The 53462-nt window shown below is 64.1% G+C and carries 63 protein-coding genes and 3 tRNA genes; 27 read left to right on the top strand and 39 right to left on the bottom strand.

Annotated features, from left to right (window positions below):
- Positions 1-171: 171 nt before the first annotated feature.
- The gene (locus AB9K35_RS00870) at positions 172-1524 is read left to right on the top strand and encodes an aminotransferase (protein WP_369924017.1); all 1353 of its coding nucleotides are present in this window, start codon (positions 172-174) and stop codon (positions 1522-1524) included.
- Between the two features lie 79 nt (positions 1525-1603).
- On the opposite strand, the gene AB9K35_RS00865 is transcribed toward AB9K35_RS00870, so the two are convergent.
- Positions 1604-1843: an Lrp/AsnC family transcriptional regulator gene (locus AB9K35_RS00865; RefSeq protein WP_174147426.1), complete on the bottom strand. Its 240-nt coding sequence runs from the start codon at positions 1841-1843 to the stop codon at positions 1604-1606.
- Positions 1844-2017: 174 nt separating this feature from the next.
- Between AB9K35_RS00865 and hisB the strand changes: the two genes are divergently transcribed.
- The 4 genes from hisB (at position 2018) to AB9K35_RS00845 (ending at position 4270) form a co-directional block, all read left to right on the top strand.
- A complete protein-coding gene (gene hisB / locus AB9K35_RS00860; RefSeq protein WP_369924016.1) occupies positions 2018-2605 on the top strand; it encodes an imidazoleglycerol-phosphate dehydratase HisB in 588 nt (195 codons plus the stop codon).
- A gap of 52 nt (positions 2606-2657) precedes the next feature.
- Positions 2658-3140 carry a GFA family protein gene (locus tag AB9K35_RS00855; RefSeq protein WP_369924014.1) on the top strand — a complete coding sequence of 161 codons (483 nt, stop codon included), beginning with the start codon at positions 2658-2660 and terminating at the stop codon, positions 3138-3140.
- Positions 3141-3207: 67 nt separating this feature from the next.
- On the top strand, positions 3208-3846 hold the full coding sequence (gene hisH, locus AB9K35_RS00850) for an imidazole glycerol phosphate synthase subunit HisH (protein WP_369924013.1): 639 nt from the start codon (positions 3208-3210) through the stop codon (positions 3844-3846).
- A gap of 172 nt (positions 3847-4018) precedes the next feature.
- A complete protein-coding gene (locus AB9K35_RS00845; protein WP_222455847.1) occupies positions 4019-4270 on the top strand; it encodes a WGR domain-containing protein in 252 nt (83 codons plus the stop codon).
- A 21-nt stretch (positions 4271-4291) separates the two neighbouring features.
- Here the strand turns inward: AB9K35_RS00845 and AB9K35_RS00840 are convergent, their stop codons facing one another.
- The gene (locus tag AB9K35_RS00840) at positions 4292-4678 is read right to left on the bottom strand and encodes a DUF2147 domain-containing protein (RefSeq protein ID WP_222455846.1); all 387 of its coding nucleotides are present in this window, start codon (positions 4676-4678) and stop codon (positions 4292-4294) included.
- A 135-nt stretch (positions 4679-4813) separates the two neighbouring features.
- Here AB9K35_RS00840 and hisA point away from each other — a divergent pair, with 135 nt between their 5' ends.
- The 4 genes from hisA to AB9K35_RS00820 all read left to right on the top strand — a co-directional run bounded on the left by hisA (position 4814) and on the right by AB9K35_RS00820 (position 7235).
- Positions 4814-5536: a 1-(5-phosphoribosyl)-5-[(5-phosphoribosylamino)methylideneamino]imidazole-4-carboxamide isomerase gene (gene hisA, locus AB9K35_RS00835; RefSeq protein ID WP_369924012.1), complete on the top strand. Its 723-nt coding sequence runs from the start codon at positions 4814-4816 to the stop codon at positions 5534-5536.
- A gap of 79 nt (positions 5537-5615) precedes the next feature.
- Complete coding sequence (locus AB9K35_RS00830) at positions 5616-6110, top strand: DUF2867 domain-containing protein (RefSeq protein ID WP_369924011.1); 495 nt, start codon at positions 5616-5618, stop codon at positions 6108-6110.
- Between the two features lie 34 nt (positions 6111-6144).
- Positions 6145-6906 (top strand): imidazole glycerol phosphate synthase subunit HisF, encoded by a 762-nt coding sequence (hisF, locus tag AB9K35_RS00825; RefSeq protein ID WP_369924010.1) that lies wholly within the window; start codon positions 6145-6147, stop codon positions 6904-6906.
- Positions 6907-6917: 11 nt separating this feature from the next.
- Entirely contained in the window at positions 6918-7235 is a 318-nt protein-coding gene (locus tag AB9K35_RS00820) for a phosphoribosyl-ATP diphosphatase (protein ID WP_369924009.1), read from the top strand.
- Positions 7236-7472: 237 nt separating this feature from the next.
- Here AB9K35_RS00820 and AB9K35_RS00815 read toward each other — a convergent pair whose 3' ends face one another.
- The 3 genes from AB9K35_RS00815 to rlmB form a co-directional block, all read right to left on the bottom strand.
- Positions 7473-7943, bottom strand: coding sequence for a CoA-binding protein (locus AB9K35_RS00815; protein ID WP_222455841.1), 471 nt, complete (start codon positions 7941-7943; stop codon positions 7473-7475).
- Positions 7944-8148: 205 nt separating this feature from the next.
- The gene (locus AB9K35_RS00810) at positions 8149-8613 is read right to left on the bottom strand and encodes a YHS domain-containing (seleno)protein (RefSeq protein WP_369924008.1); all 465 of its coding nucleotides are present in this window, start codon (positions 8611-8613) and stop codon (positions 8149-8151) included.
- A 106-nt stretch (positions 8614-8719) separates the two neighbouring features.
- Complete coding sequence (rlmB, locus tag AB9K35_RS00805; protein WP_369924007.1) at positions 8720-9496, bottom strand: 23S rRNA (guanosine(2251)-2'-O)-methyltransferase RlmB; 777 nt, start codon at positions 9494-9496, stop codon at positions 8720-8722.
- A 120-nt stretch (positions 9497-9616) separates the two neighbouring features.
- Here rlmB and AB9K35_RS00800 point away from each other — a divergent pair.
- Positions 9617-9700 (top strand) — tRNA-Tyr (locus AB9K35_RS00800).
- 320 nt (positions 9701-10020) lie between these two features.
- On the opposite strand, the gene AB9K35_RS00795 is transcribed toward AB9K35_RS00800, so the two are convergent.
- A tRNA-His gene (locus AB9K35_RS00795) sits at positions 10021-10097 on the bottom strand.
- 196 nt (positions 10098-10293) lie between these two features.
- Complete coding sequence (locus AB9K35_RS00790; RefSeq protein WP_369924006.1) at positions 10294-10857, bottom strand: GNAT family N-acetyltransferase; 564 nt, start codon at positions 10855-10857, stop codon at positions 10294-10296.
- 35 nt (positions 10858-10892) lie between these two features.
- Between AB9K35_RS00790 and AB9K35_RS00785 the strand changes: the two genes are divergently transcribed.
- Positions 10893-11078 carry a DUF6324 family protein gene (locus AB9K35_RS00785; protein WP_222455837.1) on the top strand — a complete coding sequence of 62 codons (186 nt, stop codon included), beginning with the start codon at positions 10893-10895 and terminating at the stop codon, positions 11076-11078.
- Positions 11079-11343: 265 nt separating this feature from the next.
- Here AB9K35_RS00785 and AB9K35_RS00780 read toward each other — a convergent pair whose 3' ends face one another.
- Positions 11344-11826, bottom strand: coding sequence for an MmcB family DNA repair protein (locus tag AB9K35_RS00780; protein WP_369924005.1), 483 nt, complete (start codon positions 11824-11826; stop codon positions 11344-11346).
- 108 nt (positions 11827-11934) lie between these two features.
- Between AB9K35_RS00780 and AB9K35_RS00775 the strand changes: the two genes are divergently transcribed.
- Together AB9K35_RS00775 and AB9K35_RS00770 are read left to right on the top strand one after the other, a co-directional pair.
- Entirely contained in the window at positions 11935-12255 is a 321-nt protein-coding gene (locus AB9K35_RS00775) for an ArsR/SmtB family transcription factor (RefSeq protein ID WP_369924004.1), read from the top strand.
- Positions 12252-12671 carry an SRPBCC domain-containing protein gene (locus AB9K35_RS00770; RefSeq protein ID WP_222455834.1) on the top strand — a complete coding sequence of 140 codons (420 nt, stop codon included), beginning with the start codon at positions 12252-12254 and terminating at the stop codon, positions 12669-12671. Before AB9K35_RS00775 ends, AB9K35_RS00770 begins: the two co-directional genes overlap by 4 nt.
- A 346-nt stretch (positions 12672-13017) precedes the next feature.
- Here the strand turns inward: AB9K35_RS00770 and AB9K35_RS00765 are convergent, their stop codons facing one another.
- The 5 genes from AB9K35_RS00765 to AB9K35_RS00745 all read right to left on the bottom strand — a co-directional run bounded on the left by AB9K35_RS00765 (position 13018) and on the right by AB9K35_RS00745 (position 16679).
- The gene (locus AB9K35_RS00765) at positions 13018-13344 is read right to left on the bottom strand and encodes a hypothetical protein (protein WP_369924003.1); all 327 of its coding nucleotides are present in this window, start codon (positions 13342-13344) and stop codon (positions 13018-13020) included.
- A gap of 262 nt (positions 13345-13606) precedes the next feature.
- Positions 13607-14089 carry a transcription antitermination factor NusB gene (gene nusB / locus AB9K35_RS00760; protein ID WP_222455832.1) on the bottom strand — a complete coding sequence of 161 codons (483 nt, stop codon included), beginning with the start codon at positions 14087-14089 and terminating at the stop codon, positions 13607-13609.
- On the bottom strand, positions 14086-14637 hold the full coding sequence (locus AB9K35_RS00755) for a 6,7-dimethyl-8-ribityllumazine synthase (protein WP_369924002.1): 552 nt from the start codon (positions 14635-14637) through the stop codon (positions 14086-14088). The genes nusB and AB9K35_RS00755 overlap by 4 nt, the downstream gene beginning before the upstream one ends.
- A 1-nt stretch (position 14638) precedes the next feature.
- Positions 14639-15766: a 3,4-dihydroxy-2-butanone-4-phosphate synthase gene (gene ribB, locus AB9K35_RS00750; RefSeq protein ID WP_222455830.1), complete on the bottom strand. Its 1128-nt coding sequence runs from the start codon at positions 15764-15766 to the stop codon at positions 14639-14641.
- 325 nt (positions 15767-16091) lie between these two features.
- Complete coding sequence (locus AB9K35_RS00745; protein ID WP_222455829.1) at positions 16092-16679, bottom strand: riboflavin synthase; 588 nt, start codon at positions 16677-16679, stop codon at positions 16092-16094.
- A gap of 176 nt (positions 16680-16855) precedes the next feature.
- Between AB9K35_RS00745 and AB9K35_RS00740 the strand changes: the two genes are divergently transcribed.
- The 3 genes from AB9K35_RS00740 (at position 16856) to AB9K35_RS00730 (ending at position 21368) form a co-directional block, all read left to right on the top strand.
- On the top strand, positions 16856-18133 hold the full coding sequence (locus AB9K35_RS00740; protein WP_369924000.1) for a capsule biosynthesis protein: 1278 nt from the start codon (positions 16856-16858) through the stop codon (positions 18131-18133).
- 95 nt (positions 18134-18228) lie between these two features.
- Positions 18229-19359, top strand: a complete 1131-nt coding sequence (locus AB9K35_RS00735; protein ID WP_222455827.1) for a polysaccharide biosynthesis/export family protein — start codon at positions 18229-18231, stop codon at positions 19357-19359.
- Positions 19356-21368 (top strand): capsular polysaccharide biosynthesis protein, encoded by a 2013-nt coding sequence (locus tag AB9K35_RS00730; RefSeq protein ID WP_369923999.1) that lies wholly within the window; start codon positions 19356-19358, stop codon positions 21366-21368. Before AB9K35_RS00735 ends, AB9K35_RS00730 begins: the two co-directional genes overlap by 4 nt.
- A gap of 100 nt (positions 21369-21468) precedes the next feature.
- On the opposite strand, the gene ribD is transcribed toward AB9K35_RS00730, so the two are convergent.
- The 16 genes from ribD to AB9K35_RS00650 form a co-directional block, all read right to left on the bottom strand.
- Positions 21469-22566, bottom strand: coding sequence for a bifunctional diaminohydroxyphosphoribosylaminopyrimidine deaminase/5-amino-6-(5-phosphoribosylamino)uracil reductase RibD (ribD, locus tag AB9K35_RS00725; RefSeq protein ID WP_369923998.1), 1098 nt, complete (start codon positions 22564-22566; stop codon positions 21469-21471).
- Complete coding sequence (gene nrdR, locus AB9K35_RS00720; protein WP_222455824.1) at positions 22566-23033, bottom strand: transcriptional regulator NrdR; 468 nt, start codon at positions 23031-23033, stop codon at positions 22566-22568. Before nrdR ends, ribD begins: the two co-directional genes overlap by 1 nt.
- Positions 23034-23165: 132 nt before the next feature.
- A complete protein-coding gene (locus AB9K35_RS00715; RefSeq protein ID WP_369923997.1) occupies positions 23166-23585 on the bottom strand; it encodes a secondary thiamine-phosphate synthase enzyme YjbQ in 420 nt (139 codons plus the stop codon).
- Between the two features lie 15 nt (positions 23586-23600).
- Positions 23601-24086: a hypothetical protein gene (locus AB9K35_RS00710; RefSeq protein WP_369923996.1), complete on the bottom strand. Its 486-nt coding sequence runs from the start codon at positions 24084-24086 to the stop codon at positions 23601-23603.
- Positions 24083-24520 carry a hypothetical protein gene (locus tag AB9K35_RS00705; RefSeq protein ID WP_369923995.1) on the bottom strand — a complete coding sequence of 146 codons (438 nt, stop codon included), beginning with the start codon at positions 24518-24520 and terminating at the stop codon, positions 24083-24085. The genes AB9K35_RS00710 and AB9K35_RS00705 overlap by 4 nt, the downstream gene beginning before the upstream one ends.
- A gap of 150 nt (positions 24521-24670) precedes the next feature.
- Positions 24671-24985: a hypothetical protein gene (locus AB9K35_RS00700; protein WP_369923994.1), complete on the bottom strand. Its 315-nt coding sequence runs from the start codon at positions 24983-24985 to the stop codon at positions 24671-24673.
- Positions 24986-25068: 83 nt separating this feature from the next.
- Positions 25069-25614 (bottom strand): DUF4166 domain-containing protein, encoded by a 546-nt coding sequence (locus AB9K35_RS00695; protein ID WP_369923993.1) that lies wholly within the window; start codon positions 25612-25614, stop codon positions 25069-25071.
- Positions 25615-25616: 2 nt separating this feature from the next.
- Entirely contained in the window at positions 25617-26045 is a 429-nt protein-coding gene (locus AB9K35_RS00690) for a thiol-disulfide oxidoreductase DCC family protein (RefSeq protein WP_369923992.1), read from the bottom strand.
- Positions 26046-26176: 131 nt separating this feature from the next.
- Positions 26177-28165: an RNA polymerase sigma factor RpoD gene (rpoD, locus tag AB9K35_RS00685; RefSeq protein ID WP_369923991.1), complete on the bottom strand. Its 1989-nt coding sequence runs from the start codon at positions 28163-28165 to the stop codon at positions 26177-26179.
- 131 nt (positions 28166-28296) lie between these two features.
- Positions 28297-30294: a DNA primase gene (gene dnaG / locus AB9K35_RS00680; RefSeq protein WP_222455816.1), complete on the bottom strand. Its 1998-nt coding sequence runs from the start codon at positions 30292-30294 to the stop codon at positions 28297-28299.
- Position 30295: 1 nt separating this feature from the next.
- A complete protein-coding gene (locus AB9K35_RS00675; RefSeq protein ID WP_369923990.1) occupies positions 30296-30634 on the bottom strand; it encodes a hypothetical protein in 339 nt (112 codons plus the stop codon).
- Between the two features lie 37 nt (positions 30635-30671).
- Complete coding sequence (locus tag AB9K35_RS00670; RefSeq protein WP_369923989.1) at positions 30672-31217, bottom strand: sarcosine oxidase subunit gamma; 546 nt, start codon at positions 31215-31217, stop codon at positions 30672-30674.
- Entirely contained in the window at positions 31210-34155 is a 2946-nt protein-coding gene (locus tag AB9K35_RS00665) for a sarcosine oxidase subunit alpha family protein (protein ID WP_369923988.1), read from the bottom strand. The genes AB9K35_RS00670 and AB9K35_RS00665 overlap by 8 nt, the downstream gene beginning before the upstream one ends.
- Positions 34152-34421, bottom strand: a complete 270-nt coding sequence (locus AB9K35_RS00660; RefSeq protein ID WP_369923987.1) for a sarcosine oxidase subunit delta — start codon at positions 34419-34421, stop codon at positions 34152-34154. Before AB9K35_RS00660 ends, AB9K35_RS00665 begins: the two co-directional genes overlap by 4 nt.
- Positions 34422-34487: 66 nt before the next feature.
- Complete coding sequence (locus AB9K35_RS00655; protein WP_369923986.1) at positions 34488-35741, bottom strand: sarcosine oxidase subunit beta family protein; 1254 nt, start codon at positions 35739-35741, stop codon at positions 34488-34490.
- A gap of 212 nt (positions 35742-35953) precedes the next feature.
- A complete protein-coding gene (locus tag AB9K35_RS00650; RefSeq protein WP_222455810.1) occupies positions 35954-37384 on the bottom strand; it encodes a Glu/Leu/Phe/Val dehydrogenase in 1431 nt (476 codons plus the stop codon).
- Between AB9K35_RS00650 and AB9K35_RS00645 the strand changes: the two genes are divergently transcribed.
- The 4 genes from AB9K35_RS00645 (at position 37371) to AB9K35_RS00630 (ending at position 40570) form a co-directional block, all read left to right on the top strand.
- A complete protein-coding gene (locus AB9K35_RS00645) occupies positions 37371-37568 on the top strand; it encodes a hypothetical protein (protein WP_369923985.1) in 198 nt (65 codons plus the stop codon). The genes AB9K35_RS00650 and AB9K35_RS00645 overlap by 14 nt on opposite strands.
- Positions 37569-37718: 150 nt before the next feature.
- Complete coding sequence (locus tag AB9K35_RS00640) at positions 37719-39416, top strand: pilus assembly protein TadG-related protein (RefSeq protein WP_369923984.1); 1698 nt, start codon at positions 37719-37721, stop codon at positions 39414-39416.
- On the top strand, positions 39413-39949 hold the full coding sequence (locus AB9K35_RS00635) for a TadE/TadG family type IV pilus assembly protein (protein WP_369923983.1): 537 nt from the start codon (positions 39413-39415) through the stop codon (positions 39947-39949). Before AB9K35_RS00640 ends, AB9K35_RS00635 begins: the two co-directional genes overlap by 4 nt.
- 6 nt (positions 39950-39955) lie before the next feature.
- Positions 39956-40570: a TadE/TadG family type IV pilus assembly protein gene (locus AB9K35_RS00630; RefSeq protein ID WP_222455806.1), complete on the top strand. Its 615-nt coding sequence runs from the start codon at positions 39956-39958 to the stop codon at positions 40568-40570.
- Positions 40571-40610: 40 nt separating this feature from the next.
- Here the strand turns inward: AB9K35_RS00630 and AB9K35_RS00625 are convergent, their stop codons facing one another.
- Both AB9K35_RS00625 and AB9K35_RS00620 read right to left on the bottom strand, forming a co-directional pair.
- The gene (locus AB9K35_RS00625; RefSeq protein ID WP_222455805.1) at positions 40611-41087 is read right to left on the bottom strand and encodes a hypothetical protein; all 477 of its coding nucleotides are present in this window, start codon (positions 41085-41087) and stop codon (positions 40611-40613) included.
- 130 nt (positions 41088-41217) lie between these two features.
- The gene (locus AB9K35_RS00620) at positions 41218-42426 is read right to left on the bottom strand and encodes an adenylate/guanylate cyclase domain-containing protein (protein WP_369923982.1); all 1209 of its coding nucleotides are present in this window, start codon (positions 42424-42426) and stop codon (positions 41218-41220) included.
- Positions 42427-42612: 186 nt separating this feature from the next.
- Between AB9K35_RS00620 and AB9K35_RS00615 the strand changes: the two genes are divergently transcribed.
- Together AB9K35_RS00615 and AB9K35_RS00610 are read left to right on the top strand one after the other, a co-directional pair.
- Positions 42613-43524, top strand: coding sequence for a pirin family protein (locus tag AB9K35_RS00615; protein ID WP_222455803.1), 912 nt, complete (start codon positions 42613-42615; stop codon positions 43522-43524).
- A 102-nt stretch (positions 43525-43626) separates the two neighbouring features.
- Entirely contained in the window at positions 43627-43929 is a 303-nt protein-coding gene (locus tag AB9K35_RS00610; protein ID WP_369923981.1) for an antibiotic biosynthesis monooxygenase, read from the top strand.
- A 43-nt stretch (positions 43930-43972) separates the two neighbouring features.
- Here AB9K35_RS00610 and AB9K35_RS00605 read toward each other — a convergent pair whose 3' ends face one another.
- Positions 43973-44560: a TetR/AcrR family transcriptional regulator gene (locus tag AB9K35_RS00605; RefSeq protein ID WP_222455801.1), complete on the bottom strand. Its 588-nt coding sequence runs from the start codon at positions 44558-44560 to the stop codon at positions 43973-43975.
- A gap of 145 nt (positions 44561-44705) precedes the next feature.
- On the opposite strand from AB9K35_RS00605, the gene AB9K35_RS00600 reads away from it, so the two are divergent.
- The 5 genes from AB9K35_RS00600 to AB9K35_RS00580 all read left to right on the top strand — a co-directional run bounded on the left by AB9K35_RS00600 (position 44706) and on the right by AB9K35_RS00580 (position 49551).
- Positions 44706-44969, top strand: a complete 264-nt coding sequence (locus AB9K35_RS00600; protein ID WP_222455800.1) for a hypothetical protein — start codon at positions 44706-44708, stop codon at positions 44967-44969.
- Positions 44970-45084: 115 nt separating this feature from the next.
- Entirely contained in the window at positions 45085-46371 is a 1287-nt protein-coding gene (locus tag AB9K35_RS00595; RefSeq protein ID WP_222455799.1) for a homoserine dehydrogenase, read from the top strand.
- A gap of 154 nt (positions 46372-46525) precedes the next feature.
- Positions 46526-47512: a class II fructose-bisphosphatase gene (gene glpX, locus AB9K35_RS00590; RefSeq protein WP_222455798.1), complete on the top strand. Its 987-nt coding sequence runs from the start codon at positions 46526-46528 to the stop codon at positions 47510-47512.
- A gap of 120 nt (positions 47513-47632) precedes the next feature.
- Entirely contained in the window at positions 47633-49372 is a 1740-nt protein-coding gene (recJ, locus tag AB9K35_RS00585) for a single-stranded-DNA-specific exonuclease RecJ (RefSeq protein ID WP_369923980.1), read from the top strand.
- A 104-nt stretch (positions 49373-49476) separates the two neighbouring features.
- Positions 49477-49551, top strand: a tRNA-Glu gene (locus tag AB9K35_RS00580).
- Positions 49552-49716: 165 nt separating this feature from the next.
- Here AB9K35_RS00580 and AB9K35_RS00575 read toward each other — a convergent pair.
- From AB9K35_RS00575 to AB9K35_RS00545, 7 genes are all read right to left on the bottom strand, one after another.
- On the bottom strand, positions 49717-50097 hold the full coding sequence (locus AB9K35_RS00575; RefSeq protein ID WP_369923979.1) for a helix-turn-helix transcriptional regulator: 381 nt from the start codon (positions 50095-50097) through the stop codon (positions 49717-49719).
- 326 nt (positions 50098-50423) lie between these two features.
- Complete coding sequence (locus tag AB9K35_RS00570) at positions 50424-50642, bottom strand: hypothetical protein (RefSeq protein WP_369923978.1); 219 nt, start codon at positions 50640-50642, stop codon at positions 50424-50426.
- Between the two features lie 12 nt (positions 50643-50654).
- On the bottom strand, positions 50655-50873 hold the full coding sequence (locus AB9K35_RS00565; RefSeq protein WP_369923977.1) for a gallidermin family lantibiotic: 219 nt from the start codon (positions 50871-50873) through the stop codon (positions 50655-50657).
- Complete coding sequence (locus AB9K35_RS00560) at positions 50819-51034, bottom strand: hypothetical protein (RefSeq protein WP_369923976.1); 216 nt, start codon at positions 51032-51034, stop codon at positions 50819-50821. Before AB9K35_RS00560 ends, AB9K35_RS00565 begins: the two co-directional genes overlap by 55 nt.
- Positions 51035-51369: 335 nt before the next feature.
- Entirely contained in the window at positions 51370-52497 is a 1128-nt protein-coding gene (locus AB9K35_RS00555; RefSeq protein WP_369923975.1) for a tyrosine-type recombinase/integrase, read from the bottom strand.
- On the bottom strand, positions 52488-52697 hold the full coding sequence (locus tag AB9K35_RS00550) for a hypothetical protein (RefSeq protein WP_369923973.1): 210 nt from the start codon (positions 52695-52697) through the stop codon (positions 52488-52490). The genes AB9K35_RS00555 and AB9K35_RS00550 overlap by 10 nt, the downstream gene beginning before the upstream one ends.
- 198 nt (positions 52698-52895) lie before the next feature.
- Complete coding sequence (locus AB9K35_RS00545; protein ID WP_369923972.1) at positions 52896-53312, bottom strand: hypothetical protein; 417 nt, start codon at positions 53310-53312, stop codon at positions 52896-52898.
- Between the last annotated feature and the right edge of the window lie 150 nt (positions 53313-53462).

Raw genomic sequence — 53462 nt, 5'->3', positions numbered from 1 at the left:
GCCTTTCGCGTTTCAGGCTGCTCCCCACTCTCCCCCACGCCTCGCAAGGCCAGCCGCGGGAAATTCCGGCAAGGTCACCAATTTGATCAAATTCCTTTTGACGCGCCATGCAAAACGCGCCAATGCTACGGCAAACCGCCCCTGCGGGCGCGCTAACGGAGGAGTTTGGCCATGGCCCCTGTGATCTATCCCACCACCAATTTCACCGCGACCGAGCAGCTGTGCCTGGACCGCGGCGAAGGCATCTATGTCTATGACACCGATGGCAACAAATACATCGAAGGGCTCGCGGGGCTGTGGTGCACCTCGTTGGGTTACAGCAATACCGAGGTGATGGACGCGATCACCGAGCAGCTGCACAAGCTGCCGTTTTCGCACACCTTCGGCGGCAAGACCCATGAGCCGATCCAGAAGCTGGCAGAGAAGCTGAAAGCGTTGGTGCCGGTGGAGGATGCCTATATCTTCTTTGGCAACTCCGGCTCGGACGCCAACGACACGCATTACAAGATGCTGCGCTATTACTTCAACGCCATCGGCAAGCCGGAAAAGCGCAAGATCATCACCCGCGAGCGCGGTTATCACGGGGTGACGGTTGCGGCGGGCTCGCTGACCTCGCTGCCCGCGAATCTGGCGCATTTCGATGCGCCGCTGGAGGCGCTGCACATCCTGCGCTCGGACGCGCCGCATTACTACACCGGCCGTCAGGGCAACGAGACCGAAGAACAGTTCGTCGACCGCATCATCAACAACCTGGAACAGCAGATCCTGGCGGAAGACCCCGACACCATCGCCGCGATGATCGTCGAGCCGATCACCGGCGCGTCGGGCGTGATCGTGCCGCCGGAGGGGTATTACGAGAAGCTGCAGGCGCTGTTGCGCAAGCACGGCATCCTGATCTGGGCGGATGAGGTGATCTGCGGCTTCGGGCGCACCGGCGCGGATTTCGGCTGCACCACCATGGGCATCAAACCGGACCTGATGACCTTTGCCAAGCAGCTGTCCTCGGCCTATTTCCCGATCTCGGCCTCGGTCATTCCCGGCTGGATGTACGAGGCGATGATCGACCAGACCAACGAGGTCGGCGTGTTCGGCCACGGCTACACCTATTCCGGCCACCCGGCGGCCTGTGCCGCGGCGCTGAAGACGCTGGAAATCTACGAGCGCGACAACCTGTTCGAACATGCAGCCGAAGTGGGTGACTACATGCAGGCGCAGCTGCGTGAAATCTTCACCGACCACCCGCTGGTGGGCGAAGTGCGCGGCAAGGGGCTGATCGCGGCGCTGGAGCTGGTGTCGAACAAGACCACCGGCGCGAGCTTCGAGAAGGGCGCGGCGGGCGCGGCCGCACAAAAGGCCTGCGAGGCCAACGGGCTGATCCTGCGCGCGGTGGCGGGCAACGCGCTGGCCCTGTGCCCGCCGATCATCATCACCAAGGATGAGGTCGACGAGATGCTGAAGCGGATGAAGGCGGGCGTCGACACAGCCTATCAGGAGTTGAAAGACCGCGGGCTGATCGCCGCCTGATCCGGTTGCAACACCATGAAACGAAGAACGCCCCGCAGTGCGGGGCGTTTTGCTGTCGGCTGCGACGCCGAAGCGTGGCCTAGAAGACCTTGTAAGTCATGGTGGTCAGCGAGCGTTCGATCCCTTCGATCTGAAGCAGCTTGTCGTTGATGTATTTTCCGACGTCCTCGCCGCTGGGGATGTAGAGCTTCATCAGGAGGTCAAAATTGCCGCTGGTGGAATAGAGCTCAGAGTGGATTTCGCGCAGGGCGATCTCCTCGGCCACCTTGTAGGTGGTGCCGGGTTTGCAGCGGATCTGGACAAAGACGCAGGTGGACATGGGTGCCCCTTTTGCTGGTGTTCGGAATTTGCGCCAAGGTCGCATGGGCGCAGGCGCGGCGCAATAGGCGGCGGCGCGGGCAACAGTCTGGCGCCCATGAACAATGCCACACTTGAGCCCAGCCCCCTGCCCGCCCTATAAGCGCCTCGCAGCTTGAGGAAGGATAGCCCGTCGATGCGTACCGCCAAAGTGACCCGCAAGACCGCGGAAACCGAGATTTCCGTGGAGATCAACCTGGATGGCTCCGGGGCTTATGACAACCAGACCGGGGTTGGCTTCTTCGACCACATGCTGGACCAGCTGGCGCGCCACTCGCTGATCGACATGACGATCCGCGCCAAGGGTGACTATCACATCGATGACCACCACACGGTCGAGGACACCGGCATCGCGCTGGGACAGGCGCTGACGCAGGCGCTGGGGGACAAGAAGGGCATCCGCCGCTATGGCGAGTGCCACCTGCCGATGGATGACGCCCAGGTGCGCTGCGCGCTGGACCTGTCGGCGCGCCCCTTCCTGATCTGGAATGTCGACCTGCCGACCCAAAAGATCGGCACGTTTGACACCGAGCTGGTGCGCGAATTCTTCCAGGGCTTCAGCACCCATGGTGGCATCACCCTGCACATCGACCAGCTGCACGGGTTCAACAGCCACCATATCGCCGAGGCGGCATTCAAGGCCGTCGCCCGCGCGCTGCGGCTGGCGGTGGAGACCGACCCGCGCAAGGCGGACGCGATCCCCTCGACCAAGGGCGCGCTGTAACGGGCGATCCGTGCTAGGCTCCCTGCACAGATATCTGCAGGGAGGCGACGCAATGACGACACATGATGGTGGCTGCCTCTGCGGCGGCTTGCGATACGGGGTAAGCGGTGATCCCCTGTGGGTGACGGCCTGTTTTTGCCGCTTCTGCCAGCGGGCGACGGGTGCATTGGGAATTGTGGAGCCCATTTTCGACATCACCCGCTTTCAGATCACCGAAGGGACGCCATCGCGCTACGTGCATGTCTCGGGCGGCAGCGGCAAGGCGGTGAACGTGCATTTCTGCGCAACCTGCGGCACCAAGACCCATCTGACCTTCGAGCGCTGGCCGGACCGGCTGGGCGTCTATGCGGGCAGCTTTGATGATCCGGGCTGGTTCGCCTTCACCCCGGAGAACAGCAAGTTCATCTTTCTCGATGACGCGGTGCGCGGGGCCATGGTTCCGGCGGGTTTCAAGGTGTTCCGGCAGCACGCCGCCACCGCGGATGGCACGCCGCTGGAGCCGGAGGTGCTGCACGAGGTGCTGCACATCCGCTGAAGGCTTGGCAGCGCCGGGTTGTTGCGCTAGGCAGCAAGCGAGTTTCACACCCCTGGAGAGCCCCTACATGCTGACCGCGATCATCGATTACGAATCCGGCAACCTGCATTCTGCCGAGAAGGCGTTTCAACGGATGGCGCGGGAACTGGACGCGGGGGAGGTCGTGGTGACCTCGGATGCGGATGTAGTGGCGCGCGCCGACCGGCTGGTGCTGCCCGGCGATGGCGCCTTCCCGGCCTGCGCCACCGAACTGCGCGGCCACAGGGGCATCTACGACGCCATGGTCGAAGCGGTCGAGCAGAAAGGCCGGCCGTTCCTCGGCATCTGCGTGGGCATGCAGCTGATGGCCACCACCGGGCATGAATACGCCGAGACACCGGGCCTTGGCTGGGTCGGTGGCGACGTGGTGAAGATCGAGCCCTCCGACACCGCGCTGAAGGTGCCGCACATGGGTTGGAATGATCTGGTTATCGACACGCCGCACCCGGTGTTCGATGGCGTCTCCAGCGGCGATCACGTCTATTTCGTGCACTCCTACCATTTCCGCGTCGCCGCCGCGGCCGAACGGCTGGCCCATGTGGATTATGGCGGAGACGTCACCGCGGTGGTCGGCCGGGATACCATGCTGGGCATGCAGTTCCACCCGGAGAAAAGCCAGGCGACCGGATTGCGGATGATCGGCAACTTCCTGACCTGGACCCCCTGAGCCCACCCGCCACGGTCGGCCCTGCCCGCCGTGGCGAGCCGCCGCGATCTGCCGGTGATGTGCGCAGGTCACAGACGCGGCGGCCGTGCTTGGCCCGCACCGGTTTGAGCAATAGACAAGCGCTCCGCTTCGATGCATACGGGGCGGACCTTTTGTCACCGCGGCCATCCCCTTGCACATCCGTTTCGAGAAATACGATCACGCCGAAGGCAAGCACCGCTATTGCCTGCTGAGCCTGACACCAACGCTGTTTGGCGATTGGTGCGTCGAGCGCGTCTCCGGCCCGCTGAACGCGCCTGGCGGCGCGCAGAAACGCACCTACCTGGCGGCCCATGGCGAGGCGCTGGCGATTTTCGAACGGTTCCGCGATCAGCAGCTGAAACGCGGCTATGCACCGATCCCGGTGCAGCTGGGGCTGCTCTAGGCGCAGCCCCGCGCCAAAGGTTTACTTGACCCGCGTCCAGGTCTGCTTGGAACAGATCAGCCCACCGGCCACGCAGCCCCGCAGCGCCAGGCTGCTGCCTGCAAGATCCATCTTGCCGATGTAAATCTTGTCGTTGGACGGACGCCAGACCTTGCCGGCATACGAGCCGTCACCCTGCGACTTCATGTCGATCACCAGAACCTTGCCCAGGTTCGGCGATTGGTACTCGCCCGAACTGTTGAAGGTCCGGGTGATCGTGCCGCAGACCGCAGCACCGCATTTTGCCATTTCCACATAGGCATAGGAGCCATCGTCCGGCTCGGTCCGCCAGGTTCCGAGAACCGGATCCGCCGCCACGCCGGTGGCCAGACCCAGCGCCACCGCAGCGGCTGCCAGCAGTTTTTTCATCGCTCATCCTCCCTGTTGATGCCAGCAGTCTGTCCCGACCCCCGGTTTTGGAGCAAGCTTGACCTCGGGTCGCGTTGCAATTCGGGGCGGGCTTGTGCAAAACACCGCCAGCATATTCTACAAAGGGCTGCCCGGATGATCCTCTACCCCGCGATTGACCTCAAGGACGGCCAGGCCGTCCGCCTGCTGCACGGCGACATGGACAAGACCACCGTGTTCAACGACAACCCCGCCGCCCAGGCGCTGGAGTTCGTCGCAGCGGGCTGCGAGTGGCTGCACCTCGTCGACCTCAACGGTGCCTTTGCCGGTGCACCGGTCAACGCCGCCCCGGTCGAGGAGATCCTGAAACAGACCAAGGTGCCCGCACAGCTGGGCGGCGGCATCCGCGACATGGCCACCATCGAAGCCTGGATCGACAAGGGGCTGGCCCGGGTGATCCTTGGCACCGTGGCGGTGGAAAACCCGGAGCTGGTGCGCGAGGCGGCCCGGGAGTTCCCCGGCAAGGTCGCCGTCGGCATCGACGCCCGCAACGGCAAGGTGGCGACCAAGGGCTGGGCCGAGGAAACCGACGTGATGGTGACCGACCTCGCCAAGTCGTTCGAGGACGCAGGCGTGGCCGCGATCATCTACACCGACATCCTGCGCGATGGCGCGATGAAGGGGCCGAACATCCAGGCCACAGCCGAGCTGGCCAAGGCGGTCAGCATCCCGGTGATCGCCTCCGGCGGGGTGTCCTCGCTGGACGACCTGCGGGCGTTGAAAACCTGCGGGGCGCCGCTCAATGGGGCGATCTCGGGCCGCGCGCTTTATGATGGCGCGATTGATCTGGCCGAGGCGCTGGCAGTGCTGAAGGGCTGATCCGCGGCACCATGCCCGTTTGCAGGCGGCGACGATCTGCTGTCAGATGGCGCCACCTGCAACCAGAGGCGGACCGCCCATGCCCCCTGTCGAAAAGACCCCGCTGCCTCTGGGCGCCCGCCTGTGGTCACAGGTTGGACCGGATGATTTCCTCGATGGCTATGCGGTGGCCAGCAGCCTGAGCCCGCGAGCGGCGGCTGATCTGGCCTTCTCGCTGCCCGGCTGGGCGCAGGCGCTGATGCAGCTGCGCAATCGCCTGGTACGCCCGCTGGGGCTGAAAACCGATCGCGACAGCTCCGGCGACAGCGCACAGGAGGCGACGCTGTTTCCGGTGTGCTTTGAGGACGATCACGAACTGATCCTCGGCACCGACGACCGCCATCTGAATTTCCGCATCAGCATCCGGCGTCAGGCAGGCCGCATCCACATGGCCACCTGGGTGCATCGGAACAACCTGCTGGGGCGGATCTACCTGGCGCTGGTGATGCCGTTTCACATCCTGATCGTGCGCGACTGCATGCGCCGCATCGCCCGCCACAGCACCGCGATTGCATCCCAACCGCCTGCGCAGTAAAGACACGTCAACGCAAGCGGCCAAAGGGCGACCCATGCTGAAAACCCGTATCATCCCCTGTCTCGATGTCGCCGACGGGCGCGTGGTCAAGGGCGTCAACTTCGTCGGCCTGCGCGATGCCGGCGACCCGGTGGAATCGGCCAAGGCCTATGACGCCGCCGGCGCGGATGAAATCTGCTTTCTCGACATTCACGCGACCCATGAAAACCGCGGCACCATGTTCGACGTGGTGCGCCGCACCGCCGAACAATGTTTCGTGCCGCTGACCGTGGGCGGCGGCGTGCGCACCAAGGAAGACGTCCGGGCGCTGCTGCTGGCGGGGGCCGACAAGGTCTCGTTCAACTCGGCCGCGGTCGCGAACCCCGATGTCATCGCCGAGGCCGCGGACCAGTTCGGCAGCCAGTGCATCGTCTGCGCCATCGACGCCAAGACCGTGGAACCCGGCCGCTGGGAGATCTTCACCCATGGCGGCCGCAAGCCCACCGGCATCGACGCGGTGGAGTTTGCCAAGCTGGTTACCGCCAAGGGGGCCGGGGAAATCCTGCTCACCTCGATGGACCGCGACGGCACCAAATCGGGCTTCAACCTGCCACTGACCAAGGCCATCTCGGACGCGGTTGACGTGCCGGTGATCGCCTCCGGCGGCGTCGGCAACCTGGACCACCTGGTCGAAGGTGTGACCAAGGGCGGCGCCTCCGCGGTGCTGGCCGCCTCGATCTTCCACTTCGGGGAATACACCATTCAGGAAGCCAAGCAGCACATGGCCGCCGCCGGCATTCCGATGCGGCTGGACTGAGGGGCGACATGATGAGCATTCTGCACGATCTTGAAGCCACGATCCTGTCCCGCAAGGGGGCTGACCCCGACAGCAGCTGGACCGCGAAACTGCTGGCCAAGGGGCCGGAAAAATGCGCCGAGAAATTCGGCGAAGAGGCCATCGAGGCCATCATCGAGGCGGTGAAGGACAACAAGGCGGGGCTTGCCGCCGAAGGCGCCGATGTGCTCTATCATTTCCTGGTGATGCTGGCCGCCCGCGGCGTGGCGCTGGACGATGTCCTGACCGTGCTCGCCGAGCGCCAGGGCCTCAGCGGCATCGCCGAAAAAGCCGCCCGCCCCAAGGGCTGAGCGCCGCCCCCACCCGGCCCTGCCCGCCGCGCGGGTCAAGGGAGGCGCAGCCTCCGCGCGCCAGCGCGGCTTGCCCTTGACGCGCCACAAAGCACACAATCGACCTCGCCCTGTCGGGCAGACCTGCCCGTCAGGGCCTCTCAGCAAAAACCGCGCCGCGCAGCGGCGCCCGGCCCAACCGTGCAGCCCGTCCGTCAGGACGGGCGCAGCGGGCGGGAGCCCTCCCCCTGCCCAGCCTTAAAGTTTTGAGGAGATGATGCCGGTGGCAAAGCCGCCCTGGCGCAGCTCGCCAAACAGGCGCTGGTATTCGATCTTGGGGCAGCGGTTCTGGATCACCGTCACGCCGCGGGCCTCGGCCTTGGCGGCCGCTTCGGCGTGTTCGACACCGATCTGCATCCAGATGGTCTGCAGGTCGGGAAACACGTCCAGCGCCTCGTCGACGATCGGCGGCACCGCCTCGGAGCGCCGGAAGATATCGACCATGTCCACCGGTGCGTCGACGTCGGACAGGCTGGCGCGCACGGGTTCGCCGAACAGCATCTTGCCCGCGTGGCCAGGGTTGACCGGAATCACCCGGAACCCCTTCAGCGACAGGTAGCGCGCGACGTAGTAGCTAGGCCGCACCGGGTTCATGGACACGCCGACAACCGCAATCACGCGGCTGCGCTGCAGGATGGATTTCAGGTGGTCGTCACTGTAGCTGCTCATGCCACCCAACCTAGGCGCCTCCGCCTGGCCCGCCTAGCCGAATTCGTCGCTGCACATAAAAAATGCGCCCGGACGAACCGGGCGCGAGGTATGGAACGAGGGACAGTGAAAAAGATCTGCGGTGGTTCCACTCCGCAGTCTGTATTGAATATGGGTCACAGTTCGGAAAATAAAAGCGCCACTCACGAGAAAGTGAGGTGACGGCTCAGTGGCGCAGAATCGCAGGCCAGTTCTGCTTTGCCCGCGCAATCAGCTCTTCCTTGCGGGCGCGCCATTTCTGCTGGGCCTCCGGGTTGTTCAGGAGGAACAATCTTCCGTCAACGATCACCCACAGCTGCGGATCGCCCGGCACCAGCACGCCCCGGGACATGGCATAGGCGCAATAGCCGCCGAAGGCCGGGGCAAAGGCGCGTGGATTGGATTCGAACCGCGCCCGGCTGGCGGCGCTGGCGAAATGCCAGTTCGCCCCCCTCCACATCACTGCGTTGCGCTGGTGCCCCGGCTGCGCCACCCCGTGCTGAAAGAAGGCCACCACGTCATAGCCGCCAACCGCCACGCCTGCGCGGGTGGCGAACAGCCCCGTGTCCGAACGCGCCGCGCCTGGCGGCACCGCGAAGGCGAGAAGAGCCGAGATCACTGCAAGGGCGCGGAAAATCAACACATACTCCATTACTTCCCCCCGCCGCGGTCAGGCGGCGGGACGTCAGTCACAGAGTGCCCCAGCCACGCAGGCTTGCAAAGCGGCCTTACGCGGATGTGAACCGGTTTTGATCGGTTCAGCGCGGCAGCGAGGCGTAGAGCGCGATTGCAGCCGCGTTGGACACGTTGAGCGAGCCGAAACCGCCTGCGGCATCGATCTTGACCAGCTGGTCGACGGTCTCCTTGGTCTTCTGCCGCAGCCCCGGCCCCTCGGCCCCCAGCACCAGCGCCACCGGCAGATGCGTTTTGCCCTCTAGGGCGCCTTCGATGGTCTGCTCGGCCTCTCCGTCCAGCCCCAGCACCAGGAAGCCCATGTTCTGCAGCTCGGTGATGGTGTCAGCAAGGTTGCGCATCCGCAGATAGGGCTGGCGCTCCAGCGCGCCGCTGGCGGTCTTGGCCAGCGCCCCGGTTTCGGGCGCAGAGTGGTGGCGGGTGCCGATGACGGCACTGGCGCCCAGCACCTCGGCCGAGCGCAGGATGGCGCCGACATTATGCGGATCGGTGACACGGTCCAGAAGCAGCACGCGCGGCACCTCGGCACCGATGCAGTTTTCGGCCAGACCGCCCCAGTTCAGCGGCTTCACCTCCAGCGCTGCCCCCTGGTGGACCGACTGCGGATCAATCGGCGGGTTGAACTTGCGCGGATCGATCACCTCGGCCTCGATGCCGGAAGTCTCGATGGCATCGGCCAGCTTGGCCTGTGCGTTCAGCGTCACCATCAGCCGCAATTTTTCGCGCTTGGGGTTCAGCAGTGCATCCCGCACCGCATGCAGGCCGAACAGCCAGACGGTTTCCGCAGCAGCAGCCCGTTTGGCCTGCTCTTTTTCGACGACCCACTTGGGTTTCTTGGACATTTTGCTCTCCGGCAGAAAGAAATTGAGGGCAGCTCAAAAAACTTGCGATTTTCCTGTTGACGCCCCTTTGGCCTGCTAGTAATCACGCCTCCACGTTAGGTGCAACACTCACCTGACAGTGGGCGACAGGCCGCAAGGTGTGGCAGGGGACTGTAACTCCCTCGCGGAGACGCACGCTTGGTTCGATTCCAAGGTCGCCCACCATCCCCCATCGGGATGCGTGGTAAATCACTGAAAATCCAAGACATATCGCAAAGCTCAACCGCTGCCTCGGTGTCTGCGACATCTGTTTCAGCGCGCGGAATCCATGCCGCAGCCGCATGCCGCAGGGCATGAGACGCCATGCCATTTCACCCGCGAACGACGGGCAAGTCCGACAGGTGACAAGAGGCCACAAGACACGGCGAACACCACGCGCACATCGCCCGATCCGATCAAAGATCAGGAGCAATACTTCGCTACAGGGAAATTACCACCACCCCCGCTGACAGTGTGTTTATGCTTATCTAGGGGGGGGGGGGAGATGGTACCGCCTCCCCGGCTTGAACGGGGGACCTCTGGATCCACAATCCAGCGCTCTAACCAACTGAGCTAAGGCGGCACTGAGGGGGCATTTATAGCACGTCCCGAGGGGGCGCAAGAGGTTTTTTCACCTTTCTGTCACGAAAAGAAAATGACCGCGCACGGCCCCTCCCCGAGCCCGGAAAAAACTGCGCATCTTCCACAAAGTTATCCACAAACCTCTGCACTGGCTCGATAAAACCGTAGGATCAGCGTGCGAGAGCCGGGCCGCGAACTCAAGCCATGCCCTCCTCGCTCTGGGCCTGAAAGCAGATCCGCCAGGTCTGTTCCTCCAAGTCCTGGCCATAGCCCCGCACCGGGCGAACCTCTTGCAATTGCCAGCCAAACGCGCGGTAGAGCGCGCCAGCCGCGTCATGGCTCTGGTAGGTCTTGAGCACCATCCCGGCGTACCCCGCGCTGCGGGCAAACCCCATGCAGCTCGCCAGCAGCTGCTTCCCCAATCCCTGGCTGCGGGCCTCGGGCACCACGAGAAACAGGCGGAGCCGCGCGGTCTGCGCGTCCTCCCGCATGCAGAAAATCGACCCGAGGCGACGCCCCTCCTGCTCGGCCAGCCAGCCACGTTCGCACCGCGGATCATGATCGGTGCAGAACCCGTGAAGCACCTCAGCCACCACCGCGCCGAACCGGCTGTCAAACCCGGCCTCGCGCGCATAGAGATCCTGGTGGCGCGCCACCAGCCAATGCATGTCGCCCGGGGCGAATCGGCGAAGGGACAGGTCGGTCATGCCGCCAGTGTAGCCCAAAGGGCGCTTGCCTTTCATGCGACTGCGGGCTAGCACCGGCTGCAATCCGCTGACCGGTTAGGGAGTGCAAAATGGGTATCAACACCGAACGCGACGTAGAGGCAAATCTGCAAATCGGCCCGACCGATCAGGGCATGGTTCGAATCTTCATCGAGGCCGACGGCGTCGAGATCCCGATGGATTTCGAGCCGGAAGAAGCTGAGGAAATCGCCGACGAGATCCGCGCTGCGGCGCAGGCAGCCCGCAGTATCGGCTGACAGGCCAGCGCGCCGCCAAAGCCGCGCGCGCCACCATCCGCCCTGCAAACCCCGGCCAAGGCGCAGCCGGGCAGGCGCGCGGCCCCACAAGCGGCCGCAGCGCCACCCCAGCCCGCCGAAGGCGGGCTGCCGGGCCCAAGACCGCAAGGGTTTCCCGGCACCGCCGGGACACCCTCAGGCGCGGGAGAGCCACGAGCCCTCACTCTCATCCTCGCAGTCGAAGGCCACGCGCAGCCAGTGACCGCGCTCCTGTGGCGACCGCAGGTCAGTCCGCTGATACCTCACCCGAAGGCCCGCCCAGAAGCAGCCCGTCACGCCCCAGGCGCGGGTCCCTCAGCCTCTGCAGGCGCTGTGCGGCATCCATGGCAAACTTCTGGGTGAGCTTCTTGCGCCGGGCGGGCGGCAGCTTGTCCTCCGGTGCCATGCGCAGAACCTGCGCATCATAAGGATCGGCCACGATCAATCCGGTTGCGTCGGGCAAAAGCTCCGTCGGGAACTCCATATCAACAGCCCAGAAAAACCGGTCGCACCACTCCAGATACCCCTGCCACTTGTGGTCGGCCTGATAATCGGCGCGGCTGGATTTGCACTCGATCACCCACAGCTCCCCCTTGGGGCCAAGCGCCATCACGTCCACGCGCAGCCCTCGGGTCGGCACGAATTCCTCCAGCGAGGCATAGCCCAGCGTGCGCAGGTGGCGCGACACCCCTCGGGCCAGTTTCTGTCCGGGCTGCAAGTCAGTTTCCATCCCCCGAATGTGAACAATAGGAGAACAAAAGGCAAGCTGGCTTTTCGCTTGACTCGATACCTTTTGGTATCGCATGGTATGGATACCAAAAGGTATCACAAATCACCGATGACCGATTCTGCCCAGCTGGCCTTTCGCGCCCTTGCTGACCCGACCCGCCGCGAGATCATACGCCTGCTGATCCAGCAGGACATGAGCATTGCCGCCCTGACGGCCCATTTCGACATGACCCGGGCCGCCGTGAAGAAGCATCTGACAGTGCTTCGCGAGGGCGGGCTGATCGTCGTGCATCCGCAGGGGCGGGAGCGGCTCAATCGCCTCGACCCGGCGGGGCTGGAGCCGGTTCTGGACTGGCTCGGCCTGTTCGACCAATTCTGGGACGACCGCCTGGACCGGTTGAAGAGCGTTGTGGAAAGGAGCCCGGAATGACCGCGACCACCCTGCAAAAGACCCTGTATCTGCGCGCCACCCCGCAAGAGGTCTGGACCTTCCTCACGGAGCCGGACGCGCTCGCCGACTGGTTTCACCGGCCGGATGCGGCGCTGCACCAAGGGAACGCCTATGAGATGTGCAGCGATGGCGGCATCACCATTTCAGGTCAGGTCATCGCCGCGCAGCCCTGCACCCGATTGCAGTATACGTTTCACGTGCCCCCGATGGGCGACACCATCAGCACGGTCACCTGGGAGCTTGAACCGGTGCCGGGCGGCACCCGGCTCTGCCTGACCCATGACGGGCTGCCCCAGGGCGTGGCGCATTTTGGACTGACCCTCGCGCTGGACCAGGGCTGGGACGCGCATTTCGCCAAGCTCCGGCGCGCCCTGGCGTCAGAAGTTGAAAACTGACCCCTTGTGCAAAGCCGCCCGGATGCCTAACTAGGCCCTTGGCGGGTTCTGCCCTTCTCGTGACAGGCAGCATTCCGGTGGCCTTAAGCAATTCCGAGGGAGCTGGCTCTGTTCGGATCCTGGTCCGATTACCTGGCGCCCACCTGTATATACAGGTCCTCGGGAATCAAAGCCGCACGGTTGCTTGGTGGTTCCCGCCACTTCCCACCCTTCACCTCAGGCCGTTTGCGTCTCTCTCGCGGCAGCCTGAAGGGCGCAAAAAAGCGCCCCTGAAAGGGGCGCGGAACCTTGATTTCAATCCTGTTTCCACCAATCGGCGGGGCCATTGCCACAGGATTGCCCCAGGTCACTGACGGCGCAGCTGACGCTCCAACCGTGACGGGGCCCGCGCCTCGGCGCGCACCGGCTGGAGCTGATGGGCGACCGGCGTGCCGCCACGCGGTCCTTTGGGGGGCTCGGCCATCGCCATGACCGCCCAGCCGAACTGCACACCGGCAAAGACGATGCCGTGCATGAACCACAGGAGGACCACCGCCAGCAGCCCTGCATCGGACGCAACCACCAGTGACCAGAGGTTCATCACGTTGAACCACAGCAACACCGCAACGAATGCGGCCGCGATGGCGAACCCGATCACCACGTTGCGGATGTACATTTTCACCAGTTCAGGCATCCCAGTCCTCCTGTATTGCAAGCCGAGGTTAGCAGCCTTTCCGGGGCCGTCCAGCCGTTCTGCACGGCATGAGCGGAATTTGTCGCACCCTCCACAGCCCGCCTCTCCGCTCACATCCGCCCAGCCCGGTCCGCCCTACCCTGCCAGGCTGCGCGGGCCCCTCTCGCAACAAAAAAGCGCACCCGAGGGCGCGCCATTTTATAGGCGATAGCTAGTTACGGCCCGACTGCGGCAGGCCGCCAACTGTCCGCGAGCCAAGGGTTCAGAACGCCTCGGGCTTTGCCTCGCGCGCCATATGGTCGAGGACCGCGTTGACGAACTTCGGCTCCTTACCTTCGGGGAAGAAGGCGCGGGCGATGTCGACAAATTCGTTGATCACCACCTTTGGCGGGGTGTCGGACTGGGTCAGCTCGGCGCCTGCGGCGCGGAACAGCGCCCGCAGGGTCGGGTCGATCCGCCCGATCGGCCATTTCGCCACCAGCGCGCGGTCGGTCATCTGGTCGATCGGCGCCTGGTAGTTCACCGCATCGCGCACCAGCTTGCGGAAGATCTTGGTGTCACCCTCGACCATCTCGACGCCCTCGTAGATGGCGCCGAAACGGTGGTCTTCGAACTCGACGATGACCTGATCGAAGGTCTGGCTGCTCTGCTCCATCTGGAACAGCGCCTGCAGCGCGTAAAGCCGTGCTGCCGATCTCATCTGGGTCTTGCCGTTGCCTTTGGGGCGACTGTCCTGGGTGCTCATGCGCTGGTGGATCCGTTGTCTGTACCGGCGACCTGATACGCCCCTGCGGGCGCCTTGAAGCCGATGCCTTTGGTCTGATCGCCCCACTTACGCGTGAGCGCGATCAGATGCAAGGCCGCAGCCGCAGCGCCGCCACCTTTGTTCTGGTCGGCGATATCGGCGCGCACCTCGGCCTGCTTGCGGTTTTCCACCGTCAGGATGCCGTTGCCGATGCACAGCCCCTGCAGCCCCATCAGCTGGATCGCGCGGGAGCTGTCGTTGCAGACGGTCTCATAGTGGGTGGTCTCGCCGCGGATCACGCAGCCCAGGGCCACGTAGCCGTCAAAGTTCGAGGTGCGGTCAGCAATGGCGATCGCGGTGGGGATCTCCAGCGCCCCGGGGACCTCGGCGATCTCATATGTGCCGCCCACCGCCTCGATCTCGGCCGCGGCGCCGGCCACGAGATTGTCGGCGATGTCCCTGTAATAGGGCGAAACAACGATCAGCAGCTTCACCGGCTTGTCGAATTCTGCCCGCGGCAGGATGTAGTGGCTTTCGTGTCCGGCCATATCAAGCCTCCTTCAGGATAGAGCGGCTGCCGGTGATCGACAGCCCGTAGGCGTCAAGACCCACATATTTGGTCGAGGGCGAGTCGGTCAGCAGGATCAGGTCGCGCAGGCCAAGGCTCGACAGGATCTGGGCACCGATGCCGGTCTGCTTGATGGTGACCGTGCGCGGCCCTTCATCCTCGGCGGCATAAAGTGCGTTGCGCGGCTGGCGGAACAGCGTGACGACGCCACGGCCCTCCTCGGCGATGATCTCCATCGCGCGCGGCAGCTGCTTGGCAGACTTTGGGCCAAGGCCCAAGAGGTCGGTCGCCTCATGCAGCGCATGGGTGCGCACCAGCACCGGCTCCGGCGTGGTGATGTCGCCCTTGATCATCACCACGTGCTCGATGCCGTGGGTCTGGTCGGTGAACAGCCGCATTTCCCATTCGCCGCCGAATTCCGAGGTCACGGTCTCGCGCGAGGTTTCCACCACCAGGTTGTCGTTGCGCGCGCGGTAGGCGATCAGGTCGGCGATGGTGCCGATCTTCAGCCCGTGCCTGGCGGCATAGTCCACCAGGTCGGGCAGCCGTGCCATGGTGCCGTCTTCCTTCATGATCTCGCAGATCACCGACGACGGGTACAGCCCCGCCAGCCGCGACACGTCGCAGCCGGCCTCGGTATGGCCAGCGCGCACCAGCACGCCACCACGGCGGGCGCGCAGCGGGAACACATGGCCCGGCGTCGCAATGTCGGCGGCGGTCTTGGCCGGGTCGATGGCGGTGGCCACGGTCAGCGCCCGGTCAGCGGCCGAGATACCGGTGGAGACTCCCTCGCGGGCCTCGATCGACACGGTGAAGGCGGTCTCATGACGCGAGGAGTTGTGCATCGCCATCATCGGCAGGCCCAGTTCCTCGACCCGTTCGGCCGGCAGGGTCAGGCAGATCAGGCCACGACCATGGGTGGCCATGAAATTGATCGCCGCCGCATCCGCGAACTGCGCCGGGATGACCAGGTCCCCCTCGTTCTCGCGGTCCTCGTGGTCGACCAGGATGAACATACGCCCCTGACGGGCGTCTTCGATGATGTCTTCAATCGGGCTGATGGCGTCGCGCAACTGCGCCTCAACCGGGCCCGGTGTTTCAAAGCTCATATGGCAGCCTTTCGATGCGCATGGGCAGCACGCCTGGCACTGCGGGTTCTGTTTCAGCCAGATAGCCCAGAGGCGCGACAAATGCCAGTCCCGCAAGCGGCACCACGGGGTCCGGACGCGCCCTGTGCGCAGGTGCACAGACGTTGGCAAATGGGGATTTGGCCCCGACGGGACGCTATAGCTGGCGTGCCGCGGGCGCGCGCGACGCGCCAGCGGCGCGCCCGGCCCAACGCCTCGGGCGGCATGCCCATGCAGCCCGAGGGGGCGGGAGCACCCCCACGCAGATCAGCCCGCGCGGCCTCGCGTGCCGAGGCTCGCGCCTTGCTCAGCCTGCCTCGTTCAGCCGCGCCACGTAGCGCGCCAGGGTGTCGATCTCGAGGTTGATCCGATCACCCACCGCCATGTCACCCCAGTTGGTGACCTCCTTGGTGTGCGGGATGAAGTTGATGCCGAAATCGCAGCCTTCGACGTCATTCACCGTCAGCGAGGTGCCGTTCAATGCCACCGAGCCCTTGGGCGCGATGAAGCGCGCCAGATCCTGTGGCGCGCGCAGGGTGACGCGGGTGCTGTCACCCTCGTCGCGGATGGCGATGATTTCTGCCACCCCGTCGACGTGGCCCGAGACGATATGGCCGCCCAGCTCATCGCCGACTTTCAGCGCGCGTTCCAGGTTCACCCGTTTGCCCGGCTTCCAGTCGCCAAGGTTGGTCTTGGAGACGGTTTCGGCCGAGATCTGCACGTCATACCAGTCGTCCCCGAGCTCCACCACGGTCAGGCACACGCCGTCCGACGCGATGGAGGCACCGATGTCGATGGTCGCGGTGTCGTAGGCGGTGCGGATCCGGGCCCGCAGGTCGCCCTGCTGCTCCAGTTCGACGATGGTGCCAACGTCGGTGATGATGCCTGTGAACATGGGTCCGCTCCTGCCGGTGATAGATCTGTCACTGGCAGAGGTAGCCAAGCCACGCGCCCTTCACAAGCCCCGGCTTGCCTTTGCCCGACGTCCAGTCATAGTTTCGCCCCAGTCAATTGTTAACCACAGCTTGAGACCGCCGTAGTATTCTGCCGACCGAGATGCCGGACCAACCCATGACCCCGAAACGCTTCCTGTTTCTGCAAGGCCCGCACGGGCCGTTTTTTGCAGCCCTTGGCCGCATGCTGAAATCGGCTGACTGCGAGGTGGTCCGGGTCGGGTTCAACGCCGGGGATCAAGCGTTCTGGCGCGACAAGGCCAGCTACGTGCCTTTCACCGGACAGCCGCAGGAGTGGCCTGAGTTCCTGTGCGCCCTGCTGGACCAGCGCCGCATCACGGACATCGTGCTATATGGCGACACCCGCCCCATCCACGCCGCCGCCGTGGTAGCCGCGCGGGCGCGCGGCCTCACCGTACATGTCTTCGAGGAAGGCTATCTGCGGCCCTTCTGGGTGACCTATGAGCGCGGCGGCGCCAATGGCCACTCCCGCCTGATGGAACTGGATGTGGCGCAGATGCAGGAGGCGCTGGCCCGGTGCGATCTGGAGACCCCGCTGCCTCCGGCCCATTGGGGTGACATGCGACAGCATATCTTCTACGGGGCGCTCTATCATGGCTTCGTGATGTTCCTGAACCAGGGCTATCGCAATTTCCGGCCCCATCGCGCCCTGACCGTCACCAAAGAATTCCGCCTCTACCTGAAACGGCTCTTGCTGATGCCGATTCAGGCGCTGGAACGGCAGCTGGCGGAGTGGCGCATCCAAAACGATGGCTTTCCCTATCATCTGGCGCTGCTGCAACTGGAGCATGACAGCGCCTTTCAGATGCATTCGCCTTTTGCCAGCATGGGCGAATTCCTTGCCGAGGTGATCCGTGGCTTTGCCGAGGGCGCACCGCGCCATCACCATCTTGTCATCAAGGCCCACCCGCTTGAGGACGGCCGCGCCCAGGTCCGTCGCACCCTGCGCCGCCTCGCCCGCGAGCATGGGATCGCCGACCGCGTCCACTATGTGCGCGGCGGCAAACTAGCACAGCTGTTGAACGAAGCGCGCAGCGCCGTCACCGTCAACTCCACCGCGGGCCAGCAGGTCTTGTGGCGCGGCATCCCGCTGCGGATCTTCGGACGCGCCGTCTATGGCAAACCGGAGTTCGTCTCGGAACAGCCGCTGGCCGAATTCTTCGGCAAGGCGAGCCGTCCGGACGCCCGCGCCTACAAGGATTACCGCCGCTTCCTGCTGGAAACCTCGCAGGTTCCCGGCGGCTTTTACTCACGCAAGGGGCGGCGCCAGTTGCTGCGCCAGGTCACCGATATGATGTTGGCCGACGAAGATCCCTACGACGCGCTGCGCCTCGGCACAGCGGCTCCGCGGCAACAGTTGCGCGTGGTGACCTGAACCGCGGCCAACCCAAGGCTGGATTTTTCCCAGTGACGCGGTTAACTTGCCCCTAAAACTTGAGGCAAACATCAATTGGTCGAGGAGACCGAGCAGTGAAATCCGTACCCCTTCGCTGGGCGCGTCCCGTGGCGTTGCTGGCTGCCGTGGCCTTGGCCGCGTCCTGCGGCTTGCCCAAAGTCGGCCCCAACAAACGCCAGATCTTCGCGGGCTCTGTCCAACGCGAAGGCGATGCCTTCATCGTTTCGGTCAATGACCGTGTCGCCCGCGCCACCGCGGTGGCCCCGGCGCTGGGATTCCCGCAATCCCTGATCACCGCAGGTCGGCTGACCTCCGACACCATCCGCCCGGGCGACGTGCTGGGGCTGACGGTCTGGGAAAACGTCGATGACGGGCTGCTGGCCGCCGAGGCTACCAACTCCACACTGCTGGAGGAAGTCCAGGTCGACAGCGCCGGCTATATCTTCGTGCCCTACGCAGGTCGCCTGCGCGCGGCGGGCAATACCCCCGAGCAGCTGCGCGCAACCATCACCAAGAAGCTGGAAGACCAGACACCGGATCCGCAGGTGCAGGTGCGTCGTCTGGCCGGCGACGGGGCAACAGTCAGCCTGACGGGGGCCGTCGGAGGCCAGGGCGTCTACCCGATCGAGCGCCCGACCCGGACCCTGTCGGCGATGCTGGCCAATGCCGGCGGCGTGACGATCCAGCCCGAAATCGCCCAGGTCACCGTGATCCGTGGCAAGGAAAAGGGCAAGATCTGGTTCCAGGACTTGTTCGACCACCCCGAGCTGGACATCGCCCTGCGCGGCGGCGACCGCATCCTTGTCGAAGAAGACACCCGATCCTTCACCGCGCTCGGCGCAACCTCCGCCCAGGCACGGGTTCCGTTCGAGAGCAAGGACCTGTCGGCACTGGAAGCCATCGCCCAGGTCGGCGGGCTGATCTCGACCGCGTCGGACCCCACCGGCGTCTTCGTGCTGCGCAACGAGCCGGCCGAGATTGCCAACCAGGTGCTGGGACGTGACGACCTGATCGGCGCGCAACGCATGGTCTACGTGCTGAACCTGACCCAACCCAACGGCCTGTTCATCGCCCGCGACTTCGTGATCCGCGATGATGACACCCTCTATGTCACCGAAGCGCCCTACACCCAGTGGACCAAGACGATTTCGCTGCTGGTGTCGCCGGTGGCGTCGGTCTCCAGTACCGCGGCCGTATTTGAATGACCTTGACCGCAGGTCAACAGGAAGCCGGGAGCGCTGCATCCCGGCTTTTTGTTTACAACGGCGGTTTTCTGACCCAGCGGCGTCTGCGGCGTATCCTGCAGCTGGCGGGCTACGGCATCAGGCTCGGCCGACCGGGTGCCGAGGATCTGGTTGGCGTCTGGGGAGCCTCCCCCACTTCGGGGCGCGGCCTGGCGGTGGCGGCCCGGCGAGGTTGCGGCGTGCTGCGAATCGAGGATGCGTTCCTGCGTTCGCTGCACCCGGGCCGGGCGGGCGAGCCGCCCGCCGGGTTGCTGCTTGACTGCAGCGGTGTGCATTTCGACGCGAGCCGGCCCTCCGATCTGGAGCGGCTGCTGAACACCCATCCACTGGACGATACCCACCTGCTGCAACGGGCCCGCGATGCCATCGCCCGGCTGCAGGACACGCATCTGAGCAAGTACAACGCCTTTGATCCTGCCACAGCGGTGCCTGACCCCGGTTATGTGCTGGTCGTGGACCAGGCCAGGGACGATGCCTCCGTGCGGGCCTCGGGCGCGGATAGGGCGCGGTTTCTGGAAATGCTGGCCTATGCCCAGGAGGAACACCCCGGCGCACGGGTGCTTGTCAAAACCCATCCGGAAACCCTGCACGGCTTCCGATCTGGCTACTATGAGGCGGCGGATGCGCAGGGCCGCGTGGAACTCTATACAGGCTCCCCCTCTCCCTGGGCGCTGCTCGAAGGGGCTGTCGGCGTTTACACGGTGTCCTCGCAGCTTGGCTTCGAGGCCATTCTCGCCGGTCACCGGCCACGGGTCTTTGGCCAGCCTTTCTATGCGGGCTGGGGGCTGACGGTCGACGACCGGCCACCGGCACGGCGCAGCAGACGGCTCACGCGCGCGCAGCTGTTTGCCGCCGCCATGATCCTCTACCCGACGTGGTATGACCCGTTTCGCGACCAGCTGTGCCCGCTGGAAACCGTGCTCGACAACCTTGACGCACAGACCCGCGCGTGGCGGCAGGACCGGCACGGCTGGGTCGCCGCCAAGATGCGGCTTTGGAAGCGCAAACCGTTGCAACGCTTCTTCGGTGCGGAAAAGCGGGTGCGGTTTTCCGATGCCCCCGACGCGGCGGAGCGAACGGGGCGCAGGCGCATGATCTGGGCTGGCAAGGCGACACCCGCGGATGCCCAAACCGTTCGCATAGAAGACGGCTTCCTGCGTTCGCGCGGCCTTGGGGCCGAGCTGGTGCCACCGCTGTCGCTGGTCACGGACAGCCGGGGGATCTACTACGATCCGCGCCAGCCATCGGACCTCGATCAGCTGGTTGCCCGGCGCGCCCGTCTGAGCGCGGCACAGGAGCGGCGGGCCGAGCGGCTGATCGCCGACCTGATCGATGGCCAGCTGACGAAATACAATCTCGGCGGGCATTGCCCACCCCTGCCCCAGGGTCACCGCATTCTGGTGCCGGGGCAAGTGGAGGATGACGCCTCGATCCTTTGCGGCGCGACAGAGGTGCGCAACAACCTCGCCCTGCTGCAGGCCGCCCGCGCCGCCAACCCGGAGGCCGTCATCATCTACAAACCGCATCCCGACGTGGAAGCCGGCCTGCGCCGTGGCGCGATCGACGCGGCGGGCCTCGCGGATGTGGTGGCAACCCATGCCGACCCTGCCGCGCTGCTGGACACGGTTCAGGAGGTCTGGACGATGACCTCGCTGCTGGGGTTCGAGGCGCTACTGCGCGGGGTGCAGGTCACCACGCTGGGGATGCCGTTCTACGCTGGCTGGGGGCTGACCCGCGACCACGCGACAGCGCCGCCCTGGCGCAATGTGCAGGTCTCGCTGACCGGGCTGGTCCATGCGGCGCTGATTGACTACCCGCGTTACTTCGACCCGGTAACGGGGCAGGCCTGCCCGGTCGAGGTTGCGGTGCGGCGCCTGCGAGACGGCACGCTGCCCCACCCCGGACATGGCAACCGGCTGCTGGCCAAGCTGCAGGGACTGTTTGCCACGCATGCGCACCTCTGGCGCTGAGGCAGCGAGATTGAGGCAGAATTTTCGCAAGCCCGCCTACGCCTGCGCCGACTGACGCCCCCCCTGACGTCAGCCAGGGCAGAAGGCCCGCGCGCAGCCGTCAGCGCAGGGCGCGGGTCCAGCGATGCAGGATGTCGGTGCCGACCGGACGGGTCTCGACCAGGTCGAAACGCGGCGCCTCCTCAAGCCGGCCAATTCCCAGCGCACCGATCGACGGCAACCCTTCGGCACCGATTCCCAGCCCGGCGGTAAAGCCGATCAGCTCATCCACCAGGTCAAAGGCGAGGAGGGAGGCCGCCAGCGCGCTGCCGCCCTCGCAGAACACGCGGGTCAGCCCGGCCTGCCCCAGCTGCTGCAACACATCCGAAGCATCCAGCTGCACCCCATGTGAGGCGCATGGGATCAACCGGGCGCCCAGCCCCTCCCAGGCCTGGATACGCTCGGGGTCGGCGCCATGGCCGTGACAAAGCCAGACAGGCACATCCCGCGCCGTGCGCGCCAGCTGCCCCATCAACGGCAGGTCGAGATGGCGGGAAATCACCACCCGCACCGGTTGCTGTTCAACCCCGAGGTCGCGCACCGTCAGCGACGGGTCATCCGCCCGCGCGGTACCGCCGCCCACCATCACGGCATCATGGCGGGAGCGCATCGCGTGCACCACGCGACGTGCCTCGGGTCCGGTGATCCATTTGCTCTGGCCCGAGCCGGTGGCGATGCGCCCGTCGAAACTGCTCGCCAGCTTCAGCGTCACCAGCGGACGCCCCTGTTCGGTTTTCAGGAAGAAGCCGGCATGATCGCGCGCCGCCTGGCCGCCCAGAACACCGGTGGTGACCTCGATCCCGGCTTCGCGCAGCATCTGGAAACCCTGGCCGGATACCCGAGGATCACTGTCCTCGATGGCGGCGACGACCCGCGCCAGCCCGGCGTCGATCAGCGCCTGCGCACAGGGCGGGGTCTTGCCCTGATGGGAACAGGGTTCAAGCGTGACATAGGCGGTGGCACCCCGCGCGGCTTCGCCTGCCTGCGCAAGCGCCTCGGTCTCGGCATGCGGACGACCGCCGGGATTGGTCCAGCCCCGGCCGACCACCCGGCCCTCCTTGACGATCACGCAACCCACCGCCGGATTCGGCCAGCAGTTGCCCTGGCCGCGTCGCCCCAGGGACAGGGCCAAGGCCATGAAACGATGATCGCTGTCCATTATTCTTCCGGTGCGACTGGCGGGCGCAGCTCGTGGACGAAGTCCTCGAAATCATCTGCTGCCTGGAAATTCTTGTAGACGCTGGCAAACCGAACATAGGCGACGGTGTCGATGCGGGCCAAGGCCTCCATCACGATCTCACCGATCCGCTTGGACGGGATATCGGTCTCGCCCATGCTCTCCAGCCGCCGCACGATCCCAGAGATCATCTGGTCGATGCGATCGGGTTCGATGGGACGTTTCTGCATCGAGATGCGGATCGAGCGCTCCAGCTTGTCGCGGTCGAAATCCTCGCGCTTGCCGTTGGTCTTGATCACCACGAGGTCGCGCAGCTGCACCCGCTCATAGGTGGTGAAACGCCCTCCACAGGCCGGGCAGAACCGCCGCCGCCGGATCGATACGTGATCCTCGGCCGGGCGTGAATCCTTGACCTGAGTGTCGATGTTTCCGCAAAATGGGCAGCGCATCTGCCTGCTCCCTCAATCCTGTCAGCCTGTAATTTGTGCCGGGCCTCGCCCGGTTATCCACAACTATAGGCCACCCTCCAGACTTTGGGTAGAGTTGATTTCTGGCCGCAAGATAAAGAGGTTCGCCAGCGCTCAGGCCAAATGCGCGGCCACCCGACGATGGTGCGCGGCGCTGCGGTGCTCAAACAGGTAGACCCCCTGCCAAGTGCCCAGGAGCAGGTCTCCGGCGCTGACCGGGATCGACAGGCTGACCGGCATCATCGCTGCCTTGATATGCGCAGGCATATCGTCCGGGCCCTCATAGGTGTGCCGCAGATAGGCCATGGACGGATGATCCGACGGCGGCACCAGTCGGCTGAAGAAGGCCTGCAGATCGGTCTGCACGTCGGGATCGGCGTTTTCCTGCACCAGCAGCGAGCAGGAGGTGTGGCGCACGAACAGGGTCAAGAGACCGCTCTCCATTCCGGTTGTGCGCAACCAGCTGCGTAGCTCGTCCGTGAATTCATAAAGGCCCGGCCCGCGGGTGCGGATGACAAATTCATGCTGCGCCATGCGAGCCGCCATCCTTCACCGAAACGGGTGCGGGAAAATCATGTCCCGGCAATTGCCATAGGCATGTGTCACGCTCCGGCTGTACCCCGGTCGCAGAATGTCGGTGATCACGTTGGACTGCTGGGGCTGATCCGCGACCGGATCCGGGGTCAGGGTGAACTGGACCGCGGAACGCGCACCGCCCGAGGCCGGGGCACCGATGCCGCGCACGACCCGGATGCGTGTATCCCACGGCACCCGCGGGCCACGGCGGGCATAATCGCCGACCGCACACCAGTACTCATCCTTCTGCCGAACCGCTCGGCCCTTGATCTCGACAAGGCCATTTGGCAGCGACACGGCCGTCAGGCCGTTGATGGCCACGAAGGTGGTCGGCGCTTGCACCGGCGCCTGCCGGCCTGGCTGCGGTTGCAGGGACGGCTCTGCCACGGTGCAGGCGAGCAGCGTGGCAAATGCAACGGAAGCACAGGCCAGGGTTCGGAATTTGCGGATCAGTGTCATGTTGCGCTCCAGACAAAGGGGCGCAGGTTTTCGCAGCGCCGCTCGGCGCTCTGTACCGTCAGGTAATCGCCCGGCCGGAACCGGTTGACCCGCATCAGCCAGGGCTGCGGCTCCGCCCCGGCGACAGGCACAAGGGAAAACACCACCGTCGACTTGCGATCCACTGCCTCACCGCGAGCGAGGCCGCGCGCGACATAGACCCGGTCGCCCCAGTCCGCGCCACCGGCCCGGCGGGCGTATTCCCCCGCCGCGCACCAATAGGCATCCCGAACGGCGCCGATTTCCGGCACCACTTCAAACCGCGCATCCTCCAGTCGATGGACCTGCGCGCCATGCATGGTGTGCAAGACATTCCCCTGCGGCTGGGTGCAGGCCGCGGCGAGCGGCACAACGGCGAAGCAAACGCTTTTGATGATTTTGCTGATCTTGCCCATTCCGTCCTCCGTACCCGAGCCTGCACGGCAAGGCCGCGCCTGTCCAATATCGGCGCAGCGCGGCTTACACGGCAAGTGACATTTCGTATATCTGTGCTGGCGTAGGCAGGTACAAGCCCCGGGCAACGGCGACAGCCGCAATTCAGCGCGTCAAGTGCCGATACGGCGCTGTCTTTCCTTGGGAAAGGCTATGATTTCGGCGCTTTGCTGGTTGGGACTCAACACTTCCTCCAGCACGGCGAGGGCAGCCGGATTCGGCGCATCACCGGTTTCCGGATGGAACTTCTCGCGTGCCTGACGCCGCAGAAACGTACGTGTTTCCGTTACGCTCATCTGCTTCAGCTGGTCTTGCTGGTTGGCCATCGCTTCGACCATGAAATGATTGGCCGTGACCAGATCATTCAACTCGCGGAGCCGGTCCGTCAGCGCCGTCAAGGCGGCTGTCATGTCAGTATGAGCAGACATCTTCCCCCCAGAATGGACAACGGGCAATGCCACTCACCTACCCGACCCACACGTCCCGAGGCAACGAAAGTGTTAGCAAATGGTTAACGCCGCAGATCCAGTTCTGGCAGGGTCAGATAGCCGTGATAGCGGACCAGCAGGCCGATGCGCGGCAAGCTGGCTGATATATCGAAGCCCAGATTGCCTTGGGGAGTCTCATATTCCATTGCCGTGCTCTGCGGACACAAAGACGGCGGCAAGGTAAAGCCGAACAGTCGCGCGCGTTCGATGGTGATGATCAGGGCACCGTCGCGCGCGGTTGCAGACAGCTCCAGCTCCACCGGGCCAAACCGCTCCACCACGCGGCCGCTACGGGCATCGTATTGCAGAAACGAGCTGGTCTTGTGCCGGGCAAAACTGCGCCGCCAGACATGTCCCTTCCCCTCGCGCGCCACCTCCAGCCGGAAACGGCTGCGTGACATGGGGGGCGGGAACCCCGCCAGCGCGGCGAGCAACCTGCCCCAGCGACGACCGCCCTCCACCGTGACCTGTCCCTGGCTCAACGCGGGCGGCTCGGCGTGGAAGCGCCGCAGGACCGGGGGAACGTCCAGCTTGTTGGCTTCGATCAGTTGAGCAAAGGCATCCCGCATGCTCACAGCTTCCCGGCAGCAAAGCGGGCACGGATCTGCGGGCTGGGGAGCGGACAGCTGTCTTGCCGACCGAACAGCCGGTAGCGGTTGCGGGCGATGGCGAAATACAACGCATCCTTCAGTCGCCGTGGCAGGAAGCGACACAGGGACAGCACCGGCCAGGGCCTGGGCAGCGCCCGCATCGCCACGGCAAAGGCATCAAGGCGCTGATGGAGCTGGCCGTAGACGATCACCAGGTTGGTCTCGAAATCATCCGAAGGCAGGCCAAGATCGCGGTAAAGCTGCTGGCCCAGCGGCGATTGCGCGGTGGCGAAGCTGAACCGCCCGGCCCGGTCATGGCGCAGCATGAAGCGGAAGAAGCCGGAACACGGCACGCAGGAGCCATCGAAGACGATGAGGTCTCGACCCGAAAACTGTGGGGTGTTCGTCATGCCAAATTCGTCCATCCGTTCAACGTCGTCGGCTTGCAGGAGACCATGCCTGCAATTCAACGGAGTGACCAGCCACTTATGAACGGCCGTCGCGCAAACGAAAAAGGCGCCCCGCAGGGCGCCTTTCGAAATTACTGATCCAGGAAGCTGCGCAGCTTGCGGCTGCGGCTGGGGTGCTTGAGCTTCCTCAGCGCCTTGGCCTCGATCTGGCGGATCCGTTCGCGGGTCACGCTGAACTGCTGGCCGACTTCCTCCAGCGTGTGGTCGGTGTTCATGCCGATGCCGAAGCGCATCCGCAGAACCCGCTCCTCGCGCGGGGTGAGCGACGCCAGAACCCGGGTGGTGGTTTCCTTGAGGTTTTCCTGAATGGCGCTGTCGAGCGGCAGCACGGCATTCTTGTCCTCGATGAAATCGCCGAGCTGCGAATCTTCCTCGTCCCCGATCGGGGTCTCGAGCGAGATCGGTTCCTTGGCGATCTTCATCACCTTGCGGACCTTTTCGAGCGGCATCTGCAGCTTTTCTGCCAGTTCTTCCGGGGTCGGCTCGCGGCCGATCTCGTGCAGCATCTGGCGACCGGTGCGGACCAGCTTGTTGATGGTCTCGATCATGTGGACCGGGATCCGGATGGTGCGCGCCTGATCCGCGATCGAGCGAGTGATCGCCTGGCGGATCCACCAGGTCGCATAGGTCGAGAACTTGTAGCCGCGGCGGTATTCGAACTTGTCCACCGCCTTCATCAGGCCGATGTTGCCTTCCTGGATCAGGTCGAGGAACTGCAGCCCGCGGTTGGTGTATTTCTTGGCGATCGAGATCACCAGGCGCAGGTTGGCTTCCACCATTTCCTTCTTGGCCTGGCGGGCTTCCTTCTCGCCCTTCTGGACCTGCTGCACGATGCGGCGGAATTCCGAGATGTCGAGGCCGACATATTGGCCGACCTGGGCCATGTCGGCGCGCAGCTCTTCGACCTTGTCGGTGGAGCGTTCGATGAACATCTGCCAGCCGCGACCCGGCTTTTCGGCCATTTCCGACAGCCAGTTCGGGTCCAGTTCGCGGCCACGGTAGGCCTCGATGAATTCCTTGCGGTTGATGCGGGCCTGGTCGGCCAGCTTCACCATCGCGCTGTCGATCTGCATGATGCGGCGGTTGATGCCGTAAAGCTGGTCGATCAGCGCCTCGATGCGGTTGTTGTGCAGGTGCAGCCCGTTCACCAGCTCAACGATCTCCGAGCGCAGCTGCTGATAGCGCGCCTCGTCCTGCGCGCTGAACGAGCCGTCCTCGTTCAGGGTGGCCGAGATCCGGCTGTCCTGCATCTCGCTCAGCTCGGCGAAGTCGGTGGAGATCCGCTCCAGCGTGGTCAGCACCCGATCCTTGAGCGCAGCCTCCATCGCGGCCAGCGACATGTTGGCCTGCTCGTCCTCGTCGTCGTCGTCATCGTCCTTGGAGATCGGATTGCCATCGGCATCCAGCTCCGGGCCTTCGTCCTTGGCGCTCGGCTTGGCGGCCTGAACCGCGGAGGGATCGACAACCGGCTCCTCTTCCCCGTCCTCGTCCAGCTGGTTGCCGAAGGTGGCCTCCAGGTCGATGACGTCGCGCAGCAGGATGTCTTCGGAAAGAAGTTCGTCATGCCAGATGGTGATCGCCTGGAAGGTCAGCGGGCTTTCGCACAGCCCGGCGATCATCGTATTGCGTCCCGCCTCGATGCGTTTCGCAATCGCGATCTCGCCTTCGCGGCTCAGCAGTTCGACCGAGCCCATCTCGCGCAGGTACATGCGCACCGGGTCATCGGTGCGGTCCAGCTTCTCGGTCTGCGCGCCGGCCAGCGCGACCTCGCGCGGGCCTTCGGTGGTCACAAGGTCGGTGGTGCCCTTGTTTTCCTCTTCCTCGGCCTCTTCGTCCTCGATGATGTTGATGCCCATTTCGCTGAGCATCGACATCACGTCTTCGATCTGTTCCGAGCTGACCTGATCCGGCGGCAGAACCTGATTGAGCTGATCGTAGGTGATGTAGCCTTTCTCGCGGGCCTCCGCGATCATCTTCTTGACCTGAGCCTGGCTCATGTCGAGGGAGATTTCGGCATCCTGATCGTCAGGTTTGCGGTCGTCGGTGTCTTTGGCGGCCATTCAATGCTCCATATCAGGGGCTGCGGGTGATTCGCTGAGCCGAATCATTAGCGCGATCATCTGATTCGTCACCCCGTTTACCCAATTTTCCTGTGCTCTTCCTTAGCAAAACGCAGAATCACCCCTGCGTGTCACTTCTCGGAAAAGCCTATGCGATCCAAAAGGGCCCCGAAGGCGTCGCGCTCATCCCGGTTGAGCCGGGCGCCATTCTTGCCCACGTCATAGGTTGCCTTGTCTTCATTTTCGCTGCGCAATGCCCGGTTTCTCGCTTCCGCGGCCTGTCGCAGGCGCCAGGTCAGCGCCTCATCCGCCAGCCCATCCAGATCCTCCTCCGCCTCGGCCAGTTCCGCATCCAGCCCGCGCCGCGCCTCCAGCTTGGCCAGTTCCTCGGCCAGGGTCATGCTGGCCAGCTCGATATCGCCGGGTTTGCGCAGGCAGGGAATGATTGCCACATGGCGAAGGCCGAAGAGGTTTTCAAGGGCCTGCGGACCCAAAGCCCAGTCGATTTCCTCGCGCAGCCGCTCTGGCGCGTCGATGCCGTGGCGCAGCACCAGGTCGCGCAGCGCCGCCAGATCCGGGTCGGCACATTGCAGACGTTCGAGACTTGTTTCGAACTGCGGGATCACCGCTGGCGTGGTGATGGCGGTGGCGAGGATCACCGCCTCTCGCATCGCGGCAAAGGATTCGTCCGCCGCCGCCGCCACAAGGGAGGCCCGCGTCGTGGCCCGTGGCTGCGGGATGACGCCAAAGCCCTTGCCCGGTTTCCAGGGCGCGCGGGCGCCATCACGGAACCCACCGCCCTTGCCGCCGCGCTGCTGGAACCCGCCGCCACCGCCGCCCCTATTGCCCCGGAACAGCTGCCAGCGCATCTCCTTGATGTCTTCGCCGTAGTGTTTGCGGATCGACGGGTCGCGGATCAGCCGGATCTTTTCACGCAACGCCTTGTCCAGCGCCGCCTTGCGCTCGGGGCTGTCAAAGACCTTGCCCTCGGTTTCGCGCTGCCACAGCAGCTTTACCATCGGGATCGCCTGATCCAGCACCGCCTGCACCGCCTCGGGACCGTCGCTGCGGATCATGTCGTCGGGGTCCTTGCCGTCCGGCATGATGGCAAAGCGCAAGCTCTTGCCTGCTTCGAGAAGCGGCAGGGCGAGGTCGATCAGGCGCATGGCCGCACGCAGCCCCGCCTTGTCGCCGTCCAGCGCGATGATCGGTTCATCAGACATCCGCCACAGCATCTGCAGCTGGTTTTCGGTGATCGCGGTGCCCAATGGCGCGACCGAGGACGGAAAGCCGCCCTCTGCCAGCGCGATCACATCCATGTAGCCCTCGGCCACAATCAGCTGCGCGCCCCGCCCCGAGGCCGCGCGCGCAGGCCCGTGATTGTAGAGGCTGCGGCCCTTGTCGAACAGCTCGGTCTCGGGCGAATTCAGGTACTTGGCGTTATCATTCGGATCCATCGCCCGGCCGCCAAAGGCAATGGCGCGGCCGCGGGCGTCGCGGATCGGGAACATGATCCGGTTGCGGAAGGTGTCATAGGGCTTGCCGCCCTTGGTCGAGGGCTTGGCGAGGCCCGCACCGATGATCAGATCCTCGGGCACATTCTTGCCGCGCAGGGCGTCCCACAGGTTCTGCCAGCCATTGGGCGCAAAGCCGATCTCCCAGCGCTCCAGCGCCTGCCCTGTCAGCCCCCGACGCTGCAGATAGGCGCGCGCCTCGGCGGCTGCATTTGTTTTCAACTGCAGGCGGAAATACTGGACCGCCTGTTCCATGACATCGGCCAGCAGGGTACGGCGATCCTGTTTTTCCTGCGCGCGCGGATCGCGCTTGGGCATCTCCATGCCCGCTTCCTGCGCCAGGATTTCCACCGCCTCCATGAAGCTGACGTTCTCGGTCTCCTGCACGAACTTCAGCGCATCGCCCTTGGCGTGGCAACCGAAGCAATAATAAAACCCCTTGCGGTCCTCGACATGGAACGAGGCGGTCTTTTCGTGGTGGAACGGGCACGGGCTCCAGAAATCGCCTTTGCCCGGCTGCGACTTGCGCTGGTCCCACATGACCTTGCGCCCGACAACATCAGACAGGCTGATGCGGGTGCGCAATTCATCCAGAAAGCCGGGCGGCAGGGCCATATCAGTTCGACTTCAGTTGTTTCTGCATCGCCTGGATCTGATCCCAGTTCTGCAGGCACTGCTGTTCGAAGACGGCACCGAGATCGGTGTTTTTCAAATCGCGCCGCGTCATGGAATAGACGTGGCTTGCCAGTTGCGGGATGGCATTGGAATAGGCCGCGGGCCAGTCGTGTTCGCTGTCCAGAATGACCTGTTCCACGTCTTCCTGCTTCACCCGATCCAGTCGCGCCTGTTGAACCGCGGCCATGACCTGCCCTTGATACTTGCAGCTTTCCTCTTTGGTTTCAGAAGCATAGACCGGCGCCGCCAGGACGGCGACTGCGAGGGCGATGCGAATCATGGACGCACTCCGGGAATCAGTTGGTGATCCAAGCAGACTACCCCCGCGCCGCGACAGCTTCCATGGCTGTTTTCAGATCATGGACCAGCGTCCTGGCCATGGAGCGAAAGACCATGATCTGAAACGACTGCGCGCCAATGCGGGTGATCGAGGCCATCATGTGCTTCAGCTCCGTGCGCAGGGTATGACCACGCTTGAAGACCTGCGGCCGTAGATCCACGGGCACGAGCCGGGCAAGCACGTCCTCGCCCCTCTCTCCTTCGAGCTTCACCACCGCCCAGGCATCGCTCTGATCGGTCAGCGCGGCGTGGTCCGCCAGCCTGCGATCCGGCTCCGGCCCGATCAACATGACCATGTCCCGGCCAAACCAGAGTGCACGGTTCCCCGCCTTGCCGGTCGCCAGGTTCGCTGTCGGCAACCCCATGCCATGCGCCGCCTGCAACGCTTCATCCAGCGCTTTCTGCTGCCCTTTGAACGGGGCGATCGACCACATCTGGCCGGGGTGTTCCTCGATCAGTTTCATGCCGCCGACGGTTACCGGCAACAGCCCGTCACAGGGGCTTTTTGAAATCAGGTCAGCCACGGGCTCGCTCTCCTTCCGGGTCGTAGAACACTGGGGACACCACTTCGCACAGGGTGTCGGCCCCCCGCATGTGATCGACCATGCGCACGGTCTCTCCGATGCGGCTGCGGCCCTCCTTCAGAAAGCCGAGGCCGATGGGATGGCCCAGCACAGGCGAAAATGCGGCCGAGGTCACATGGCCGAGATCATAGACCCGCTCCACCGGATCGCCCGGTGCGAACAGATGCGCACCGGCGGTGATTTCCTTGGCGGCCCCAGCCGGTTTCAGCCCAACCAGCTGCATGCGGTCATCGCCCAACAGGCCTTCGCGGCCCGCCATTGCCTTGCCGATGAAATCCTTCTTGCTGGACATCATGCCCTGCAGCCCCAGATCACCGGCGGTCACGGTGCCGTTGATCTCGGCATGGGTAATCAGCCCCTTCTCGATCCGCAGGACATTCAGCGCCTCCATGCCATACGGACCACCCTCCAGCGCTTCGGCCCGGTTCAGCAACAGGCGGTACAGGCTTTCGCCATAGCGCGCCGGCACGGCCAGCTCATACGCGTGCTCCCCCGAAAAGGAGATGCGGAACAGCCGCCCGCGCACGCCCTGCACAGTCGCCGCACCGCAGCCCATGAAGGGCCAGGTCTCGCCCGTGACCTCTTCCTCCAGCAAATCGTTCAACAGCGCGCGTGATTTCGGCCCGGCAACGGCGAACTGGGCCCATTGTTCGGTCACCGAGACAAAGCGCACGTCCCAGTCCGGACGCAACACCTGGCTGACAAACTCCATATGCGCCATCACCTCGCCCGCAGCCGCGGTGGTGGTGGTGACGAGGAAATGGTGGTCATCCAGCCGCGCGCAGGTGCCGTCGTCCATGACGAAACCGTCCTCGCGCAACATCAGCCCGTAGCGGACCTTGCCCGGTTTCAGCGTGCTCATCGTGTTGGTGTAGAGGAAGTCGAGAAACTTGCCCGCATCCGGCCCCTGAACGTCGATCTTGCCGAGGGTCGAGACATCGCAGATGCCAACCGTCCTGCGCACCATCGCCGCCTCGCGGTCGCAGGACTGTCGCCAATTGGTTTCCCCCGGCTGCGGAAAATAGGCCGCGCGGTACCAAAGGCCGACCTCCAGCTGATGCGCGCGCCGGGCCTCGTTTTCAGCATGGGAGGTCAGGAAGCGCTGCGGCTTGAAGCCCTGCCCCGCGGCCCCGCCCCCCATGGCGCCGATGGACACGGGCACAAATGGCGGGCGGAAGGTGGTGGTGCCGGTCTCGGCAATCGTGCGCCCGGTGACATCGGCCAGCACCGCCAGCGCCGCCACGTTGGAGTTCTTGCCCTGATCGGTCGCCATGCCTTGCGTGGTGTAGCGCTTCATGTGCTCAACCGAACGGAAGTTCTCGCCAGCCGCCTGCCTGACATCCTTGACGGTGACATCGTTCTGAAAGTCAAGCCAGGCGCGCCCCTTGCCCGGTACCGCCCAGAGCGCGGCGATGCGATAGGGGTCATCCTCCGCATCCGGAAGATCCGAAGCGGTCACCCGGAGGCCCAGCGCCTCCAGAACCGATGTCGCGGCCTCTGCCCCCTCGCGCAATGCGCCTGCGGTGGAGAACGTCCCGTTACAGGCGCCCGCCGCGACCAGGCCCGGGACAGCGCCGGGACTGGGCACAAAGGCCAGCGCCTCGCGGTTCCACACGGGGCGCGCATTCAGGTGACAGGTCAGATGCACCGACGGGTTCCAGCCGCCCGACATCGCCAGGCAATCGGTCTGGATCTTTTCCTCTCCCCTCACGGAGCGCAGGGTGATGCTCTCCAATCGCTGCCGACCGGCGCTGTCACACACCTGGGCGCCACGGATCACCTGGAAAGGGCCACCGTCCGGCGCGTCATGACGGCTGTCGATCACCGCCGCCACATGTACGCCCGCGTCATGCAGGTCGCGCGCGGTCCGATGGGCCTGGTCATTGTTGGCAAAGACGGTGACGCGCTCGCCCGGCGCAACACCCCAGCGGTTCAGATAGGCGCGCACGGCACCGGCCATCATGATGCCCGGGCGGTCGTTGTTGCGGAAGGCGACCGGGCGTTCGATCGCGCCCGTCGCCAGCACCGCGTGTTTCGCCACGATCCGCCAGAAACATTCGCGCGGACGGTGGCTGTCTTTCAGCGAGTGGGTGCGCGGCAGGTGGTGCGAGACGCGCTCCAGCGCCCCGTAGGTGCCATGGTCATAGGCGCCGGTGACGGCGGTTCGCGGCATCAGCCGCACGTTGTCCATCGCCTCCAGCTCGGCCAGAACCTCAGCCGCCCAGACGTGACCGGGCCTGTCGCCGACCTCTTCGCGCTCGGCCAGCAGGCGGCCGCCCATGCGGCTGTCTTCCTCTGCCAGGATCACATCCGCCCCGGCGCGGCCCGCGGTCAGCGCCGCCATCAGACCGGCTGGCCCCGCGCCGATTACCAGCACGTCGCAGAAGGCATAAGCCTTTTCATAGCGGTCCGGGTCCGGCTCCCCCGACAGCGCCCCCAGCCCGGCGGCGCGGCGGATCAGCGGCTCATAGAGCTTTTCCCACAACGGCGCGGGCCACATGAAGGTCTTGTAGTAGAACCCCGCCCCCAGGAACGGCGCCGCCAGATCGTTCAGCGCCATCACGTCGCGCTCGACGCTGGGCCAGCAATTCTGGCTGCGCGCCTCCAGCCCCTCGTACAACTCCTGCTGGGTGGCCCGGACATTCGGGTCCTGCTGGCCGCCGGTGCCGATGGTGACCAGCGCATTCGGCTCCTCGCTGCCCGCGGTCAGGATCCCGCGCGGACGGTGATACTTGAACGACCGGCCCACCAAGTGCACGTCGTTAGCCAAGAGCGCCGCAGCCAGCGTATCGCCCTCCAACCCCATCATGTGGCGGCCGTTGAAGGAAAAGGTCACCGGCTTTGCGCCCTGGTTCAGGCCGACTCCCGGACGTCTCATGCGGCACCTCCCAGCCCGGCCTCTGACGCCAGCTCGACGTTGGAGACCTCATGGGTCACGGTGTCACGGGTGACCTTCAGCCAGGCGCCGCAGCCCATATGGTGAAACCACAACTCCTGCAACGGGCCTGCCGGGTTCTCCCGCAGGTTCACGTAGGCGTGCCAGGCCTCCAGATCCGCGCCCTCGCCCGCGCGCTGCACCGCCGCCCCCTTGTAAGAGAATTCGCGGTGATCGCGCGCACCGCAGAGCGGACAGGTAAGTCTCATGACCGGCGCTCCTTCATCTTTCTAAAAATACTCCCGCCGGAGGCATCCCCGGCCCGCGCCGAACGCTTAGTGCAGGTTATGCTGCGCACCGGTGCCCTCCTCATCCATCAGGCCACGCCCGCTGCGGAACCGGTCGAGTCGGAACCGTGTCGCCGCGCCATGCGGGCGGTCGGTGGCGATCAGATGCGCGTAGACGCTGCCCGAGCCCGGCGTCGCCTTGAAACCGCCATAGCACCAGCCGCAATTCAGGTAGAGCCCGTCGATGGGCGCATGGTCGATGATGGGGGAGCCATCCGGCGTCATGTCCATGATGCCGCCCCAGCTGCGCAACAGCCGCGCCTTGCCCAACGCAGGCATCATCGCCACGCAGGCCTCCATCGTATGCTCTGCCATCGGCAGATTTCCCCGCGCGGCGTAGGATGCGTAAAAATCCAGGTAGCTGCCGAACACCAGCCCGCCCTTGTCGGACTGGCTGATGTACAAATGCCCTTCGGCAAAGGTGATGACATGATCGACGATCGGTTTCAGCCCCTCCGACACGAAGGCCTGCAGCACGTGGCTTTCTATCGGCAGCGTTAACCCGGCAAGCGCCGCCACCTGGCCCGAACGCCCAGCCGCCGCCAGCGCGACTTTCTTTGCCCGGATCGGACCGCGCGTGGTCTGCACGCCCGTCACCTTGCCGCCCGCCACGTCGATGCCGGTCACCTCGCAGTTCTGAATCAGGTCCACCCCACGCATGTCGGCAGCCCGCGCATAGCCCCACGCCACCGCGTCATGACGAGCGGTTCCGGCGCGGCGCTGCATCAGACCACCCATGATCGGGAAACGATTGTTGTCGAAGTTCAGATAGGGCGCCAGGCGGCGCAGCGCGTCACGCCCCAGCAGTTCGGCATCATCCCCCTGATTGATGATGGCATTGCCCCGTCGCACCGCCGCGTCACGCTGCGCATCATTGTGGAACAGGTTGATGATCCCACGCTGCGACATCATCGCGTTGTAGTTCAACTCCTGCTCGAGCCCCTCCCAGAGTTTCAGGGAATGGGAGTAGAATTCGGAATTTCCCGGCAAATAGTAATTAGCGCGCACGATGGTGGTGTTGCGCCCGACATTGCCGCCACCAAGATAGCCCTTTTCCAGCACGGCCACGTTGGTGATGCCGTGTTCACGCGCCAGGTAATAGGCGGTTGCCAGCCCGTGACCGCCCCCGCCGATGATGACCACGTCATATTCGGCCTTCGGCGCCGGATTGCGCCACTGCGGCCGCCAGCCCGTGTTGCCGGTCACCCCCTCTTTCAACACACGCCAGCCCGAAAACCGCATGTCGCTCCCCCCTCACTCAAGGCCTGCGAGCGGATCAACGGCCCCCGGTAACATCCGCCACGACGCCGCGTCCCCCTGTTCGCAATTCATAGGAAACTATCCACCTCTGTCCAGTTCGAATTGTCGATCCGCGGAAACCGGCGTGATCCGGACGAAAAAAGGGGCGGCAGGTTTCCCCACCGCCCCATTTCGATACTCCGCGCAAAGGCGTCTCAGAGACCCTTGGCGTGATAGCTCTTGGCCACCTTGTCGATCGAGACCAGATAGGCCGCAGTGCGCAAGTCGGTGACCTCTTCCCGGCTGTGCCAGACCTCGCGCATCGACTGGTAGGCCACCCGCATGGTGTCATCCAACCCCGAGCGCACCAGCTCCAGCTCGCCCGCGCCCTTGAGGTACTTTTGCTTGAAGTCCGGCGACATCGACCAGGTTTCCCCCATCACGTCATCCAGTCGTTGCAGCTCGTCGATCACCAGCTGATGACGCGCCTCTTCCTGGCGGCGCTGCATGCGGCCAAAGCGGATGTGGCTGAGGTTCTTCACCCACTCGAAGTAGGACACCGTCACACCGCCTGCGTTGGCATACATGTCGGGGATGATCACGCAGCCCTTCTTGCGCAGGATCTCGTCCGCGCCAGCGGTGACCGGCCCGTTGGCGGCCTCGATGATCAAGGGCGCTTTCACACGTTCGGCGTTGGACAGGTTGATGACCCCTTCCAGCGCCGCGGGGATGAGGATGTCGCACTCCTCTTCCAGCAAGAGCGCACCATTCTCGACATACTGGGCGTCCGGATAGCCGGAAACGCCGTCATGCTTGACGATCCAGTTGCGCACCGCTTCGACATCCAGGCCGTCCTCGTTGAACAGACCGCCATCGCGCTCGATGATGCCGGTGATCCGCGCCCCGTCTTCCTCGCTCAGGAACTTGGCCGCGTGGTAGCCCACGTTGCCCAGGCCCTGGACGATGATGCGCTTGCCGTCCAGCTTGCCGGACAGGCCGGCGGCGGCCTTGTCTTCCTCGTGGCGGAAGAACTCCTGCAGGGCATATTGAACCCCACGGCCCGTCGCCTCGATCCGGCCGGCGATACCGCCCGCGTTCAGCGGCTTGCCGGTGACACAGGCGCGCGCGTTGATATCGGTGGTGTTCATGCGCGCATATTGGTCTGCAATCCAGGCCATCTCGCGTTCGCCGGTTCCCATGTCCGGCGCGGGCACGTTCTGACTGGGGTGAATCAGGTCGCGCTTGGCCAGTTCATAGGCAAAGCGGCGGGTGATCAGCTCCAGCTCGTGTTCCTCGTATTCGCGCGGATCGATGCACAACCCGCCCTTGGACCCACCAAAGGGGGCTTCCACCAGCGCGCATTTGTAGGTCATCAGCGCGGCCAGCGCCTCGACCTCGTCCTGGTTGACGCCGGTGGCATAGCGGATACCGCCCTTGACCGGCTCCATATGTTCGGAATGCACCGAGCGATAGCCCGTGAAGGTGTGCATCGCCCCCCGCAGACGCACCCCGAAACGCACCGTGTAAGTAGCGTTGCAGACACGGATTTTTTCCTCCAGCCCCGGCGGCAGATCCATCAGGGATACGGCCCGGTTAAACATCAGGTCCACGCTCTCGCGGAAGCTCGGCTCTGTGCGGCTGCTCATCTCAAAAACTCTCCGTAAGTCAGACACCGACTCGCTGCCGGTGATGGGAGCACTCTATGCAGAGAAAATTAAGGAGTGCGACCTTTTTGACCATTTTCAGCCAAATGACGCGATTTTTATTGCAGCAGTTTCGATTCGCACCACGCCGCCCCGCATTGTCGCCGAGTCGCCGACAACAAACTGAAATTCCCCAAGATTGCCTGCGCAAGCCGCAACAGTCGGAGCAATTCAGGCATATTCCCGCCCAAATTCAGCCACCTTTTCCGGGCATCAATTAATAAATTCCACGTCTACAGCCGTGCTGAACCGTTCCGCAGCCGGCGGGGGTGTCTCGATGAGCATGCGTCACATGAAGTCCACGGCTCTGGCCGCGCCGCTGATGCAGCGATGCCTGGCCAAGGCAACGCATTTCCGGCGGCAGGAAGAGGGGGCAATGGCTGCGCCTGCTTGCTTCACGATTCTGGCCATGGTCGTGGTCGGCGGCATCGGGGTCGACCTGATGCGGATGGAACGTGACCGCACCATGCTGCAGTACACGCTGGATCGGGCCGTGCTGGCAGCGGCCGACCTGGACCAGCAGAAATCCCCCGATGCAGTGGTGCTGGACTACCTGACCAAATCAGGGCTTGAGCAGTATTACCAAACCCCCTGGTGGGAAGCCGGGATCGGCTTCAAGAAGGTGCAAGGCACCATTGAAACCGCGTTCCCAACCCACCTTTTGCGCCATGCGGGGGTGGATGAGCTGCCGCTCTATGCCACCTCACGCGCCGAAGAGAGCATCGACGGGTTGGAGATTTCGCTGGTGCTGGACGTCTCCGGCTCGATGCGCTCGAACAACCGGCTGACCAACCTCAAGGCTGCGGCCAAGGATTTCATCGATACGATGGTGGCCAATACCACCGACGGCAAGATGTCGATCTCCGTCGTGCCCTATGCGACGCAGGTGTCGCTGCCGGAAGAACTCTACAATCTGTACAATATCGACACCCCGGCGGGGGCGGACGGCAGCATCCATTCACGCTGCGTGAATTTCTCGGCCTCGGATTTCCAGACGACCACGCTGTCTCCGACCGCTCCACTGCAAGGCACGATGCATTTCACCCCTTGGGACAGCGCCTACTACGATAACCGAACGCGCTACAGCAGCGGCCCTCAACTCATCAGCACGCCAGTCTGCGAAGATGAACCCAACCGGGAAATTCTGCCGCTTCAGAAGGATGCAACTGTTCTCAAGAATTATATCGAGAGCTTTGAGGCTGGTGGAAACACGTCGATCGACATTGGCATGAAATGGGGGACAGCGCTGCTGGACCCCTCGGCTCGGCCTGTCATCAATGCCCTGACGACAGGTGCCGGAGCAACGGTGCCCGCCGATTTCGCCGCCCGCCCGGCCGAATACAACGATGCAGAGACCGTAAAGGTGATCGTGCTGATGACCGACGGGCAGAACACCTCGCAGTATTACGTCGAAAGCGACCACCGCGAGGGCGACTCCAACGTCTGGTTCACCGTGGCCGACGACGGAACTAAAATCTATTCCACCCTGAACCCCTCGACTGGCAACTACTATTGGCACCTGCAATACGGGTCACGGTGGGAGGACCATCCTTTTGGCACAGGCACTGACTGGTACCGCAATTGCGACGGCTGTCGCTGGCGCCAGGAATCCGGGACAGCGACACGGCTGAATTGGGCGGACCTCTTTGCTTACACCTCCCTCAAGTATTTGTATTACGGCATCTACCGCGATTGGATGGGCACCAGTTCGGCGAGAAGCACTTGGTACTACGGCGTCTACGACGCCTACGGCAACTCGACCAAGAACGCACGCACCCGCGCCATCTGCCAGGCTGCGAAGGATCAGGGCATCATCGTTTACACGATTGGCTTCGAGGCCCCCAGCAACGGTGTCGAGGTGCTGCAGGACTGCGCCAGCTCGGATTCGCATTACTTCGACGTGCAGGGGCTTGAAATCAGCGACGCCTTCGCCTCCATCGCCACCTCGATCCGCCAGCTGAGGCTGACACAATGATCCGCCGCTGCCTGCAAGGCCTGCGCCGGTTCCGGCGCCGCGAAGAGGGCAACGCCTCGGTTGAATTTGCCATTGTCATACCCGCCTTTCTGATGGCGCTGATGTCGACGGTGGAACTGGGCATGATCAACCTGCGCCACTCGCAGCTGGAACGGGCGCTGGACCAGACCGTCCGCGATATCCGGCTGGCGACGGGGGCCAATCATCAGCACGACGACATCCGTGACGCAATTTGCACGCGCTCGGGCTTCATCGACAATTGTGCCACGTCGCTGCGACTGGAGATGATCCGGATCGATCCCTTCAACTGGAGCCCGGTGGACCCGGAGCCGGACTGCATCAACCGGATCGAGGACGTGCAGCCGGTCCGCAATTTCACCAGCGGCAAATCAAACGAACTCATGCTGCTGCGTGCCTGCATGAAGTTCAAACCGGTTCTCCCGACCTGGGGACTGGGCAAAAGCCTGCACAAGGACGCAGATGGGCGCATCAGCCTTTTCGCCACCTCCGCATTCGTCCAGGAACCGAGGTAAGCCACCATGCTGACAGCCCTGTCCCGGACCCATCTCGGCCGCGCCCTGCGCCGCTTGCGCAACGATACGAATGGCAGCGTCTCGGTGGAGTTCGTCATCTACATGCCGCTGCTGCTCGGCATGTTCGCGGCAATCTACACCTTCTTCGACGCCTTCCGCCGCGACAGCGTCAACCTCAAGGCGGCCTATACCATCTCGGACCTAATCTCGCGTGAGACCACGGCGATCAACGATGCTTATCTCAACAGCATGTACGAGATGACCAAGCTGCTGATCCGGCAGGATTCGCAACTGGGGCTGCGGGTGTCGGTGATCCGCTGGGATGACGCTGACGCCAAGTATTACGTCGACTGGTCCGAGGTGCGCGGCACATCGGACATCACCTGGACCGACGCCACGATCAACACGGTCGCGCACAAGCTGCCGTCGATGCCGGACCAGGAGCGGGTCATTCTGGTGGAGACCTTCAACGAAATGCAGCCCGCGTTTGACGTGGGCTTGCCGACGCTGGATCTGGACAACTTCGTGTTTACCCGACCGCGCTTTGCACCTCTGGTTGCCTTCGAGGGCAGCTCCAGCGGTGGTGGTGGCCACGATGACGGCACCGGCGGCACCGACTGACGCGCCGCCCCAACCGACCTTTATCGCGGCACCGGCCGTCTCAGCGGTGGTCCCGCTGCACCAGCATCGCCGCCAGGATTTCCGACATTGCCTTGCCCTGCTGGCCGGGTGTCACGCCACCGATGCCAATCCGCCGCCCCCAGCGCCACCACAGCCCCGGAAGCCAGCTGCGCGCGGCAGGAGTGCGGGTGCGGATCAGAAAACCGTTCGACGGCTTGAAGGCGAAAAAGCCGCGATCTATCGCCTCGATTTCAGACACCGGGGCGATGATCTGACCGTCAGAGCACCGCAGCGCGTCTTCGGTCAGTTCGATATGATGGGTCGTGGCCTGCCAAAGCCGGACCGCCAGCCACAGCGCGGCGCTGCCAACCACCAGCAGAAACACCAGCCAGGCCGGGGATGGCGGCGCGGCGAACGCCACATAGACAAGGATGCAGCCGGTTGCCGCCAGCATCGCCGTGCCCATAACCCGGCGCGGGGCCGATGCCTTGATTGTTGCCAATACGTTTTCGCTCATCACCTGCTCCCCATGTTCATGCGCAGGGAATAGACCGGACCGGCGCCGAGGAACAGCCCCAGCGAGCGCCGGGCGCTGCCCGGATCGGCAAGTGTTGCGCCTGGTGCAGAACAGGGGCGCACGGCGACGCTCAGGCCCAGCCGGATTGCGCCACGGCAAAGACCTCCTGCGGTGCGCGCAGGCCTTTCAGGCGTTGACGCCCCAGCGAACGACTGATCAACCGTCCCAGGGGCGCAGCCCGTCGGCAGAACTCCTCCGAGACCAGCAAAGGCTCCCCGAGGGCACTGCAGAGACCCGCCAGACGTGACGCGAGATTCACGTCGCGCCCGACGACCGTGTAGTCCAGCCGCATGCCCGAGCCGACGTTGCCAAAACCGACCTCGCCAAAGTGCAGCGCGATCCCGACCTTGAAACGGGGCGCGTCGCGCCGCGCCTCGACCCGCGCCAGCGCCGCGCGAGCCGCCGCCAGCGCCTGACCGCATGTAAAGGCATCGCCATCCTCGGTCCGAAACACCGCCAGAATACCGTCGCCGACAAATTTCAACACTTCGCCGCCTGCCGTTTCGATCGGCGGCACCACACAGTCATAGTAGGTGTTCAGCAGGCCCGTGGCCTCTTCCGCCGTCATCTCGGCGGTCAGTTCGGTGAACCGCCGCATGTCGGAAAACAGGACCGCGGACCGGATGTGCGTGACCTGGCCGCGATGCACGTCACCGGAGAGGATCCGCTGCTGCGGCTCTTCCCCGACATAGATGCGCAGCACCTCCTGCATGGCGCGGGCGGTGGCAAGGATTTCCTGACAGGCGGACAGCGCGGGGAACACCGCGCGCAGGAAGGCGATGTCCGCGGCCGAAAAACCGGCGGCGCGGCGGGTGGCGAAACTGAAAGTTCCGGCCATGCCGCTGCGCATGAAGATCGGCGCCATCAGGTAGTGGACATACCCATCGGCCTTCAGCTCGGGCACGATGCCATACCGATCATCGGGGGTCTTGGGCAACCACAAAGCCACCCATTTTCCGGTCTTATGCACCTCGGCCGCCGGCGATTGCGCATAGCCGGACGAGGAGCCGATCTGGAACGGAAACAAATGGCTGCGAGCGCCCTTGCCATGCTCCCAGAACCGGGCGCTGGCCACCGCTTCGGCATGCAGGAGGGGCACGATGGAACTGGCACGATGCAAAGGCACGCCTGCGTCCCGGATCATCGCCGCCACCCGTGTCAGCACGTTGTCGGCATCAGAGGCCTCCCGCGCTTCGCCGAGCATGTAGGTGACCAGTCGCAGCGCGGGCTCCAATCGGTCTGGTGGCAGTTTGCACAGGGGGGCAGGCATATCGGCCATGCCCCCAATTTACGCCCTGCACCGGCCTGCTGGCAACGACTATTCACCTCTACGGCCCGGTCACATGCCGAGACCACGGAAGCCCCAAGCTGTTCACGGCTGCACAGCCGCCGTGCCTGGTCTGGGGTTTTCCAGGCCAGCGGGGAAGTTATCTGTGATCCAGCAACCGACAACCGGAGACAGCCCATGTCGCTCAGACCCATTCTTGAGACCCGCGCCGCACAGCCTCATACCGAAGGGGCTGGCGTGAAGTTGCACCGTGCCTTCGGCTTTCAGGACCCGTCCGAGCTGGATCCCTTCCTGCTGTTCGACGATTTCCGCAACGACCGGCCCGAGGATTTTCTGCGCGGCTTCCCGTGGCACCCGCATCGCGGCATCGAAACCATTACCTATGTTCTGGCCGGCTCGGTGGAGCATGGCGACTCGCTGGGCAATGTCGGGACACTCGGGGCCGGAGACGTGCAGTGGATGACGGCCGGATCGGGCATTCTGCACCAGGAGATGCCGACCGGAAATGCCAAGGGCCAGATGCACGGCTTTCAGCTGTGGGGCAACCTGCCCGCCAGTCAGAAGATGACCGCACCGCGCTATCAGGACGTGAAGGGCGGCGAGATCCCGGAGATCATTGACGACGACGGCACCCGCGTCAAAGTGATCGTGGGCGAATTCTGGGGCAAACGCGGACCGGTGGACGGCATTGCCGCCGATCCGCAGTATCTCGACGTGTTCATCCCCGCCGGAGTGAAAAAGACCCTGCCGATAGACACCTACCGCCGGGCCTTCGCCTATGTATTTGAAGGCGAGGCCGCCTTTGCGGATGCCTCCGCGCCGCAAGGGGTGCTGCTGGAAAAGGAAGTGGCTGGTCAGGAGGTCAACATCCGCGACATGTCAGGGGACCGGACCCTGATCCGGTTTGGCACAGGCGACGAGATCACCGTGCAGGCAGGTCCACAGGGCGTGCGTTTCTTGCTGATTTCCGGCGCGCCGATCAATGAACCGGTGGCCTGGCATGGGCCGATCGTGATGAACACCCAGGCCGAATTGCACCAGGCGTTCAAGGAGCTGCGCAACGGCACGTTCATCCGCCCGGCCCATTGATTGCGCAGATCGGCGGTGGTGCCTCTCTCGCAGGGGGCACCGCCAAAAGCGCTTCGGGATGTGCTATACTTCCGCCTGTTCAGCAATCTGGAGGGGGAAGACATGATCATCCGCGTTTTCCGCGCGACCGTTCGCGACGACAAGATCAAGGCGTTTCAGGAGTTTCTGACCAAGACCGCCGTGCCGCATGTGCGCCGCCAGCCGGGGTTGGTTTCCATCACGGCCGGGCTGCCGAGGGCGGACTCCCCTGCCACCTTCTGCGTTGTGATGGTCTGGGAGAGCGTCGCCGCACTGCAGGCCTTTGCCGGTGAGGACTGGGAGCAACCACATGTGCTGCCGGAAGAAGATCCGATGGTTCTGAGCCGTGAGATCGAGCATTATGACATGATCGGACTGCTCAGCTGAAACCGCGCAGCGCCTTTGCCAATGGCGGGCCAGCCCGCCAGTTTCAGGCGCTGACCGCCTTGCGCACCATATCCCAGTAGACCCGCTCCACCTCGTCCAGGGTCAGGCGACCTTCCGAGCGATACCAGGTGTTCACCCCGTTCAGCATCGCGATCACCGCAAGCGTGGCGATCTTGGTATCGGCGATGTCGAACACGCCCTGCTCGACACCTTCTTTCAGGATTCCCTCGACACCGTTCTCGTAATTCCGCCGCAGCGTTTCAATGCGGGTGAAATTCTCTGCCGTGAGGTTGCGCAGCTCCATATAGGCGATGAAGACGGCATCCGGACGCTGGAGGTGAAAGCGGATGTGAAACCCGGTAAACGCCCGCAGCCGGTCCATCGCGCTGTCGGCCCGGGGCACCGCATCCCAGGCAGCCTGCAATTCTTCCATGTGGCCAGCCATCAACCGGAACAGCAGGCTTTGCTTGTCTGGCGTATAATTGTAAAGCGCACCGGCCTGCACGCCCACCTCGCGCGCGATCTGGCGCATCGACACCGCGGCATAGCCGTGCTGCGCAAACAACCGCAGCGCCGCGTTGTGGATCTTGGGGCCGGTGATGCCGGAGTGGGAACCCTGAGTACGTGCCATGCGACCGACAATAACTGAACACATGTTCAATAAAAAGAGGGATTCGCGCCTCGTGCACGGGCCGCAGCAACCTGTTGCAGGTTGAAAACAATTGTGCAGATGCCTGTGACCCCCTAGAACCAGCCTCGGCAACAGGGGAACGACGATGCGAACACGGGCGCGGATCACGGTATATCTGGCATTGATCACCGCGGCGGCCATGGCTGCCTGCACCCGTGTCCCCGAGCTCGAAGACCGTCTGACACCGGACCTGCGCAACGCGCCCTACCCCAAATTGCTGCCGTTGGACCGGACGCTAGAACCCCTGGCCTCACCCGCAGTCGCCAATGAGGAACTCGAGCAGCAGCTTGATGCGCGCGCAGCGCGATTGCAGCGACGGGCCGAGGCCCTGCGCAACGCGGAATTCTGATCTTCTGCCGCCCTCTACGCCCCTGCGACGGGAAGCGTGTTTCGGTCGGCGTTGCACGCTCGCGCCGAACCCGCTAAGGCGGGGCTGAACGTTTCGGAACAAAGGACCTCCAGCTATGACAGAACCGCTTCGCCTTGGGATTGCAGGTTTGGGCACGGTTGGCATCGGCGTGGTCAAGATTGTCCGCCGCCATGCCGCGCTGCTGGAGGCGCGCACCGGACGCCCGGTGGTGATCTCGGCGGTGTCGGCCCGGGATGCGGCCAAGGACCGCGGTGTTTCGCTGAAGGACTACGCCTGGGAGACCGACCCGGTGGCGCTGGCGCGGCGCGATGATGTCGATGTCTTCGTCGAGCTGATGGGCGGCCATGAAGGGGCTGCCAAGGCCGCGACCGAGGCGGCGCTGGCCGCGGGCAAGGACGTGGTCACTGCCAACAAGGCGCTGCTGGCGATCCACGGTCAGGCGCTGGCCGAACAGGCCGAGAGCGCAGGCCGGGTGATCCGTTTCGAGGCGGCTGTCGCCGGCGGCATCCCGGTCATCAAATCGCTGACCGAGGGGCTGGCCGGCAATGAGATCACCCGCGTCATGGGCGTGATGAACGGCACCTGCAACTATATCCTGACCCAGATGCAGGCCACCGGCCAGGGCTACAACGCCCTGTTCGAAGAATGCGGCCGCCTCGGCTACCTCGAGGCGGACCCGAACCTCGACGTGGGCGGCATCGACGCGGGCCACAAGCTGGCGCTGCTGGCCTCGATCGCCTTTGGCAGCCGCCCGGATTTCAGCAATGTGGAACTGGAAGGCATCCAGCGCATCCAACTGGAGGACATTCAGGCCGCCGCCGACATGGGCTACCGCATCAAGCTGCTGGGCGTGGCGCAGCGCACCGCCCGCGGACTGGAGCAGCGCATGTCGCCCTGCCTCGTGCCGGAAAACTCGCCGCTGGGGCAGCTGGAAGGCGGCACCAACATGGTAGTGATCGAGGGCGACTCGATCGAGCAGGTGGTGCTGCGCGGCCCCGGGGCCGGTGAAGGCCCAACCGCCAGTGCGGTGATGGGAGATATCCTCGACCTGGCACGCGGCCTGCGGATCTCCACCTTCGGCCAGCCCGCCACCACCCTGGCAGAGCTGGCACCGGCCCAGACTGGCCTGCCCGCCCCCTTCTATCTGCGCATGGGGCTGCTGGACAAACCCGGCGCGCTGGCCAAGGTGGCGTCGATCCTGGGTGAGGCCGGCGTGTCGATCGACCGGATGCGCCAATACGGCCATTCCGCCCCGGTGGCCCCGGTGCTGATCGTGACCCATAAATGCACCCGCGCCACGCTGGACGTCGCACTGGAGGGGCTGACCGCCACCGATGTGGTCGACGGCAGCCCGGTGGCGCTGCGCATCGAAGAGGTCTGAGCCGCCGAAACCGGCAGCAAACGGCATTTTTTCGGCCTGCGGCGGGGCAATCCCGCCGTCCCGACCGCCATCGCCCTTGCGAGCCGCCCCCGCCCCGCGCTATTCGGCTTGCAACGCCCTTTCATTTCATTCCCGTTGAGACAGGATTTCCGGTATGACAACGAACACCTCTGATGCGCCCTTCCATGACCGCATGCTTTCGCTGGGCCTCGCCCGCGTCGCCGAGCAGGCTGCCCTGGCCTCGGCCTCGCTGATCGGCCGCGGCGACGAGAAGGCCGCCGACCAGGCCGCCGTCAACGCCATGCGCGAGCAACTGAACCTGCTGGACATTGCAGGCGTCGTCGTGATCGGCGAAGGCGAGCGCGACGAAGCCCCGATGCTGTACATCGGTGAGGAAGTCGGCACCGGCAACGGCCCCGGTGTCGACATCGCGCTTGACCCGCTGGAAGGCACCACGCTGACCGCCAAGGACATGCCGAACGCGCTGACCGTGATCGCCATGGGCCCGCGCGGCTCGATGCTGCACGCGCCGGACACCTACATGGACAAGCTGGCCATCGGTCCCGGCTACCCCGAAGGCGTGGTATCGCTGGAAATGTCCCCGCGTGAGCGCGTCGAGGCGCTGGCAAAGGCCAAGGGCTGCGCGCCCTCCGACATCACCGTCTGCATCCTGGAGCGCCCGCGCCACGAGGCGATGATCGCCGAAGTGCGTGAAACCGGCGCCGCCATCCGCCTGATCACCGACGGTGACGTGGCCGGCGTCATGCACTGCGCCGAGTCCGAGATCACCGGTATCGACATGTACATGGGCCAGGGCGGCGCACCCGAGGGCGTGCTGGCGGCTGCGGCACTGAAATGCATGGGCGGCCAGATCTTCGGCCGCCTCCTGTTCCGCAACGACGATGAAAAGGCACGCGCCGCCAAGGCCGGCATCACCGATCTGGACCGCACCTATTCGCGCGACGAGATGGTAACCCAGGACGTGATCTTTGCCGCCACCGGCGTCACCGGCGGCTCGCTGCTGCCCTCGATCAAGCGCACCCCGGGCTGGGTGGAGACCACCACGCTGCTGATGCGCTCGAAAACCGGCTCGGTCCGGCGCATGTCCTACCGCACGCCGCTGGCGCCGCACCAGGGCTGAGCGGTTTCGCCGAGGGAAGCGGCTTGCGCCGCTGCCTCCGGCGGGAGTATTTGAAGAAAGATGAAAGGGCCGGGTCCGTTTGGGTCCGGCCTTTGCGCATTCGGCAGATGGGGACAGATGATGAGCTTTCTGGGTGTTGAGAAATCCCTGAGCGGGCGGCGCTGGGTCGGGCCCGGCATCGAGGTTGACCGCGCATCGGAGATGATGGCGCAGCAGACCGGCCTGCCCCGCTCGGTCTGCCAGGTGCTGGCGCGACGCGGCGTACCAACAATGGAGGCGCAGGCGTTCCTCGAGCCGAAATTGAAAGAGCTGTTGCCCGACCCGCGCGACATGAAAGACATGGAAGCCGCCGCGACGCGATTTCTGAGCGCGGTGCGGCGCCGCGAGCGGATTGCGGTCTTTGCCGACTACGACGTCGACGGCGGCAGCTCTGCCGCGCTGCTGCTGGTGTGGCTGCGGCAGATGGGGCTGGAAGCGACGCTTTACATTCCCGACCGCATCGACGAGGGCTATGGCCCCAACGTGCCTGCGATGCAGCAGCTGGCCGCCGCCCATGACCTCATCATCTGCGTCGACTGCGGCACCCTCAGCCATGAGCCAATCGCCGCAGCCAAGGGCGCCGACGTGATTGTTCTGGACCACCACCTGGGCGGCGAGACCCTGCCCGACTGCGTGGCGGTGGTGAACCCAAACCGGCAGGATGAGGACGGCGATCTCGGCTATTTCTGCGCCGCGGGCGTGGTGTTCCTGATGCTGGTCGAGGCAGGTCGCCAGCTGCGCGAGGCAGGGTCCAAGGGGCCGGATCTGATGGCGCTCCTGGACCTGGTCGCGCTGGCCACGGTGGCCGATGTGGCACCGCTGATCGGAGCCAACCGCGCGCTGGTCCGCCAAGGACTGAAAGTGATGGCCGCCCGCCGCCGTCCCGGCCTGGTGGCCTTGTCGGATGTCAGCCGCATGGATTCGGCCCCCTCCACGTATCACCTTGGGTTTCTGCTCGGACCGCGGGTCAATGCCGGTGGACGGATCGGCAAGGCGGACCTCGGCGCGCGACTGCTGTCCACCGACAACCCGCATGAGGCGGCCGCCCTCGCCGAAAGGCTGGATCAACTGAACACCGAACGCCGCGACATCGAGAACGCTGTCCGCGCCGCCGCGCTGGAGCAGGCCGAGGAACGCGGGCTGGACGCGCCCTTGGTCTGGGCCGCGGGCGAAGGCTGGCACCCAGGCGTGGTCGGCATCGTCGCTTCGCGCCTGAAGGAAGCCGCCAACCGCCCCGCCATCGTCATTGGCTTCGACGGGGACGAGGGCAAAGGCTCGGGGCGGTCTGTCTCTGGCATCGATCTCGGGGCCTCGATTCAGCGGCTGGCGGCCGAAGGGCTGCTGGTCAAGGGCGGCGGCCACAAGATGGCGGCGGGGCTGACGGTGATGCGCGACAAGCTGGAGTCGGCCATGGCACGGCTGAGCGAGTTGCTGGAGAAACAGGGCGCTGGCCAAGGTGGCCCAGCGGATCTGAAACTCGACGGCGCCCTGATGCCTGGTGCCGCGACGGTCGAGCTCATCGAGCAAATCGAGCAAGCCGGCCCCTATGGCGCGGGCGCGCCAGCCCCGCGCTATGCGCTGCCAGACTTGCAAGTGCGCTTTGCCAAACGGGTGGGTGAAAGCCATCTGAAACTGTCGCTCAGCGACGGGATGGGCGGCGGCATCGACGCGATCTGCTTTGGTGCTTTCGACACGGCGCTCGGTCCGCGGCTATTGGAGCATGGCGGCGCACGGTTCCACTTCGCCGGTCGGCTGGAAGTGAACACCTGGGGCGGTCGGCAGAGCCCCCAGCTGCGCCTGGAGGATGCCTCGGAAGCCTGATTTATCAGGGACTTACCGCCTGTGGATAAGAAATTTCACAATAGCGTATTTTTTCTCTTGCGGCGATTGGCGGTTACCACTAAACACCCTCTCACACACAGAGTGGCCCGTTCGTCTATCGGTTAGGACGCCAGGTTTTCAACCTGGAAAGAGGGGTTCGATTCCCCTACGGGCTGCCACTTCTCCACCAGATCCCCTTATTTCGTTGAGCTTCCGGTTAGGAAGTGTCCCACGAATTTCCTGCCGTGGGACACTTGCGTATCAGGTAGCCTTCTCCCGGCGCGCGGCCGCCTGTGCCGCGAGACGCGCCCGCTCGAACTTCTTCGTGTAGATCTCAGCGGTTTTCACGTCGCTACCCACGCGTGTATCTCGCAGCTGAAGAACATCCGCTTGCGCGGTCCAAGATCGACATGCGCCGGGAGCGACTTGTCCGCGTGGGCGCCTTCACTGCGGCGGCGCACCGTCTTGGGGCTCTCCCCGAGCATTTCGGCGACCTCCTTCAGGTCCAGCAGCGGCGCCTTGATTGCCGCGGGATCTCTGACTGTTTCGGGGTTCACCCCGAGCGCGACCCAGACCCGGACCCAGGGATAGCCCCTGCCCCGTTTTGGAACGCCCATCCTCCCCATCAACGCGGGTATCGCGGCACGTCCGATCCCAAAGAATGCGGCCAGCTCCCTGATGCTGGCGAGGTCTGTTTGCCCCAGCTCGCTTAACGGTTGACCCATGGCTCCTCCCTTTCGGAGGGGACATGGGTGCAAGCGTTCGGCTAAAGAAACCGGGAGAGGATTCACGGCAAGAAAACCGGTGGCAGACGCGCACTGATCTCGGCTGGAAATTTCCTTCCGCCGCAGCCGTGACCACGTGTATGCGTCACACTGGGAGGACCTCGGGTCGTGATCAGCCAAAGATTCCGGAGCGCCTGCGGCGCTTCATCGCGAATGCGCCTTACGACGGGTTGAAGCGCTCTGCAGATGATTAGCCGCGCGGCGATACTTACTGACCAAGCAACCGACGAACTGCTACCAAGCTTTCGGAAGTTTCGAAGAGGATCTTAGTCTTCTGGCTTCGCGTAGACCAGCTTGCCCTCTTCATCGACGCCGACTCCTAAGCCTAACTTTCGGTGGCGGGCAAAGAAGGCCTCCTCTTCAGGGCCTGGTTCGCCCATAAGTTTGATGAAGGCCTCCTCCCAAACGGCGTGTTCTTCATCGGTCAGCTCACCGGGGTCCAGCCGACCCTCCAGAGCGGCGGCAACGCGATCCTCTTCCTGCATCCTACACCTCCTTCACGGCCCATCTTCACCCAAAAGCCACGGTAGATCGATAGTTGATTTTGCGCTGCCCGGCCGGGCGCATCCAGGAGTTACGCGAGATGATCGAGACCTAAGGGAAGTCAAACTTAACGAGTCGGATGATGCTTGTGACGTGCTCCCCGCTGAGTCCGCGTTCTTTAGTTCGTTCTGTTCAGGGGTTGGTCCTCTACTGACCGTTGGTGATACTCCCACGTCGTGCGCTGATCGGCCCGTTCATGCTTTCCGGCGACGATCAGGCCTTCGACGTCGGCCTCCATGATCAGCTGCAATACTGCCTCGGCAACGGCGCGAAGAAAATCGCCGCCATCCTGCTTTGCCAGAAGCTCGGAAAGGTCCATGTTGGTTTTGGTCATTGGGGTCTCCGTGTGGTTCATGGTTGAAGCGTCGAAACTCCATCTCGACCATACACCTCGATGGCCACCCAGCATCACACCGCTGAAGGCGACGAAACTACACCACGTCTGTGGACACTAACCGACAGGTCTGGCGAGGGTTTGCAGGACCTTGCGGCGATCACGCCCCCTCCCTTCAATTACTACGCCCCTGTCCATCTTACCGTGGGACACCCAAGACGTAACTCATTGTTTTCTCTGAGTACGGATGGCACTTTCCCTCAAAAACCTCTTATTTCTCTGAGCGTCGGGGAATGAAGTGTCCCACGATTTTTGTGCCGTGGGACATCTACGATCTATTTGGTTTGCTTCCGGCGCTCCGCTGCCTGGATTGCAAGTTGCGCTCGCTCAAACTTCTTCGTGTAGATTGCTGCGGTTTTTTCGTCGCCATGCGACAGCACTGCCATCACTTCGTAGACGGAACCTCCTTGCTCGGCGATTTCTTCCGCACACGCCTTCCGAATGCCATGTTGCGAGCGAGTAGCCTTTTTAACCTCCTTGCCTTTCTCATTGATTTCCATGGTGTAGAGGCCCGCCTCAATGATCCATTTGCGAATACGGTTGTCGAGGCTTCCGGAGGAGGCAAATGGCTTGCCCCGTTCGGTCAACAGATAAGTCGTTGCATCTTCAGGCACCTCTGCCAGCTCAAACATTAGCTCAGTGCTCATCGGCACCATCACTGGCTTTGACCCCCTCTTGCTCGGCTGCCAAGCAATCAGCAGATAGTCGCCTTGAAACTCCTCATGCTGAGGACCAAGAAGGTAGATATCGCCAATCCGACCAGCCGTATCATTGGCAAGATGGTACCACCGTCGAGCCATTGTCCCGGGACCATGGCAATCGAGGAACTTCTTCTTGTCTTCTTTGGTCCACGCAACCGCGCCCCCCTTGGAAACATGAGTATTTTCTACTTGGAACACAGGGCTGTTTTCAGGGAACCCGCGCTGTGCACCCCATCTATAGGCGGCACGGAGGGCCTTCAGGCACGTGGCTGCTGCACCTGTTCTCACACCAAAGGAATCTCGAATATGGCCGAAGGCGGCCAACGGCATAGCCGCGCTGACCTCCCCCATTCGAGACTTTCCGTCAGGTGTCCGACAATCACAGGCCTGATGCAAACCACGCTGACGGCTTTCGAAGGTCAATTTGCTGAGGTTGCCAGCCTGAACCTGATTTTTCATCCACTCGACATAGTGCTCCCGCAGTTCCTCCAGAGAGCCTTTTCCGGGCAGTACGGCTTTCTTTTTCTTCAGTTTTTCTCCCAAACGGGCAGCTTCGTAGTGTTCTTGAAAGTCCGAATGCTCTGGGCCCACGGGGATCGTAATCTTGCGCTGTTTTTCGCCTTCTACACGTACCCGCCAGCGCACATTTCCGGCGGCCGTTGCTTCCTTGCACAGACCGGGAAAATCAAACTTTACTTGCATGCCACTTCCTCCCAATCGAGTGCGTTTTCATTGGCTGCTGAGAGGTCCTTGGCAGGCGAAACGTTTTCGAGCCCACAGGAGATTTCCACGCGGAAGCCACCATCGGCCGCCACATGAACTGCGCCGGGCGTCATGCCCGAGGAAATGATGGCCTTGATCGTATTGCCAATGGATGCCTGTGAAGGTTTTGCTGCGGGCATTCTTTGCCCCTTTCTTCTTTCTTTTCGCGGATATTCGCGAACGGTTTCCGTTGCTTGCGAGCGACGACTGCGCCTCGCGAGCAGGAACTCGGTTCATTCTGAAAATCGGAAAATTTGTTTGTTTGATACTCTGTCACAGAGGCGTCAAACGCGGGTGCCGCCGCCCCCGGCTTCCCGGTAACGGCGACCAGGTTGGTCTCACCCAAACCTATCGGCTATTTTCCGCGCCTGCCGGAGATCCAGCACGTGTTGGCGCGCATGCTTGAAGCATTTCCATTGCTCGATGAGACAACGGCCCTCTCGAAGTGTCGGGCAAAGAATATCATCGCCGCTGACGTCCAATCGAATGGCCCGGCTGCCATACCCTTCCCGAATGTCATTCACGTGCCGGACAATGGCCTTTTCGAGAATTTCCAGAACAGACACGTCCTGAAAATCGAAGAGGACACCGTCCTCGAGGCGTTCGAGCGTCGGCGCGATCTGGCTGAGCTTCAACTCCGTGATCTCAACAGAAGCTTCTCGCCATTCCGATACGAAGTGCCTCGCATACCGAATGGCTCGAAGAGCAGCCCGCTCCTGAGGAGATTCCGGCTCGTAACCTGGTTCGTAATGCATCTGAACCTCCCTCATGCAGCGATGTCGAAATCGAAGACTGGCAGATCAGACGCCGCATCGATGGCGCGCATGTGATCTTCCAGGCGGTCTGTCAAAAGACAGATCTCCTCAACCATCGGATCCATGGGATCGATTTCTGCGAAGAGCGCG

This window comes from Leisingera sp. XS_AS12, assembly GCF_041224635.1.
Classification (GTDB): Bacteria; Pseudomonadota; Alphaproteobacteria; order Rhodobacterales; family Rhodobacteraceae; genus Leisingera.
Note: the sequence above shows the minus strand (reverse complement) of the source record. Positions and strands in the feature narration are given on the sequence as shown.

Coding starts and splice junctions, on each gene's coding strand:
- AB9K35_RS00775 (WP_369924004.1), top strand. CDS start 11,935: ATGACCGATTCTGCCCAGCTGGCCTTTCGCGCCCTTGCTGACCCGACC.
- dnaG (WP_222455816.1), bottom strand. CDS start 30,294: ATGGCCCTGCCGCCCGGCTTTCTGGATGAATTGCGCACCCGCATCAGC.
- AB9K35_RS00770 (WP_222455834.1), top strand. CDS start 12,252: ATGACCGCGACCACCCTGCAAAAGACCCTGTATCTGCGCGCCACCCCG.
- AB9K35_RS00620 (WP_369923982.1), bottom strand. CDS start 42,426: ATGGCCGATATGCCTGCCCCCCTGTGCAAACTGCCACCAGACCGATTG.
- AB9K35_RS00855 (WP_369924014.1), top strand. CDS start 2,658: ATGACGACACATGATGGTGGCTGCCTCTGCGGCGGCTTGCGATACGGG.
- AB9K35_RS00605 (WP_222455801.1), bottom strand. CDS start 44,560: ATGGCACGTACTCAGGGTTCCCACTCCGGCATCACCGGCCCCAAGATC.
- AB9K35_RS00600 (WP_222455800.1), top strand. CDS start 44,706: ATGCGAACACGGGCGCGGATCACGGTATATCTGGCATTGATCACCGCG.
- hisF (WP_369924010.1), top strand. CDS start 6,145: ATGCTGAAAACCCGTATCATCCCCTGTCTCGATGTCGCCGACGGGCGC.
- AB9K35_RS00865 (WP_174147426.1), bottom strand. CDS start 1,843: ATGTCCACCTGCGTCTTTGTCCAGATCCGCTGCAAACCCGGCACCACC.
- ribD (WP_369923998.1), bottom strand. CDS start 22,566: ATGGACAGCGATCATCGTTTCATGGCCTTGGCCCTGTCCCTGGGGCGA.
- AB9K35_RS00870 (WP_369924017.1), top strand. CDS start 172: ATGGCCCCTGTGATCTATCCCACCACCAATTTCACCGCGACCGAGCAG.
- AB9K35_RS00550 (WP_369923973.1), bottom strand. CDS start 52,697: ATGCCCGCAGCAAAACCTTCACAGGCATCCATTGGCAATACGATCAAG.
- hisB (WP_369924016.1), top strand. CDS start 2,018: ATGCGTACCGCCAAAGTGACCCGCAAGACCGCGGAAACCGAGATTTCC.
- AB9K35_RS00810 (WP_369924008.1), bottom strand. CDS start 8,613: ATGGAGTATGTGTTGATTTTCCGCGCCCTTGCAGTGATCTCGGCTCTT.
- AB9K35_RS00700 (WP_369923994.1), bottom strand. CDS start 24,985: ATGTCTGCTCATACTGACATGACAGCCGCCTTGACGGCGCTGACGGAC.
- hisA (WP_369924012.1), top strand. CDS start 4,814: ATGATCCTCTACCCCGCGATTGACCTCAAGGACGGCCAGGCCGTCCGC.
- AB9K35_RS00665 (WP_369923988.1), bottom strand. CDS start 34,155: ATGAGACGTCCGGGAGTCGGCCTGAACCAGGGCGCAAAGCCGGTGACC.
- recJ (WP_369923980.1), top strand. CDS start 47,633: ATGAGCTTTCTGGGTGTTGAGAAATCCCTGAGCGGGCGGCGCTGGGTC.
- AB9K35_RS00575 (WP_369923979.1), bottom strand. CDS start 50,097: ATGGGTCAACCGTTAAGCGAGCTGGGGCAAACAGACCTCGCCAGCATC.
- AB9K35_RS00660 (WP_369923987.1), bottom strand. CDS start 34,421: ATGAGACTTACCTGTCCGCTCTGCGGTGCGCGCGATCACCGCGAATTC.
- AB9K35_RS00650 (WP_222455810.1), bottom strand. CDS start 37,384: ATGAGCAGCCGCACAGAGCCGAGCTTCCGCGAGAGCGTGGACCTGATG.
- AB9K35_RS00635 (WP_369923983.1), top strand. CDS start 39,413: ATGATCCGCCGCTGCCTGCAAGGCCTGCGCCGGTTCCGGCGCCGCGAA.
- AB9K35_RS00765 (WP_369924003.1), bottom strand. CDS start 13,344: ATGCCTGAACTGGTGAAAATGTACATCCGCAACGTGGTGATCGGGTTC.
- nusB (WP_222455832.1), bottom strand. CDS start 14,089: ATGAGCACCCAGGACAGTCGCCCCAAAGGCAACGGCAAGACCCAGATG.
- AB9K35_RS00560 (WP_369923976.1), bottom strand. CDS start 51,034: ATGACCAAAACCAACATGGACCTTTCCGAGCTTCTGGCAAAGCAGGAT.
- AB9K35_RS00595 (WP_222455799.1), top strand. CDS start 45,085: ATGACAGAACCGCTTCGCCTTGGGATTGCAGGTTTGGGCACGGTTGGC.
- AB9K35_RS00780 (WP_369924005.1), bottom strand. CDS start 11,826: ATGGAAACTGACTTGCAGCCCGGACAGAAACTGGCCCGAGGGGTGTCG.
- AB9K35_RS00610 (WP_369923981.1), top strand. CDS start 43,627: ATGATCATCCGCGTTTTCCGCGCGACCGTTCGCGACGACAAGATCAAG.
- AB9K35_RS00695 (WP_369923993.1), bottom strand. CDS start 25,614: ATGCGGGATGCCTTTGCTCAACTGATCGAAGCCAACAAGCTGGACGTT.
- AB9K35_RS00745 (WP_222455829.1), bottom strand. CDS start 16,679: ATGTTCACAGGCATCATCACCGACGTTGGCACCATCGTCGAACTGGAG.
- AB9K35_RS00625 (WP_222455805.1), bottom strand. CDS start 41,087: ATGAGCGAAAACGTATTGGCAACAATCAAGGCATCGGCCCCGCGCCGG.
- AB9K35_RS00640 (WP_369923984.1), top strand. CDS start 37,719: ATGAGCATGCGTCACATGAAGTCCACGGCTCTGGCCGCGCCGCTGATG.
- AB9K35_RS00570 (WP_369923978.1), bottom strand. CDS start 50,642: ATGCAGGAAGAGGATCGCGTTGCCGCCGCTCTGGAGGGTCGGCTGGAC.
- AB9K35_RS00630 (WP_222455806.1), top strand. CDS start 39,956: ATGCTGACAGCCCTGTCCCGGACCCATCTCGGCCGCGCCCTGCGCCGC.
- nrdR (WP_222455824.1), bottom strand. CDS start 23,033: ATGCGCTGCCCATTTTGCGGAAACATCGACACTCAGGTCAAGGATTCA.
- AB9K35_RS00730 (WP_369923999.1), top strand. CDS start 19,356: ATGACCTTGACCGCAGGTCAACAGGAAGCCGGGAGCGCTGCATCCCGG.
- AB9K35_RS00755 (WP_369924002.1), bottom strand. CDS start 14,637: ATGGCCGGACACGAAAGCCACTACATCCTGCCGCGGGCAGAATTCGAC.
- AB9K35_RS00545 (WP_369923972.1), bottom strand. CDS start 53,312: ATGCATTACGAACCAGGTTACGAGCCGGAATCTCCTCAGGAGCGGGCT.
- hisH (WP_369924013.1), top strand. CDS start 3,208: ATGCTGACCGCGATCATCGATTACGAATCCGGCAACCTGCATTCTGCC.
- AB9K35_RS00710 (WP_369923996.1), bottom strand. CDS start 24,086: ATGACACTGATCCGCAAATTCCGAACCCTGGCCTGTGCTTCCGTTGCA.
- AB9K35_RS00785 (WP_222455837.1), top strand. CDS start 10,893: ATGGGTATCAACACCGAACGCGACGTAGAGGCAAATCTGCAAATCGGC.
- AB9K35_RS00555 (WP_369923975.1), bottom strand. CDS start 52,497: ATGCAAGTAAAGTTTGATTTTCCCGGTCTGTGCAAGGAAGCAACGGCC.
- AB9K35_RS00840 (WP_222455846.1), bottom strand. CDS start 4,678: ATGAAAAAACTGCTGGCAGCCGCTGCGGTGGCGCTGGGTCTGGCCACC.
- AB9K35_RS00655 (WP_369923986.1), bottom strand. CDS start 35,741: ATGCGGTTTTCGGGCTGGCGTGTGTTGAAAGAGGGGGTGACCGGCAAC.
- AB9K35_RS00615 (WP_222455803.1), top strand. CDS start 42,613: ATGTCGCTCAGACCCATTCTTGAGACCCGCGCCGCACAGCCTCATACC.
- AB9K35_RS00675 (WP_369923990.1), bottom strand. CDS start 30,634: ATGATTCGCATCGCCCTCGCAGTCGCCGTCCTGGCGGCGCCGGTCTAT.
- glpX (WP_222455798.1), top strand. CDS start 46,526: ATGACAACGAACACCTCTGATGCGCCCTTCCATGACCGCATGCTTTCG.
- rpoD (WP_369923991.1), bottom strand. CDS start 28,165: ATGGCCGCCAAAGACACCGACGACCGCAAACCTGACGATCAGGATGCC.
- AB9K35_RS00705 (WP_369923995.1), bottom strand. CDS start 24,520: ATGGGCAAGATCAGCAAAATCATCAAAAGCGTTTGCTTCGCCGTTGTG.
- AB9K35_RS00830 (WP_369924011.1), top strand. CDS start 5,616: ATGCCCCCTGTCGAAAAGACCCCGCTGCCTCTGGGCGCCCGCCTGTGG.
- ribB (WP_222455830.1), bottom strand. CDS start 15,766: ATGAGCTTTGAAACACCGGGCCCGGTTGAGGCGCAGTTGCGCGACGCC.
- AB9K35_RS00690 (WP_369923992.1), bottom strand. CDS start 26,045: ATGACGAACACCCCACAGTTTTCGGGTCGAGACCTCATCGTCTTCGAT.
- AB9K35_RS00740 (WP_369924000.1), top strand. CDS start 16,856: ATGACCCCGAAACGCTTCCTGTTTCTGCAAGGCCCGCACGGGCCGTTT.
- AB9K35_RS00820 (WP_369924009.1), top strand. CDS start 6,918: ATGAGCATTCTGCACGATCTTGAAGCCACGATCCTGTCCCGCAAGGGG.
- AB9K35_RS00715 (WP_369923997.1), bottom strand. CDS start 23,585: ATGGCGCAGCATGAATTTGTCATCCGCACCCGCGGGCCGGGCCTTTAT.
- rlmB (WP_369924007.1), bottom strand. CDS start 9,496: ATGTCCAAGAAACCCAAGTGGGTCGTCGAAAAAGAGCAGGCCAAACGG.
- AB9K35_RS00815 (WP_222455841.1), bottom strand. CDS start 7,943: ATGAGCAGCTACAGTGACGACCACCTGAAATCCATCCTGCAGCGCAGC.